We start from the raw sequence: 57671 nt of genomic DNA on the forward strand, positions 1-57671 counted from the left end.
GCGCATGTGCGCCGGCGTGTCCCTGGCAAGGCGAATCATGTGTTCCATCGGCGTGTCGAGCGGGCGCAGCACGTCGAGCTCCTGCTGTGCGAAGTAGCCGATGTTCAGGCCCTTGCCCTCGCTGATCTCTCCGTCAATCGGCGCCAGCGCGTGGGCCACCGTCTTCACCAGCGTGGACTTGCCTTGGCCGTTGGCGCCAAGAATTCCGATGCGTTGCCCAGCCAGCACGGAACGGTTGATGCCCCGCACGATGACCGTGGGCGGCGTGCCCGGCAGTGCGCCGGCCGGCGCGGGGTAGCCGAAGCTTGCGTCAAGCATTGACAACAGCGGGTTCGGAACGTTGAGGGGCTCCTTGAACTCGAAGTTGAACTCGGCATCGGCGAGCACCGGTGCGATCTTCTCCATCCGTTCGAGCGCCTTGACCCGGCTCTGCGCCTGTTTCGCCTTGGACGCCTGGGCCTTGAAACGATCGATGAATTTCTGCAAGTGGGCCATTTTCTCCACCTGCTTGGCCATCGCGGCCTGCTGCAACACGAGTTGCTCAGCGCGCATCTCTTCGAACTTGCTGTAGTTGCCGCCATAACGCACGAGCTTGGCATGGTCGACGTGCACGGTCACCTGCGTCACTGCATCGAGGAATTCGCGGTCGTGGCTGATCACGACAAGGGTTCCCTGATAGCGTTTGAGCCACGCTTCCAGCCAAACCAGCGCGTCGAGGTCGAGGTGATTGGTCGGTTCGTCGAGCAGCAGAAGGTCGGACGGGCACATGAGCGCGCGCGCCAACTGCAGTCGCATGCGCCAGCCGCCGGAGAAACTGTTGACCGGCTGGCTAAGCTGCGCGGCACTGAAGCCAAGGCCAAGGATCAACGCTTGGGCACGTGCGGAGGCATCATGAGCCCCGGCGTCGTGCAGGCTCATGTAGGCGTGCGCCATACGCATGCCGTCGTCGCTGGCCTCGGCGGCGGCCACTTCTGCCTGCGCGGCCAGCAGCACGGTGTCACCCTCGACGACGAAGTCGGTCGCGCCCTGCTCGGTCTCCGGCATCTCCTGCGCGACCTGGCCCATCTTCCATGTAGTGGGAATGGAGAACTCGCCGCTATCTTCATGCAGCGTGCCATTGAGAAGACCGAAGAAGGAGGACTTGCCGGCACCATTGCGGCCAACGAGACCAATCTTTTCGCCGGGGGCAAAGGTGACGGACGCGCTGTCGAGCACGACATTGACGCCGCGGCGCAGCGTGAGATTACGGATGGAAATCATAAGGGGCTACTTCGGGGAGGACTGGCATGATAGCCGACCGGACGTGCAGAGCGTCGCAATCGCGTCGATTTGCATCGGCACCGGCAGTGGATTAGACGATTATTGTGTCGGAAAACTATGCTTTTCTGGCGGCGCGGCGCTTTGATCATGCGGGTTAGGGCGATCGAGGCGACGAACGCATTTTGAGCAAGCCTGGCGCAAAGCGATTCCCCGTGTGATCGCTCGCGACTTCAAATCGCTTGCACTCGGCCGAGACAACCGGACACGGGTCTGATAATATACGTTTCGTAGCTACTTCGTATATAAAAGGACCGCAACATGGGTATCGTCAAGATATCGGAGCAGATGCACGCGGCGTTGCGCAACACCAGCGGCGCACTCAGCCGCTCGATCAACGCGCAAGCCGAGCATTGGCTGCGCGTGGGCATGCTCGCCGAACTCAATCCCTCGCTGAGTTACGGCGACATCTGCCGCAAGCTCATCGAATCCGATGGCGTCCAGGCCAGTGAGGCCGAGGTCGCCGCTTCTCCAGCAACCGGTGCACCCGTCACCGCATTCAACAAGGTGGCGTAATGGTGCGCGAACGCGTTGTCATCCGATCGAACGAAGAAATTGCCCTGTCGCGCCGCGCAGGCGAAATGGCCGCGCAGGTGCTCGCGATGATTGGCGAGCACGTCAAGCCCGGCGTCACGACCGATGCACTCGATCGCCTGTGTCACGACTTCATCGTGGACGAGCTGAAGGCGATCCCCGCCAATATCGGCTATCACGGCTATCCGAAGACCGTGTGTGCGTCGGTGAATCACGTCGTCTGTCACGGCATTCCCGGCGAAAAGACGCTGCATGACGGCGATATCGTGAACATCGACGTCGCCCTCATCAAGGACGGCTGGTTCGGCGACACGAGCCGCATGTATTACGCGGGCAAGCCGAGCATTCTTGCCAAGCGTCTGGTCGACACCACCTTCGAGGCGATGCTCGCCGGTATCAGGGCCGTGCGTCCGGGCGCCACGCTGGGCGACGTCGGCTACGCGATCCAGACGGTGGCGCATCGCGAAGGCTTCAGCATCGTGCGCGACTATTGCGGGCACGGCATCGGCACCACCTATCACGACGACCCGCAGGTGCTGCACTACGGGCGCCCGGGCACAGGGCTCACGCTGCGCCCCGGAATGATCTTCACCATCGAACCGATGGTCAATGCCGGCAAGCCGGACACGAAGCAACTGGCGGATGGCTGGACAGTCGTCACGCGCGATCGTTCGTTGTCTGCCCAGTGGGAGCACATGGTGGCTGTGACGGAGACGGGCTTCGAAGTGCTTACGCAATGGCCCGATGGCCTTGGCGAGTACGCCCGCTTCGGCACGCTCGAGAGCAGCGCGGCAACGGCCAACGCTGCCTGACAGGGATGGCAGCGCCTGGGGCGCGCGGCACGCGCCTCAGACGTCGTCCGGTGCGTCGTCGAGCGTCAGCAACTGGTCGGCGAAGCGCCGGTACAACCATGCGGCGCTCCCCGTGGAGACCGCGATCCATGCCACCGACATCACCGTTTGAAGCACAAGCGTGCCGAGCGCTACCGACTTGGCGGCCGGCGCGACGCGCAGCAACGCTGCGAACAGGGCCGTCACGACAATGCCCGCAATAATCAACGGCAAGACCGTCCCTATCGTCGTGCCGAACATCGCCCAGAAGTGCCCGCGCGAATCCTGCCAAGCGGCGCGCCAGCGCTTGCTGCGTCCGGCGCCAATCTGGGCAAAGATCAGCGATACGCGCGTCAGCACGTAGAGCACCATACAGATCAACAGCACGCAAAATGTGGCAAGCCCCGCAGACGAATTTCCGTGTCCCGTTGCCCGCATCGCCAACACCACTCCGATGCCGACGACCAGCCACACCGTCGCGAAGCCGACGAAAACCTGGGTTGACGTCCAGAGATAGCGCCAGAGATCGCGCCCATACCACCGCCCTTGCCGGGCGGCGTCGGGGCCGAGAATCGTATAGCGAAAGACATGGATGACGAGCACGGAGAACGCGACGAGATTCGCGAAAAAAACGCCGAACGACATGAGCGCAATGCGCAGACGATAGAGGGCGGGTTCGCCGATTTGCGATGCGGTGCGTGCGAGCTGATCGAGCGAAACGCTAAGTCCAGACGTCACGAGGAAGACGACGGCAATCGCCAGGCTTAGCCAGGGCCGTTGACGCAACGCGTTGAAGCCGTCGCGCCATGCCCCCTTGAAACACTGTTTGAACGTGATCGGTTCCATGCTCTCCCTTGCGCGAATTTCGCTTCGCTAAACGAAGCGCTACGGCGTCGGTACGTCACGCCGCCGCCATTCTTGCAGATCGGCTCAGGACTGACAATTCCACGCAGGGAGGGGCGGTGTCCGACGTGCGCAGTACCACGACGGGCGCCGGGCCAGGGTGAGGCAGGGGAAAGTGCGCTGCGATGCTTGACGCGCATCGCAGGTGTTTGACGCTCAGTGATCAGTCCCTGGCGGGCGATTGGCGTTTCACGCAGCCATGACCTTGCGAAGCACTTCGGCGTGCGTGACAACGCCCACAAGCCGCGCCGCTTCGTCGAGCACGGGCAGGGTGCCGTGACGTTGCGTCATCAGCAGCGGCACCAACTCCGAGAGTGGCATGCCGGCGGTGGCCGACTGCGGCTGCGTTTGCATGACGTCGCGAACCGCCGGGCGCTGCCCCGTGCCGATCGACATGCCAAAGCGCGGCCAACGCTGGCGGCGCGCTCGGCGCGTGTGAAGATCGTGACGCGTGATCAATCCAATGACGCGAGCGTCGCCATCGACGACCGGCAGGGCGTCCAGCCCGTGTCGCTGCAACAGACGCCACGCTGCCGGCGCTTCGTCGTGCGCCTGGACCTTCGCGAGTGCCGGCGTCATGACATCGGCACAGGTCAACTCGCGGGCGCGGCGCGCATAGGCCTCGCGCTGGGTGTCGCGGAGCAGGCTGGCGAGGTCGTCGGCGGAAATGTCGAGCAACTCGCTGCGGCGAGCGAGGGCCTTCTCGGCGTCAGCCGTCGTGACCGGTATGGCGGAGGCATTGACCGGACGCACCGTGGCCTGCGCACGCATGGCGTGTGGGTAGCGATGGCCGGTGAGCGCGTGATAACCGATGGCCGCGCCGAGCAGTGCCACCGACTGCACAGCAATCGGCTCAAGGACGAAACCGTACCCAAGGGCGTGGACAGCCGGGCCGCCGAGCACGGCGGTCAGTGCCACGGCGCCCGACGGCGGGTGCACGCAGCGCAGCGTGAACATCAACGCGATGGAGACGCCGACTGCAGTGGCCGCCGCGGCGATCGGCGACGGAATGTACATCGCGCACGTCACCCCGACGACGGCGGCGACCAGATTGCCGCCGAGAATCGACCAGGGTTGGGCGAGAGGACTGGCCGGTACCCCGAAAAGCAACACGGCGGATGCCCCCATCGGCGCAACGAGCCAGGGGATATACGTCGCGGGGCCGAGCATCCAGAGCATCAGGCCACCGGTCAGTGCAATCCCGCACAGCGCGCCAAAGCCCGCGCGCAGTCGTTCGCGCCAGTGGACGGCCACCACGGCGGGCAGAAAACCCGCCAGCCAATCCCTCACGTCGCGTCGTGTCATTGCCATGTCGTCCCGCTCCACCATCTGCACCCGTTTAGGGCGGCGTGTTGATATTTTGTGCATGATATATCGTATATCGATGGATTGGGAGAGTGCGAGCGCGAGATTTTAATGCTGCACCGCAGCGAAATCTCGAATAGGAACGGGTTGGCGATGAAGCGGCGCACCAAAATCAGGAAAACGAGACGCAAAAGGCGTGATCCTGGCCGGCGGAGGAAGGAGGGAATGCTGTCCGGAGGATGGGCGGATCGGCGGATGCGAAGAGCGCAGGTTCATCTGGTGCGCACGGAGCAAAAAAAGCCCGGGCACGCCGAACGTCGGTTGACGCAAGGCAGGCACCGGGCAAGCAGGGACGCAGGGAAGAAACTTTGACGCAGATGAAATCTATCGGGCGGCTACCGTGGCGTTGTCGGCCGGCGTCGCCGCCGTAGCGCCGTTGGCCGGCCCGTTGGGCGACCCCGGCGTCGTGGACGTCGTTGGCGCATTGGCCACCGGCACATCGCCCCAGCCGCCGCCGAGAGCGCGGATCAGGTTGACGGTCGAGACCGCGTTCGCGCCGGCGAGTTGGACCGCGCTGCGCCGCGCCTGAAGCACCGTACGTTCCGCATCGATGACATCGAGATAGGCAATCGAGCCTTCCTGATACTGCATGCGCGAGAGTTGTGCGGCACGGTTCGACGCTGTCACCGCATCGTTCTGCGCGCGCATCTGCGCGGCAAGCAGGCGCAGGTTGGACAGGTTGTCCTCGACTTCCTGGAACGCGACGAGGACTTGCTGGCGATAGTTCGCGACGTCTTCCTCGTAGCGCGCCCGCGCCCGCGACAGATTGCCGCTGCGCGCGCCGCCATCGAAGATCGGCATCGAGAGCAGTCCGCCTACCACTGGGCCGAGCAGGAAGGTACGGCTCGACCAGTTGAACAGGTCGCCCAGCGTGGCCGCTTCGAAGCCGCCCGCGCCGGTGAGCGAGAGCGAGGGGAAGAAGGCCGCTTTCGCCACGCCGATGCGCGCGTTGGCGGCTGCCATGCCGCGTTCGGCCGCCGCGATATCCGGACGTCGTTCGAGCAAGGCAGACGGCAGACCCGCCGGGATGTGCACGGCGACCGGCGTGAGCGGCGACGGCGCGAACGTGAATTGCGCGGGCGCCTTGCCGAGCAGAATCGCGAGGCTGTGTTCCGAGGCGGCCCGCAGACGCGCGACCGCCAGCGCGTCGGATTGCGCCGTGGCCAGTTCGGCCTTGGCGCGCGCCACGTCCAGCTCGTCGATATCGCCTTCGGCAAAGCGTCGCTGCACCAGCTTGAGCGCTGCTTCGCGCAGCGTCACCGTTTGCGTGTAGAGCGCCTGTTCCGCGTCGAGCTCGCGCAGGCTGAAGTAGTTCTGCGCGACATCGGCTTGCAGCGCAAGCTGCACCGAGCGATAGAGGGCTTCGCTCTGCTCGGCGTCCGCGCGGGCTGCAGCAACGTTGTCCGACACGCGTCCGAACAAATCGACTTCATAGCCGACGCTCGCTTGCGCGCGCCACAGCGTGTACGGCGCGATGTTCGTGCCGTCCGGTTGCATCTGCGAGGCGGGTGAGAGCTTCTGCCGCGTGGGACCGAACCCGGCGTCGAGCGTCGGGAACAGCGCCGCACGGGCCTGACGCTGCACCCCTCGGGCTTCCTGCACGCGGGCGGCGGCCGCCTTCAGGTTCTGGTTGGCCGCCAGCGCATCATCCTCGAGCGTGTCCAGGGTGGCGTCGCCAAACACCTTCCACCATTGGCCGCGCGCCATTGCTTCGGCAGGCTCGGCAGGCTTCCACGTGCCGGCTTCACCGGCCGGGAGCGACGCTTCCTTGAATGCCGTCGGCGTCCCCTTGTCGGTCACCGTCGGCACTTCGTACGTGGGGGCCATCGAGCAGCCCGCCACCACCAGCAGGGCCCCGAGCAGGCTCGAGACACCCAGACTTCGTTTGATCCATTGCGATTGCATGATTGGCATCCTTCAGACTTCGGCCTTGACGTTGGCGGGCATGGTCGATGCGTGAGCGCTGTGCAGCGGCTTCTTGCCCGCCAGCGTGCGCAGCAGCACGTAGAACACCGGCGTCATAATCAGACCGAAGCCGGTCACGCCGATCATGCCGAAGAACACGGCAACCCCCATCGCGTGACGCATTTCCGAACCGGCGCCGGTCGATGTCACCAACGGCACCACCCCCATGATGAACGCGATCGACGTCATCAGAATCGGGCGCAGACGCAGGCGGCTTGCCTCGATCGCGGCGGCCACGGGACTGCGGCCTTGCATTTCCAGCTCGCGTGCGAACTCCACGATCAGGATCGCGTTCTTCGCGGAGAGCCCCACCAGCACCATCAGACCGATCTGCGTGAAGATGTTGTTATCCCCTCCGGTCAGCCACACGCCGAACAGCGCGGACAGAATGCTCATCGGCACGATCATGATGACGGCGAGCGGCAGCGTCAGGCTTTCGTACTGTGCGGCGAGCACCAGGAACACCAGCAGCACCGAGATCGGGAACACCCACAGCGCCGAGTTGCCCGCGAGAATCTGCTGATACGTCAGGTCCGTCCATTCGAACTTCACCCCGCGCGGCAGCGTCTCGGCGGCAATGCGCTCCACGGCAGCCTGCGCCTGACCCGACGAATACCCGGGGGCCGGACCGCCGTTCACGTCGGCGGCGGTGTAGCCGTTGTAGCGCACCACCATTTCCGGGCCGAACGTTGGCGACACTTTCACCAGTGACGAGAGCGGCACCATGTCGCCATGGCTGTTTCGAGTCTTGAGCAGCCCGATGTCGTCGGCATGGGCGCGGAACGGCGCATCGGCCTGAACACGCACCTGATACACGCGTCCGAACTTGTTGAAGTCGTTCACGTACAGCGAGCCGAGGTAGATCTGCATGGTGTCGAACACGTCGGTGATCGGCACACCCAACTGCTTGGCTTTCACGCGGTCGAGATCCACGTTCAACTGCGGCACGTTGATCTGGTACGACGAGAACGTCGGGCCCAGTTCCTTCGTCTGCGAGGCCTTCTTGATGAACGCCTGCGTGGCGTCGTTCAAGGCGGCGTAGCCGAGCGCGCCGCGATCTTCGATTTGCAGCTTGAAGCCGCCGAGTGTCCCGAGCCCCAGCACCGGCGGCGGCGGGAACACGGCGATGAACGAGTCCTTCATCTTCGAGTACGCGCCGTTGAGTTGCCCGGCGATGGCGGCCGCCGAGAGCGTCTTGTCGTGACGCTCGGCGAACGGCTTGAGCGTGACGAACACGATGCCGGCCGACGACGAGTTGGTGAAGCCGTTGACCGACAACCCCGGGAAGGCCACGGCGCTTTGTACACCCGGCGTTTTCAGGGCAACGTCGGTCATGTCGCGAATCACCTTCTCGGTACGGTCGAGCGACGCGCCGTTCGGCAACTGGGCGAACGCGACCAGATACTCCTTGTCCTGCGCCGGCACGAAGCCGCTCGGCACGACCTTGCTCATCAGCATCGTGGCGCCGAGCAGGACGGCGAAGATCGCCATCATGATCGCCTTGCGCCCGATCACGCGCGTCACGCCTTGACCGTACTTCTCGGAGCCGCGATGGAACACGCGGTTGAACGCGTTGAAAAAGCCGCCCAGAAATCGGTTCATCTGCCGCGTGAGCCAATCGGGCTTGGCGTGATGGTCCTTGAGCAGCAGCGCGGCCATGGCCGGCGACAGCGTGAGCGAGTTGAAGGCCGAGATTACGGTCGAGATGGCGATGGTCATCGCGAACTGCTTGTAGAACTGACCCGTGAGACCCGACATGAAGGCGAGCGGCACGAACACGGCCACCAGCGTGAGCGCGATCGCGATAATCGGACCACTCACTTCGCGCATGGCCTGATACGTCGCTTCCTTGGGCGAGAGCCCGGCCGCGATGTTGCGCTCCACGTTCTCGACCACCACGATGGCGTCGTCCACCACGATGCCGATGGCGAGCACCATCCCGAACAGCGACAGCGCATTGATCGAGTAGCCGAAGCCGAGCAGCAGGGCGAACGTCCCCACAATCGATACCGGCACGGCGAGCAGCGGAATGATCGACGCGCGCCACGTCTGCAGGAACACGATCACTACCAGCACCACGAGGGCGATGGCTTCAAGCAGCGTGTGCACCACGGCCTTGATCGACGACCGCACGAACTGCGTCGGGTCATACACGATGCGATATTCGACGCCCGGCGGCATGTCCTTTTGCAGCTCCGCCATGGCTTCGCGGACTTGATCGGAGATCTGCAGCGAGTTCGCCCCCGGCGACTGGTTGATGGCCAGTGCCACCGCCGGCTGGTTGTCGAGCAACGAGCGCAGGCTGTATTGCGAGGCGTCGAGCTGCACGCGGGCCACGTCGCCCAGGTGCGTGACGGCACCGTCCGGTGAGGTCTTCAGGATGATGTCGCGGAACTCGTCTTCCGTATTCAACCGCCCACGCGCGTTGACGTTGAGCTGCAACGGCGTGTTCGGACCGGCCGGCGACGCGCCGATGACACCGGCCGCGACCTGCACGTTCTGTTCGCGAATGGCCTTCACCACGTCCGAGGCGGTCAGGCCGCGCTGGGCAACCTTTGCAGGATCGAGCCACACCCGCATCGAGTAATCACCCGCGCCCCACAACTGCACCTCGCCTACGCCCTTGATGCGCGAGAGGCGATCCTTGACGTTGATGAGCGCGTAGTTGCGCAGGTAGGTCATGTCGTAGCGCTGGTTCGGCGAGAGCAAGTGCACCACCATCGTGAGCGTGGGCGAGGACTTGATCGTCGTTACCCCCAGACGCTGCACGTCGTCCGGCAGACGCGGCAGCGCTTGCGAGACGCGGTTCTGCACGAGCTGCTGGGCCTTGTCCGGGTCGGTGCCCAGGCGGAAGGTCACGGTCGTGGTGAGGTTGCCGTCGCTGTTGGCCTGCGACTGCATGTACAGCATGTTCTCCACGCCGTTGATCTGCTCTTCGAGGGGCGCGGCCACGGTCTCGGCGATCACCTTCGGGTTGGCGCCGGGGTATTGGGCATGCACCACGACCGACGGCGGAACCACTTCCGGGTACTCCGAGATCGGCAACTGGAACACGGCGATCAGGCCGGCCAGCAGCGTGATGATCGAGAGCACCCCCGCGAAGATGGGCCGGTCGATAAAGAATTTTGAGATGTTCATGACGAGACTCTTGGGGGTCGTTCAGGGCGCGGTTCGCGCGTGCGCAGGTGAGCGTGGGCGCATTTCACGAACGCGTCGCCGTGGTGGCCGCCGCGACCGAACGGGCCGTGGCCGGCTTGGCGCCCGCGCTGGCCTTGGGGTTGTGCTGAGGCGGCTGGCTCGAGGTGTTCGCAGGCGTGCCGGCGGCAGTGTCGGTAGCGGTGGCGTTGGTGGCCATGGCCGGCGCCACGATGTCGTGCCCGTCGCCCGTATCGCCGGCCATCTTCACGGCCTTCGGCGTGACCGGATCGCCCGGACGCACGCGCTGCAGACCATTGACGATGATGCGCTCGCCGTCCTTCAGGCCACTGGCGATCTCGATGAGGCCGCCGTGGCGCTCGCCCAACTGTACTTCGCGATACTGCACCTTGTTCTGCGGGTCGACGACGAGCACGAACTTCTTGCTCTGGTCGGTGCCGATGGCGGCCTCGTCGACAAGCAGCGCCGGGTGCGGTTCGCCGCCACCCACGCGAATGCGGGCGTACAGGCCCGGCAAGAGCGCGCCGTCGGTGTTATCGAAGCGCGCACGCACGCGGATCGTGCCCGAGGTCGTATCAAAACGGTTATCGACCGAATACACGGTGCCCTTGCGCGAATAGCCGGACTCGTTGGCCAGGCCCAGGTCGACGGGGACGCCGTTCGTCTTCGCGGTATCGCGCGCGAGATAGCGCAGATAGGTCTGCTCATCGACGTCGAACGCAGCGTAGATCGGCGAGACGGAGACCACGGTGGTCAGCGCAGGCGATTGTGCGCCGGCCGATACCGTATTGCCCACCGTGATTTCCGCGCGCGAGACCCGACCTGCGATCGGCGCCACGATTTGCGTGTAGCCGAGGTTGATGCGAGCGGTTTCGAGCGCGGCGCGTGCCGCTTTCACGTTGGCGGCAGCCTCGCGCGCGGCGTTTTCCTTCTGGTCGAAGTCCTTCTTTGCGATGGCGTTATCCGCGATCAGCCGCTGCGCGCGGGCGAGGTCGGTGCTGGTGAAGACGTCGCGTGCCTGCGCCGACGCGAGTTGCGCCGCGGTGCGGTCGACTTCGGCCGCATACGGACGCGGATCGATCGTGAAGAGCGCATCGCCCTTTTTCACGAGCTGTCCGTCCCTGAAATGCACGGCGGTGATGGTGCCCGACACGAGCGGCTTGATGTCGACGCGATCCACGGCGTCGAGGCGGCCGGAATAGCTTTGCCAATCGGTCACGGTGCGTGAGATCACGTTGGCTACGTCGACTTCCACTGTCGGCATGACTTGCGCGCTGGGAGGCGTGCTGGCGTCGACGCGCACGACCGTGAGCGTGCCCAGGGCCACGAGCGCCACCGTAACGGCGGCGGCAATAAGAACGGGTTTGCGAGCGAGGGTGGTCATTTTTTTAAGATCTCCGGAATCGGATGGACTCACTGGGGGGCACCGGTGGCGGGTGGCGCCAGCCGGCGTGTCAGGAACGCGGCCACTTCCCGCAGTGCGGCGGGCAGGGCGGCCAGGCCGTGATGGGACGCGCTGCGATGGCGCGTGACCTGTGTCGGCACGCCGGCGGCGATGAGCTCCGCCGCATATTTTTCGGCTTCGACGTGTAGCAGGTCGTGTTCGGCAGAAGCAATCAGCGTGGGCGGCAGGCCCGCGAGACGGCGCGATTCGAGCGGCGCGGCGTACGGATGCAGACGCTGCGTTGCGTGCGGCAAATAGGCGCGATAGCAGCGGGCGCACTCGCTGGCTTCGATATCGCTTGGCGTGCGCCCGTCGGCCAGGCGCGTCATGCTGGGGTCGAGCAGCGGAGCGAGCAGTACCTGTGCCGAGATGGCAATTTCACCGCGATCACGCGCCATCATCGTCAACGCTGCGGCGATGTTGCCGCCGGCATCGTGCCCGGCCACGGCAAGACGGCGCGGGCTGGCACCGTAGCGCCGGGCGTTGCGGTGCAGCCAGCGCGCGGCGCACCACGCATCTTCCGGCGCGGCGGGGAACGGGTGTGCCGGGGCGAGCGAATACCCCACCGAGACCACCAGCGCGGGGATGTGCAGAGCAAGATAGCGGGCCGCGGCGTCGCCGTCGTTGAGCGAGCCGTGGCAGAAGCCGCCGCCGTGGAAATACAGCACGACCGGCAAATGCGCTTCGAGCGGCACCACCACGCCCGCCGCCCCGGCGTGGGCGGCATCGGCGCCGGCGTGGCCGGTCGGCCGATACAGACGCAGGGTGACCGGGCCGGCATGACCGGCGATGCTCACCTCTTCGATGCGCAGTCCGTCGTCGGTGCGGTGCGTTTGGCCCGGACGTCCCGAGGGCGACTTGGCGTTGGCTGACATATGGCGTTGGGCTCGCGAGCGCGATACCCCTCTGATGACATTTGATGGATCGAAGTCTAGAGGCGACGGACATCGGGATAAACGCCTATAATTTGGCAACACTATTCGGTCAGATCGACTAATCGATGTCGGCCTTGCCGGTATTGGCTTCTGCCGCCGACCAATTTGCTTATGCACTTGCAATGCGCGTGAAATAAGCCGGATTGGCTGATGCAACCACGTTTTCGAATGGGGAAATGTCATGGATCGCTTGCAAGCGATGCAGGTATTCACGCGAGTTGTCGAGGCAAACAGCTTTTCACGTGCGGCCGACAATCTCGGTTTGCCGCGCACCTCGGTGACCACGATTATTCAGAACCTCGAGGCGCATCTGGGCACGCGGCTGTTGCAGCGTACGACCCGGCGACTCAACCTGACGCCTGACGGGGCTGCGTATTACGAGCGATGCCTGCGCATCCTCGCGGATATCGAGGAAACCGAATCGTCGTTCCGGGAGAGCAGCCAGCGCGTGCGCGGCAAGCTGCGCATCGACATGCCGGGTTCGCTCGGCAAGCTGGTGGTGCTGCCGGCGCTGTGCGAATTTCACGAACGCTACCCGGAAGTCGAACTGATGGTGGGCATGGGCGACAAGCCGGTCGACCTGATCCAGGAGGGCGTCGATTGTGTGTTGCGCGTTGGCACGCTTCAGGATTCGAGCCTGGTCGCGCGACGCGTGGGCCTGTTCCAAAGCCTGACGTGCGCGTCACCGGCTTATCTCGAGCGCATGGGCATGCCGCATTCGCTCGACGACCTGCAACGGCACACGGCGGTGCACTACTTCTCGAGCCGAACGGGGCGCGTCGTCGAGGACCAGTTCCTGGTGGACGGCAAGGAGGTCGAGATCCCCATGACAGGGGCGGTCGCGGTCAACGACGCCGAGGCGTATCTGCAATTGGGACTCGCGGGGTTCGGGACGGTGCAGCTCGCGCGCTTCATGGCGCTGCCGTATCTGCAATCGGGCCAATTGGTCGAGATTCTGCACCAGTGGAAGCCGCCCCCCATGCCGATTTCGGCCGTGTATCCGCATAACCGGCATCTATCGCCGAAGGTTCGCGTGTTTGTCGACTTCATCGCCGAACTCTTCGAACGTTGCCCGTTGCTGCAAGGGCTCGACGAAACCGCAGGCTCATGCAAGCCGACCGTGGCGGCCGACGACGCAGACGGACACTGGGCCTCGTACGGCACGCAAATGGCGCCGCAAGACGTCGTGGTTTGACGGATTGGCCGGCGGCGCCGGCCCACCTCGCAACACCGGAAGACGCGCCCGCGCGGCCGCCCATCAAGCGCCGCGCGGGCGCTTCGTTTTGCGCATGCTGGCGCCACTGGAGGGGCGGGCGACCGTGGCCGGATGCCGCTGTCACGGTGCTCGGCAATGCGCGCACGGCCGAGTTGGACCACCTGACTGTCCCTAGCTTCGTGGCAAAGCAAAGCACGCCGCGCTTGGGAAAATTCTTAATCAGAAAAGCGCAAACGCGCCGCCGCCAGAATGATTTCGTGTCGCGCTTGCCGCCTGGCGCCCTGTGTCTTGATGCGGTAAGGCACCAGCATTGCCGCAGGTGAGCGGCCGTCCCTCGTACCTCTCTTTCGTCTCTTTCCCGACTTGAATCGATGGCTCTCGCAGTGCGTTTGCGAGGCTACACGGCGTTTGGGTCTTTCGGAATTCATCAGAATCGCTCTCGCAGGTGTCCGATGTTTAATTGATTCAAGGAGCAAAGCACCATGAACGAGAACGATCTGGAACTGCAACTCAACGAAGACCAAATCCGACACATTCAAGCGATCACCGGGCAGCGCATCGGCGCTATCCGAGTCGTGTCGAGCTTCCCGGAACTTCGCGGTGTGTACGGCGCGCAGGGGGCCGGGGTGCAAGGCCATCCGAACGGTCAGGGTTTGCAAGGCGTGCAAGGCGTGCAGGGGCCGCAAGGCGTGCAGGGCGTGCAGGGGCCGCAGGGCGCTCAGGGCGTGCAAGGCCCGCAGGGATATCAGCACGCCCAGGGCATTCAGGGCATGCAGGGCCCGCAAGGTATGCAAGGTGCTCAGGGCATGCAGGGACCGCAAGGTATGCAAGGCGTCCAAGGCATGCAGGGACCTCAGGGCATGCAGGGTCCGCAAGGGGCTCAGGGGTATCAGCACGCTCAAGGCATTCAGGGCATGCAGGGCCCACAAGGTATGCAAGGTGCTCATGGCATGCAGGGCCCACAAGGTGTGCAAGGTGCTCAGGGCATGCAGGGTCCACAAGGTATGCAAGGTGCTCAAGGCATGCAGGGCCCGCAAGGTATGCAAGGTGTCCAAGGCGTGCAGGGCCCGCAGGGTATGCAAGGTGTCCAAGGCGTGCAGGGCCCGCAGGGTATGCAAGGCATTCAGGGCCCACAAGGTATGCAAAGTGCTCAGGGCATTCAGGGCCCACAAGGTATGCAAAGTGCTCAGGGCATGCAGGGCCCGCAAGGTATGCAAGGTGTCCAAGGCATGCAGGGCCCGCAGGGTATGCAAGGCATTCAGGGCCCACAAGGTATGCAAAGTGCTCACGGCATGCAGGGACCGCAAGGTATGCAAGGTGCTCAGGGCGTGCAGGGACCGCAAGGTATGCAAGGTGCTCAGGGCGTGCAGGGACCGCAAGGTATGCAAGGTGCTCAGGGCATGCAGGGTCCGCAAGGGTATCAGCACGGCCAAGGCGTGCAAGGCGCTCAGGGTCTGCAGGGCCCGCAAGGCGTGCAAGGCGCTCAGGGCATACAAGGCCCGCAAGGCGTGCAAGGCTCGCAAGGACTCCACTGATTCGACGTGACACCTTGGTCGGACACGGGCGCGAAACCGCAGGTTTTATCGTCCGCTCGTGTCTATTGCGTGTGATGCGGCTCGCGCCCGTAGTGCGTCGAGTCGCGAATTCCGGGTGTCCTGGCGGGCACCCGGCATGGGAGCCGCGGTGATGTCGTCAACTCTCTTACCTTTGTCAGCAGAACAGCGCGCGCGGTTGTTCAACGCGACCGGCGCGCCGCTGCGCAGACTCCGTGTGGAATCCTCCACTGGCATCGGCGTTGCCGTCGATCGCTACTGTGCCCGGTGCCTGCTCACCGAAGACTTGCCTGGCGTGCATATCGAAGCCGATGGCATTTGTCAGGCCTGTCATGCGTTCGCGGCCGAAGCCGCACGCGGCGACTACACGCAGCGCCGTCTCCTGGAGGTCGTGCAATCCTGTCGCGGAGAAGGCACGCCAGACGCCGTAGTGGCCTATTCCGGGGGCAAGGACAGCGCGCTCACACTGCTCCTTGCCGTAAAGGAGTTGCATTTGCGCCCCATCGCCGTGCTCGTCGACAACGGCTTCATTCCCGATGAGGTCAAGGACAACGCGAGGACATTCTGCGCGCGCTTTGGCGTAGCGCTGGTGATCGAGACGATCGACATTCGCCAGGTGGCCCGCGAATCGCTGGCGTCCAGTTCCGGCAAGATTCCGTGTACCTCATGCATCGGCGGAGTGTTTGCGGCGATGGCAAAGGCGTGCAGAACGTACGGTGTCCGACTCATTCTCAGTGGACACCGATTTCCACCGCTGGCGTATCCGGTGAGCGGATTCACGAAGCGTGACGCCGACAACGGCTTCTTCTGCGCCTCGCCTTTGCTCGCGCGAGGGCTGAGCGAGGCCGAGCAGATGCAGTGGATCCGGCACGCCGGTTGGCAACCCACGGCCATGGCGGGCAACACATCGAACTGCAAGCTGATCGGTGTGGTGGAGCAGCATCTCTATGACGTGCAAGGATTCAATCCCCACATCTACGAGGTGTCGAAGGAGATTCGCGCCGGCTTCTACGATCGACGCACGGGGTTTGGCAAAGTCGATCGTCCGGAGATATCCGCCGAGCACCTGCAATGGGTGCGTGAGCGCATGCTGCCGGATGCGCCCGAGACGCCGACCGCACGCGATGCCGGGCGTGTCCCGGAGGACGCCGCTATGCGAGGGCGCCAGCGTGACGAACCGGCTACGCCAAAGTGAGCGCCATGCACGACTCCATCATCGTGACCGACGATTTCTATCGCGATCCCGCCGACGTGCGCGATTTCGCGTTGAGGCAGACCTTCGCGGTCAAGGGCAACTATCCCGGTGCGCGTACCGAGGCGTTTGTCCACGACGGCGTCACGTCGGCAATCCAGGACATCGTGAAGTCGCCCATCACCTATTGGCCGGTCGACACCTACAACGGTGCGTTTCAATACAGCGTGCAGCGCGATATCACGTGGGTGCATGCCGACCACACCACGGTGTGGTCCGGCGTGGTCTATCTCACGCCCGATGCACCACCGACGGCAGGAACGGCCTTCTTCCAGCATATCGAAACCGGCTTCGACCTCTACCCCGATGACGACGACCAGCGGCAACGTTGCGACGCCGATGCCGCCGCATGGGAGCGCTGGGAGATGACCGACCGCATCGCGAATCGCTTCAATCGCCTCATCCTGTTTCGCGGTAGACGGTTTCACGCGAGCCAGGGGCATTTCGGCGACTGCAAGGAGAACGGGCGCCTGTTTCAAACGTTCTTTTTCAACACGCAATATTGACGTTCCCCTTCCTTTCGATCGGAGGTACTTTCATGACGGCTTCGGAACTCTTCTTCCCGGTGGGTTCGCTCGACCTGAGCGAGGCGCAATCAGCAGAGATCAAATCGGCGTTCGGGCATGAGATGGCGGCCGTGCCGCTCTATCGGGTAGTGCCTGTGTCGTCCAGTGACCGGTACGTTGCGTTGGAGGGCGTGCCGGGTTTGCCGGGAATTCTGGTGCACTACCGCGACGAAGATCCTGCCCAAGGCGGAAAGATCATCGCGTCGGTCAGGGCGGAAATGGCGCGCGGACCGGACGACTCCGCCGTCTTCGCGGCACACACGAAGCTGATGGCGCCGCGAGCCGAGAGCGAGTCCGCCAAAAGCGGGCCGCCGGCGGCCGGCAAGCGCAAGTGAGCGGCGCCGCGCGTCGTCCCGCACCATGCTGACCCCACCCGGCGCGGCGGCGCACGGCAACGCTAACGCTCACGGCGATCTGTTGGTGATGGTCAAGGTCGCCGAGCGTTGCAATATCGACTGTAGCTATTGCTACATGTATCACGGTGTCGATCAGGGCTGGCGCGAGCGGCCGAAGCGGTTGCACGCGTCCCACCTTGATGCGCTGGTAACGCGTCTGGCGGAACATCGCAGTGCGTATCCGACGGCGCGCATGACGCTGGAGGTTCACGGGGGTGAGCCGCTGCTGCTCGGCAAATCCCATACCGAGCGCTTCTTCTCAAACTTGCGACGGCGCCTGCCGGCGTCGGACCTCGCCATCATCACGCAGAGCAACGGCGTGTTGATCGACGATGACTGGCTGGATATTTACGCGCGATACGACGCGAGCCTGGGCATCAGCTGCGATGGGCCGCCCGACATGCATGACCGGCATCGGTATGACTTCGCGCGACAAGGTACGGGCGAGCGCGTCGAGCAAGCGATTCTGCGATGTCTTGCGCATCGCGCATCGCAGCGGGTCTTCAATGGGGTGCTGGCCGTGATCGATCCGAATCATGACCCGGTGCGCATGCTCGATTACTTTCGGTCGCTCGGACTGACGGCCATCGACTTTCTGCTCCCCGATGCCAATTTCGCGGCACCGCCCCGTCACATCCAGGCCTACACACACGCTCGGCTGCTCAGCTTCCTGTGTCGAGGGTTCGATGCCTGGCTTGCCACCGACGATCCGGGCTTCAGCGTGCGCATCTTCGAAACGTTCATTCGCGGCGTGCTCGGTCGTCGCTCGGAACTCGATGCCTTTGGCGGGGCGCTTGCGCCGATCGTCGTCGTGGAGAGCGATGGCAGTTATCGCTTGCTCGACGTGCTCGCCATCTGCGAGGAGGGCGCAACCCACACCGGGTTCAACCTCACGTCTCACCCGTTGCAAGCCTGCAGCGATTTCGCGCGCACTCGCTACCCCGAGCCCCACGCGACTTGCCTGCAATGCGAGGCATTTGCGGCGTGCGGCGGGGGATACGTCGCCCACCGATTCGACGGGCGCAGTTACGATAACCCCAGCTTTTACTGTCACGCGCTGCTGGGTTTTTATCGCCACGTCCGGGCGCGGGTGCAGGGCGTGACGCCTCCGATCTCGCTCACTGAAAACGCAAAGGGCTGAGTTCGTAACACCTCGAACTCAGCCCTGCCAGACTCAACGGTGCAAAAGCGTGTTCAGGCGCTCGCCTGCGCCACGCGTTGCGAGAGATGCGCGAGGGCGTCGTCGACCTGATCGATGAGAATCAGGCAGAGATCGCCGGGTTGCAGGCGTGCGAGCGCCGTGTCGATGGCCACGAACTCGCCGTGAATCTCGTCGATGTGGCTGGCGCGTCGCGCGCCGACCAGACCTTCGCGCAACAGACCCAGCACTTCGCCGTCTTCGCGGCCGCGCTGGCACTGATCCTGGTAGAGCAACACGTCGTCGAACGCATCGCCAAGGATCTGTGTCTGACGGCGGATATCCTCGTCACGACGGTCCCCCGCGCCGGAAATCACGACTGAACGGCGTCGTGCCGGCATCGTCTCGATCGCCTGCGCAAGCGCGGCAATGGCGTCCGGATTGTGGCCGTAGTCGGCAATCACGGTCGCGCCGCGGTAGTCGAACACGTTGAAGCGCCCCGGCGCGGTGCCGGCGTCGTTCACGAAGGTGGCCAGCCCGGCCCGGATCGTCGCCGGATCGAGGTTCAGCGCCCAGGCCGCACCAATGGCCGCCATCGCGTTCTCGACCTGGAACCCGATGCTGCCGCCGCGCGTAAGCGGAATCGCGGCGAGAGCGTAGCGGGTCTCTTTGCCGCCGTGACACGTCACGATACTGCCGCCGTCGACATAGACCACGCGTTTGCCCTTCGCGCGATGCGTGGCGAGCACCGGATGTGCAATGTCCATGGCGAAGTAGGTCACGTCTCCCGGGCAGGCGTCTGCCATGCGCGCCACCATCGGATCGGCGGCATTGAGTACGGCCATGCCGCGCGGTGCCACGTTGCGCACGATCACACTCTTGAGCACGGCGAGGTCTTCCACCGTGTTGATGTACGACAGGCCCAAGTGGTCGCCCATGCCGATATTGGTCACCACGGCCACATCGCAGCGGTCGTAGGCCAGGCCTTCGCGCAGCAAGCCGCCACGCGCGGTTTCGAATACGGCGGCATCCACGTCCGGATGCATCAGCACGTTGCGCGCGCTGCGCGGGCCGCTGCAATCGCCCGTGTCGATGCGCTGGCCGCTGATATAAATGCCGTCGGTGCCGGTCATGCCCACGCGCAGGCCTTGCTGGCCGATGAGGTGGGCAATCAGGCGCACCGTCGTGGTCTTGCCGTTCGTGCCGGACACGGCCACGAGCGGAATGCGGCCATCGTCACCGTCGTCGAACATCGTCGAGACGATGGCTTCGCCGACCGCGCGGCCCTTGCCGTAAGACGGCTGCAAGTGCATGCGCAGGCCCGGCGCGGCGTTGACTTCCACGATGCCGCCCGCCTGATCTTCGAACGGCTTGATGACGGTCTCGCACACGGCATCGACACCGGCGATGTCCAGCCCCACCTGCTGCGCAGCGGCGATGGCGCGCGCGGCGATTTCCGGATGGACGTCGTCGGTCACGTCGGTGGCCGTGCCGCCGGTCGACAGGTTGGCGTTGTTGCGCAGCACGATTCGCGCACCGGCTGCTGGCACGGAGTCGGCGTTCAACCCCTGCTTGGCAAGCGTGGCGAGTGCAATGTCGTCGAAACGAATCTTGGTGAGCGAGGTCGCATGGCCTTCGCCACGGCGTGGGTCGGCATTGACCGTCTCGACCAGCTGGCGCACGGTGTGCACGCCGTCGCCGGTCACTTGCGGCGGATCGCGGCGGGCAGCCGCGACCAGCTTGTTGCCGATCACGAGCAAACGGAAATCGTGCCCCGGAATATAGCGCTCGATGATGACGTCGCGGCTGATGTCCTGCGCGGCTTCGAACGCTTTCTCAATCTCCTCGCGCGTGCGCAGACGCACGGCCACGCCCTTGCCCTGGTTGCCGTCGCGCGGTTTGACGACGACCGGTGCGTCGATTTCCTGCACCAGCTTCCACGCGGCTTCGATATCGCGCACGGTGCCGCCCAGCGGGACCGGCACACCGGCGGCGTGCAGCAACGTCTTGGTCAGATCCTTGTCTTGCGCAATCGACTCGGCCACGGCCGACGTGCGGTCGGTTTCCGCCGCCTGAATGCGGCGTTGCTTGCTGCCCCAGCCGAACTGCACCATCGAGCCTTCGGTCAGGCGGCGATATGGAATGCCGCGTGCGACGGCGGCATCCACGATCGAGCCGGTCGACGGGCCGAGGCGCACGTCTTCATCGAGATCGCGCAGGCGATAAAGAGCATCGGCCAGGTCGAACGGGCCATCGTCGAGGGCCGCGTGGATCAATTGCTGCGCCAGTTCGAAGGCGAGACGTCCGACAGGTTCTTCGCTGTACTGCACCACCACCTGGAACGTACCGGGTTCGATGGTCTGCGTCGTTTGGCTGAATGTCACCGGGCACCCTGCCGCGGCCTGCAGATGCAGGGCCGTCGTGGCGAGGGCGTCTGCCAACGACACCGGACGCTCTTCGGCGTCGGGCGTCAGCGCCGGCAGTTCGGGAAAGCGTGCACGCAGGCGAGCCTCGAAACCGGCCAGATTGCCGATCGAGTATTCCAGATCGGTGCACATCACGATCGCCTCGATGGCGGTGTGACGGCTCCAGAGGTTGGGCCCGCGCAATGCGCGGATACGGGAGACTTCCATAAATTGCAATCCCTGTCTGTCCACTTCGCGTCCCTGTATGTCGGTGGGTTGGCGAGAAAAACGACTGTGGCTTGGGTATTCGGTAACGGGCTAAATACGCGAGGGGACGGCGGCAGATCACCCTGCACGCCGCCCCTCGCGGCTCACGTCGGTCAGGCCGCCAGCGCGCGCGCCGGCTGGCCCATCCACTGATGCACCAGATCGAGCATCGCGGTCGCTCCGCCTTCGTCGGCTTGCAATACGAGCAGGTCACCGCTCACGAGCTGGGCCAGCGCCGCTTCGGCTGCCGCCCGTCGCTCGCCGGCGTCAATCACCTGCACTTTGCGCTCGGCATCGATGCCCGCGCGCAGTTGCGCACGCGACTCGGCCAGCGGGCGCTTGCGCTCGACGCTCAGGTCGTCGCACAGCACGACTCGCTCGAACGTCTGCGCCAGCAGTTTGCCCTCGGCTTGCAGGTCGTCGTCCATCCGGTCGACGCCGGGGCCGTACACCACCATGCGCCGCTCGGCGGGCAGGGTCGCCAGTGCCGCGGCCAGCGCCGTCAGCGCCGGGGCGTTATGGGCGTCGTCGACGATGACCGTCGCGCCTTGCTTTTCAAACAGGGTGAAGCGGCCCGGGGCATCGACCTGACCCACGTCGAACGTGGTCACGCCGGTGCGCAGGACGTCGAGCGTCACGCCCATCGACCAGGCGGCCGCGACGGCCGCGAGTACGTTTTCGATCTGGAAGCCGACACGGCCGGCATAGGTCAGCGGCATGGTGGCCGTCGCACCGAGCGTGGTTTCCTCGGTACCGTTGGCCAGCATGACGTCGCCGTTGCGCACGAACACCGCGCGCTTGCCTGCGGCGCGATGCGCCACGATGGCCGGCAGGTGTTCATCCAGCCCGAAGAAGATGACGTCGCCGTCGCACAGCTCGGCCATTTCCACGACGAGCGGATCGCGCGCGTTGAGCACAGCCACGCCGTCGGGCAGCACCACGTCGATCTGCGTGCGCATCACGCTGAACATCCGGTCGACGTCTTCGACGAAGTACTGGCCCAGATGATCCGGACGGTCGATATTCGTCACGATACCCACCTGGCAGCGGTCGTACGCGAGGCCTTCGGAAAGGATGGCGGTGTTGTCGTTCTCGAACACGGCCGCGCTCACGCTCGCGTTCATCAACACACGGTGCGCGGCGTCCCAGTTGGCACAGTCACCTGCCTGCACCAGACGCTTGTCGAGGAACAGGCCGTCGCTGCAGGCAAGACCGGTGCGCTCGCCCGCGAGTTGCAGCACATGCGTGAGCAGGCGGGCGGTCACCGTCTTGCCGTTCGTGCCGGTAATGCCGACAACCGGAATGCGACCGGCGTCGCCATCCGGGAAAAGATGATCGACGATGGCGCGACCGACGGGGCGGGGGGCGCCATCGGCGGGTTTCAAATGCATGAGCAGGCCGGGGCCGGCGTTGACTTCGACGATGGCGCCCCGCTGTTCGACCAGCGGGCGCGAAATGTCTTCCGCCACCAGATCGACGCCGGCGATGTCCAGACCCACGATACGCGCGGCCAGCGACGCATGCGCAGCCACGCTCGGGTGCACGCGGTCGGTCACGTCGAACGCGACGTTGCCGTTGCGCTGGATCAGCACGTGCTTGCCCTCGGGCGGCACGGCATCGGCGTCGAAACCCTGGCGCTTGAGTTCAAGCCGGGCCGACGAATCGATGCGCACGCGGTTGAGCGGCTGGTCTTCGGCGCTGCCGCGGCGCGGGTCGCTGTTGATCTGCAACTCGATGAGTTCCGAGACCGTGTGCTGGCCGTCGCCGACCACCGTGGCCAGTTCTCCCATGGCCGCAGCCACGACGCGCCCGCCCACGACCAGCAGACGGTGTTCCAGACCCGGCACGAATCGCTCGACGATCACGCCGCTGCCTTCTTCCAGAGCGACTTCGAATGCCGTGACGACTTCGTCGCGCGTGGTGAGATTGATGAACACGCCGCGGCCGTGGTTGCCGTCGTATGGTTTCACGACAACCGGCAGGCCGATGTCTTCGGCGGCTTCCCACGCATCGTCGGCGTTCTCGACCAGGCGGCCTTCCGGCACGGGCACGCCGCACGATTCAAGCAGTTGCTTCGTGAGATCCTTGTCGCGCGAGATGCTCTCGGCGATCGCGGGGGTACGGTCCGTTTCGGCGGTCCAGATGCGACGGGCGGCGGCGCCGTAGCCCAGTTGCACCAGATTGCCGTCGGACAGACGAATATGGGGGATGTCGCGGTCGTCGGCGGCGTCGACGATGCACGCCGTGCTTGGGCCGAGGCAGTGTTTGTCGACCAGGCCGCGCAACATTTCCACCGCGGCATCGACATCGTAGGGGCGGTCTTCGATGGCCGCCATGACCAGATCGCGGGCCGCGAACAGCGCGGCGCGGGTCACGTCTTCGTGCCAGGCCCGCACGATCACTTTATAGACGCCTGAGATCGGGGTTTCACGCGCCTTGCCGAAGCCCCCGGGCATGCCGGCGAGGTTTTGCAGCTCGAGCGTGACGTGCTCGAGAATGTGGCCGGGCCACGTGCCTTCACGCAGGCGCTGAAGGAAGCCGCCGCGCTCGCCGATGCTGCAACGGTGCTCGACAAGCGTCGGCAACCATGCCGACAGTCGCTCGGGGAATCCAGGGATCTTGTTGGACGGGAACTCCTCGAGTTCGCCGATATCGACCCATGCCTCAAGCACCGGCCGATATGTCCACATATTCGGGCCGCGCAGCGACAGGACATCGAAAATCTCAATGTCTTTCTTTTTCATACTCAAGGCAAAATCACGCATCAAGGCGGGGTTCGGAGAAGCTGGCGAGGCCGCTTTCAGGCGGCACCGCCGCTTGCGCTCGTGCAGTTAACTGGTTACTTAACGTAAGAATCCGTAAACGGTTGACCGTCGCAACAATATTTCCATGCTGCACTGTGTCATCGCGGAACTCCACGCCGCAAAAGGCGTCGCTGTGGTTATACTTGCGGCAATTTCGCGGACTGACAGGGAAAGTCCGCCTCGTTATTTCCTCGTTTGCCCCGATGTCCGCCCCTTGAGGACACGTCTGCCGCAGCAATGACCGACATCCCCACTCCGACAGCGCCCCCCGCGGCGGCCCCGACTGCCCTTTCCGAGGGTAGCCCCTCCGGCGCGGCTGCCGAGTCCTGGTATTCCGACGTCGCTTCGCAACTGGCCGACGACGAAACCGTACTGGCCTGGCTGACGGTCGATCTCGACGCACAGCTGCATTTCGCGCATGGCGTGGTGGTCGCGACCGAGCGCCGGATCCTGGCGCTCGACGCGCGTCGCGACGCGCATTCGCAAACAGGCAGCCAGCCCGGTTGGCAGTCGTGGCCGTATCGCGCTGACCTGTCGCTGACACATACCGATCATGCGGGCGTTGGGGCGCTGGAATTGTGCGACGCGCGCGAAAAGCTGGCGAGCTGGCGCTATACGCTGGGCCATAATCCGGCCGCGCTGACGCTGTTGGACACGGTGTTGCGGCAGCGCGACGCGCGGGTGGCGGGCTATACCGCCAGCGAGGTACCGGACGAAGTGGGTACCTGCCCGATCTGTCAGGCGGAACTGCCGCCGGGTGCCGACGAGTGTCCGCAATGCAACCCGGAAGTCGAACCCCCACCGTCGACGTGGGCATTGCTGCGCCTGTGGCGGTTCGCGCGGCCATACCGCTTCGAGTTGCTGGCCGGCTTCCTGCTCACGCTCTGCGCCACCGGGGCCACGTTGATCCCGCCGTATCTGACGATGCCGCTCATGGACAACGTGCTGATCCCGTTCCAGAACGGCAAGCCGATCGATTACCACCTGGTGGGAATTTATTTGTCAGGCCTGATGGGGGCGGGCGTGGTGGCCTGGATATTGGGCTGGGCGCGCACGTATCTGCTGGCCAAGGTGTCGGAGCGCATCGGTGCCGATCTGCGCACCGCGACGTACTCGCATCTGCTGCGCCTCTCGCTGGAGTATTTCGGCGGCAAGCGCACGGGCGACCTGATGGCGCGTATCGGCTCGGAAAGCGACCGCATCTGCGTGTTCCTCTCGCTGCACCTGCTCGACTTCGCCACCGACGTGCTGATGATCGTCATGACGTCGGTGATCCTCGTGTCGATCAATCCCTGGCTGGCTGCCGTCACGCTGTTGCCGCTGCCGTTCATCGCCTGGCTGATCCATCTGGTGCGCGACCGTTTGCGCCACGGCTTCGAGAAGGTCGACCGGATCTGGTCGGAAATCACCAACGTGCTGGCCGATACCATTCCGGGCATTCGCGTGGTGAAGGCGTTCGCTCAGGAAAACCGCGAGGTCGCGCGCTTCAAGGAAGCCAATCGCCATAACCTGGTGGTCAACGACCGTGTGAACAAGGTGTGGTCGCTATTCTCGCCGACGGTCACGTTCCTCACCGAGGTGGGGCTGCTCGTCGTGTGGATCTTCGGCATCTGGCAGGTTTCGAAGCACGAGATCACCGTCGGTGTACTCACCGCGTTCCTTACCTACATCAGCCGCTTCTACACGCGTCTCGATTCCATGAGCCGTATCGTGTCGGTCACGCAAAAGGCAGCGGCCGGTGCAAAGCGCATCTTCGATATTCTCGATCACGTCTCGAACGTTCCCGAGCCGGTCAACCCGGTGCACCTGAAGGAAGTGAAGGGCGCCATCGACCTGCGCGACATCGGTTTCCGCTACGGCAACCGGGCGGTGATCCGGGGCATGGACCTGCGCATCGCGCCGGGCGAGATGATCGGTCTGGTGGGACACAGCGGTTCGGGCAAGAGCACGCTGGTCAACCTGATCTGCCGCTTCTACGACGTGTCCGAAGGCTCGATCCAGATCGACGGGGTGGACATTCGCGCCTTGCCGGTGTCGGACTTCCGTCGCAACGTCGGCCTCGTGTTGCAGGAGCCGTTCCTGTTCTTCGGCACGATTGCCGAGAATATCGCTTACGGCAAGCCGGAGGCGACACGCGCCGAGATCGTGGCGGCCGCGCGCGCGGCACACGCGCACGAGTTCATCCTGCGTCTGCCGCACGGATACGATTCGCTCGTCGGCGAGCGCGGACAGGCGCTGTCGGGCGGCGAGCGTCAACGCATCTCGATCGCTCGCGCCCTGCTGATCGACCCGCGCATCCTGATTCTCGACGAGGCGACGTCGTCGGTCGACACGGCGACCGAGAAGGAAATTCAGAAAGCGCTGGACAATCTCGTCAAGGGCCGCACGACGATCGCCATTGCGCACCGGTTGTCGACGCTGCGCAAGGCCGACCGGCTGGTGGTGCTCGATCGCGGCAAGATCGTCGAAGTGGGCAACCACGATGCGCTGATGGCCCGCGAAGGCGCTTACTACACGCTGTACCAGGCCCAGCAGCGCAACGTCGACACGGATATCGACGCGGCACTCGAGACGGTCGAAGCCGCCGCCGTGCTGGCGGCCGTGACCGCGGCACCGGCCCAGCCGCTTTCCGCCACCTGAACGTTCGCGAAGACACACATGCAGATTGATTTCACCTTGTCTCGTAACGCGTTCGGCCGCCTGGTGCTGACCGACGCGGCTGGCGTCTCCCATGAAGGCGTGGTGCCCGTGCGCGCGTTTCCGATTGCGGCGCCGCAGGACGGCCTCGCGCTCGTGAGTCAGGAGGGGCGCGAGCTGGTCTGGCTCGACTCGCTCGACGTGCTGCCCGCCTCGATGCGCGCGCTGTTGCAAGACGAACTCGCCGCGCGCGAATTCATGCCGGAGGTGTTGCGCATCAAGGGCGTTTCGACCTACGCGACGCCCAGCACATGGACCGTCGAGACGAACCGAGGCGAGGCGGCGTTCGTGTTGCGTGGCGAAGAGGACATTCGTCGCCTGGGCGGCCAGACGTTGCTCATCACCGATAACCACGGCATTCACTTCCTGATTCGGGACACCGGCACGCTCGACAAGCCGAGCCGGAAGATCCTCGATCGCTTTCTCTGACACGATGCGCGTTGCCGAATTTCGCCGTGCCGCCCGGCACTGGTAAAATCTCGGCTTTTGCTTTTTGCGGTGATGCCGATGTGGTTCAAGAATCTTCAGTTGCACCGAATTCCTGCCGGTTGGTCCATGAGCGTCGCGCAAATGGAAACGGCGTTGGAGAAGCACGCCTTCTGCGAAGGCGGTAGCCTCGAAATGCAAGTGCAGGGCTGGGCGCCGCCGCGTGAGGGGGGCGAACTGGTGCACAGCATCAACCGTCAATTCCTGCTCGCCTATCGCGCCGAGAAGAAGCTGCTGCCGTCCACCGTCGTGAATCAGGTCACGCGCGCCAAGGCGCTCGAGTTGGAAGAGCAGCAAGGCTTCAAGCCGGGCCGCAAGCAAATGCGTGAGCTCAAGGAGCAGGTCACCGACGAACTGCTGCCGCGTGCGTTCGGCATTCGTCGCGACACGCGCGTGTGGATCGACCCGGCCAATCGCTGGCTCGTGATCGACGCCGCGTCGCCCGCCAAGGCCGACGAAGTGCGCAGCCTGCTGCTCAAGACGCTCGACATCACGCTCGAGAACGTGGAACTCAACGAGGCGCCCGTCGCAATGATGACCTCGTGGCTCGCGGGCAATGACGCGCCGGGCGGCTTCACCGTCGACCAGGACGTGGAACTGCGCTCGAACACCGATGAGAAGGCCGCAGTGCGCTATGTGCGCCACCCACTCGATGGCGCGGACGTGCGTCAGCATATCGAGGCTGGCAAGCGCTGCACCAAGCTGGCGATGACGTGGAACGACCGGATCTCCTTCGTGCTGACCGACGCGTTCGTCGTCAAACGTGTGACGACGCTCGACGTCATCAAGGATGCCGCCGATCCAACGGCTGAAGGCGAAGCCGAGAAGTTCGACGCCGACGTAGCGCTCATGACCGGCGAGCTCGCCCGAATGCTCGACGATTTGGTCGAGGCGTTGGGTGGCGAGCGTCAGATGGACAAGGCCGCCTGACGCGCAGTCGTCGCTCGCCGCAGAACTGCGAACGCCGCGAGGCCCGTGAGGGTGTCGCGGCGTTTTTTCGTTGGGTGCCTGGTTTGGCGCCCCGGCGGGGGTTATGCCGCGGGTTCTTGCAGGTAGACGCCCAGCGACAGCGCCTGCTTGACCTGTCGCGTGCCTTCGTCGACGCAGACCTCCTCTTCGCCTGCCTCGATGGCGTCGTAAGCCTGACGCACCACGTCGGCCGGGTCGAGCTTGTCGGCGTCGAACCCGCGAGTCAGGTCGGTATCGATGTAACCTGCGTGCAAACCGACCACCTGCGTATTTTGGGCGCGCAACGCGTTGCGCAAGCCATTGGTCAGCGACCACGCGGCCGACTTCGTGATTGAGTATTCAGGGAGCGCGTCTGAACTGATCCAGCTCACGATCGACAGGACATTGAGCAGTGCGCCACCGCCGTTGCGTTCCAGGGCCGGGGCGAACGCCTGCGTCATGCCGAGTACGCCGAACAGGTTCGTCTCCAGCGTCTCGCGCAGCAGCTCGGTAGCACCCGGGCCGGTCAGCCCTTCGGTCAGGCGTGCAATCCCCGCGTTGTTGATGAGCAGCGTGACGTCGCCCGCCAGGCTTGCCGCGGCCGCCACCGCCTCCGGGTCGTTGACGTCGAGCTTGACCGGGATGACACCCGGCAGCGTGACCTTCGACGGATCGCGCGACCCGGCGTACACCTTCTTCGCGCCGCGTTCGAGCGCCTGTTTCGCAAACGCCAAGCCCAGGCCACGGTTGGCGCCGGTCACGAATACGACGGCATCTTTGATCTTCATTTCAGAACTCCAGCAGGGTCATAGAGTCACGTCGACCCTGTGGAAGACGTGAGCGTTGGGCTATACTTCATGACGATGGTGATCGTAATCGTCATCGCTGACGCATTGTGCCGAGTCTGGCATCGATATGTCAATGGTAATCGCAATTGTCTTTATCGATGATGACGATAGTTCGATGGTGTGAACGAGTCTGGGCGAGCGTTGCGAGTCCTGAGGAGCGGAGGATGGGAATTTCAAGAGAGCAGGCTGCGGAAAACCGCGAGGCGATCGTCGCGGCGGCGGAGCGGCTGTTTCGTGAGCACGGCGTTGACGCCGTGGGGCTGACGGCGCTGATGAAGGCCGCGGGGTTCACGCAGGGGGGCTTCTACAACCACTTCAAGTCGAAGGATGCACTGGTTGCGGCCGTGATGTCGCGCGCGGTGGCGGCGAGCAACGGGCTGCTCGCAGGCGGCGACGCGGCGGCGGAGGCGGTGTTGTCGCCGACGGCGCGCGTCGAGCGGTATCTGTCGACGGCGCACCGCGATGACGTGGCGTGTGGCTGCCCGATGGCCGGATTTGCGGGGGATGCCCCGCGCATCGGCGACGAAGCGCAAGCATGTTATGCGAAAGGCCTGGCCGACATGATCGACCGAATGACCGCGGTCGGTATCGAGCAAGGACTGAGTCAGGCGCAGGCGAGTCGGTCTGCGATGGCACGCTTCGCGCAGATGGTGGGCACGCTCGTGCTGTCGCGCGCGGTCGTCAGTGCGGATCCGGCGCTCTCGGAGGCATTGCTGGCCGCTGGACGTGACGCGCTCAATGGGCGCGATACCGTCGGCGACAAGTGAAAGCCGCGAGGCAGCGCGTCGCCGGCGGAGCGACGTGAGGCGCTGCGCACGGTGTGCGTCGCTAGTGTTGGGGCCAGCGCCATTTGGCGCGCAACCCGTCCCGTAGAAAGTCAACGAAGGCGCGTGTGCGCGGTGCGAGATGCCGGCTGTGCGGATACACGGCATGCAGCGGCGACGCCGGCATTTGCAGCGAGGGCAATACGCGCGCAAGACGTCCCGCCTGGATATCGTCACCCACGTCCCAGATGGATTTCTGTGTGATGCCCGCACCGTGCAGCGCCAATTCGTGCGCGGTATCCCCATCGTCGACAACGTAGGTGTCGCGGACCTGGATGCGCAACGTTTCGGATTGCCACACGAATCGCCAGTCGCCGTGCGGCGCGTGGCCGAACAGAATGCAGTCATGCTGTTGCAGATCGCCAGCATCCTGCGGCGTGCCATGCCTTGCCAGATAGGTCGGAGACGCGACCAGCACGCGGTAGTTCGGGGCGAGTTCCTGCGCGACGAGACTGGAATCGGGCAGGGCGCCGACGCGGATGGCCACGTCGATGCCGTGCGCGACCAGATCGACCCATAGGTCGCTGAGTTCGAGATGCACTTTCAGGGCTGGATGCCGTTCGCGAAACGCGACCAGCAGCGGCGCCAGGTGACGACGGCCGAAGGCGCGCGGCGCGCTGATGCGAAGCACGCCACCGACGGTGCCCGCCTGTCGCGTCATTAGCCGCTCGGTCTCGGCAATCTCCGCGAGGATTCGCTGGCAGCACGTATGAAACACCTGCCCTTCGTCGGTGAGCGCCTGTTTGCGGGTGGTGCGATTGAGCAGACGAACGCCAAGGCGCTGCTCGAGTAGCCCGAGCCGCTTGCTCACGACGGCAAGCGACAGCCCCAACTCCCGCGCGGCCGCCGACATGCTGCCCGTGGTGACGACACGGTCGAATAAGGTGAGATCCAGCGTCTGGTCAATCATCTCGGGCAGATTCTCAATGAATTGTAGAGAGTCATTCAGTTTTCAACGGGATTATCGTTCCCCGGGATGAGTATCACAATAGCGCCGTGACATCGCGTGCCGGGGCTGGACGGTCAATCCCCCGGCGGCCACCGTCAGGTCGCGCGATTCCGCCCTCATTCCGATCGTTTTCAGGAGTTTCATCATGTTCAATTTCGAAGGTCAGCGCGTGTTGGTCATCGGCGGCAGCTCCGGCATTGGTCGTGCCACCGCCCAGGCGTTCGCCAAGGCAGGCGCGGCCGTGACCATTGCCTCGCGCAGTCAGGCGAAGCTCGACGACGCGCTTGCCACGTTAGGCACGACCGCGCGCGCCCTGGTGCTGGACACCGGAGATGCCGCCGCCGTTGAGCGGTGCTTCGCCGATCACGCCCCCTGGCAACACGTGGTCGTCTCGGCCGCGCAAACCCCGACCGGACAGGTGCGCAAGCTCTCGCTGGACGACGCGCATGCCGCCTTTGACAGCAAGTTCTGGGGCAGTTACCACGTAGCGCGCTATGCGCGCATTGAAGACGGCGGTTCGCTCACGCTGACGTCGGGCTTTCTGAGCGTGCGCCCGAGCACGTCGTCGGTCGTTCAAGGCGCAATCAACGCCGCCATCGAGGCGCTGGCACGAGGGCTGGCACTGGAACTGTCACCCGTGCGCGTGAACACCGTCTCGCCGGGGCTCACCGTCACGCCGCTATGGGACAAGCTGTCAGAGGCCGATCGCGAGGCGATGTATCGCAACGCGGCGGCGCGCTTGCCCGCGCGCCGTGTGGTCGCTGCCGAGGACGTGGCCAACACGATTCTTTATCTGGCGGGCACGCCGAGTGCCACGGGCTCGACCGTGCTGATCGACGCGGGCGGTGCGATTGCCTGACGGCAAGCCTCTCGGCGATGCGAATCCTGCGTCTCGATGGCAAAGATGCCATTGAATAGCGAATGATATGTTGCGTCGCAGCAGGCGAGCGGCGCGATGATGTCGAGGCCCTTGTTGTTGCGCAAACGCGGTATACCCCGATCACTTTCGGGTACCTATTTCGATAGGGATTGCCTAGAATGAAAGCGTGCCATCCCGCCATGTCGAAGTTAGGAGGCCACTATGCTGACAGGGAGCTTGATTGCCATGTTGATCATCGTGCTGGTCGTCGGCGCGGCGGTTGCGTGGCTCGTCGATCGCAACTGGTGCCGGGAGCATCCGGCGGCGCGGCACACGTGGCGGCGTCACTCTCGGGACGTCCGGCACGGTTGAACGCGCAGGTAGGTATCGAGGGGGATATCCCCCGCCCAATGAAAAGCCCGCCTTCCGGCGGGCTTTTACATCTTACGGACACCTCAACAGCAGGCTGGGCGCTCAGGCAACGGCCTGAAGGACATACTTGCCCTGGACGGTCAGTCGCGGGGATTTTTCACCCGACGCCAACTCTTCCCATTCGATCAATTTGCTTTCAAGCAATGACTCGAGGTCCAGGCGATCATGCTCCACTTGCTCAGGAGCGTCCTTGACCAGCATCAGGGTGGCAAATTCATGATGACTCAGCATCGTCGTCTCCCGGTTTGCGGTTCCACAGGGGGTCCCTCGTCAGGGAATTAAAGGATAGGTCACGAATATGGCACTTGCGCGACAAAATTCGCACTTTCGATGTTGCTTCGCAGCACGTCTCTTAGGACACTTTCCCACTGCCAGCATAGCCGCTCCTCATGTCACTGGCATGTCAGCGGCCCCCGTTCTTTACTGTCGGAACCGTTGGTTCATGATGCAAAATGCTGCAATGCGACAACGGTGATTCTTCCGTCAATGACGGAGGCGACCCGTTGATTTGCGGTTGGCGTCCCGTCAAGGGACGGTAGAATGGCCCAATTTGCCAGCAATTCGCGCACAACAACCTGACATGCCGCAAAAGAAAACCCCGTACTTCGAGTTACGCAGCGGTGCCATCGATACCCTGCATTTCGTGGTCAAGACGCCGCAACTGGAGACGCTGCGCACCGAACTGTCACAACGCTTCGAAGCGACCCCGGAGTTTTTTGCCGGCGACACGGTCGCCATCGACGTTCGGCGCCTGACCGGCGACGAGCGCGTTGCCGTGCCCGCGTTGGCCGACATGCTGGCCGAATTCCGCATGAAGCCGATCGGGGTGGTCGCCAACGCCGAGCAAGCCGAGTGGGCGGTGGTGGACGGACTGCCGCGGCTCGATAGCCACGAGCGTCGCCTGTCGCGTCCGGCGCGGGAGAGTGAGGCGCCGGACGAGACGGCTGCCGTGCCAGCCCAGGCGGCACCGGAACCGGTGGTGCCTGACACCGTGGCCGTCCCATCGACCATCATCGACAAGCCGTTGCGTTCGGGCCAGCAGGTCTACGCGAAGGGCGATCTGATCATCCTCGATTTGGTCAGTTATGGGGCCGAGGTGATCGCGGAAGGTAATATCCACATTTACGCACCGCTGCGGGGGCGGGCGCTGGCAGGCGTGAAGGGCAAGCTCGACGCTCGCATCTTCTGTACCTGCCTCGAGCCCGAGCTGATTTCCATCGCCGGTATCTACCGGACCGGTGAGCATGCACTGCCGCCTGATGTGCAGGGGCGTTCGGTGCAGGTGCGGCTGGTAGACGACAAACTGATTTTCGAGCCCCTCGGGCTCAAATGATTCGTAGCTAAATTCATCCTCAAGTTTGGGAAGGCATCGACAGATGGCAAAAGTGATTGTGGTGACCTCTGGCAAGGGTGGCGTCGGCAAGACGACGACCAGTGCCAGCTTTTCCGCCGGCCTCGCCTTGCAGGGGCACAAGACGGCAGTCATCGATTTCGACGTGGGCCTGCGCAATCTCGACCTCATCATGGGTTGCGAGCGCCGCGTCGTGTACGACCTGATCAACGTGATTCAAGGCGAAGCGAACCTCAATCAGGCGCTCATCAAGGACAAGGCCTGCGAGAACCTGTTCATCCTGCCCGCGTCGCAGACGCGCGACAAGGATGCCCTCACGCAAGCCGGCGTGGAGAAGGTCATCAAGGATCTGGACGACATGGGATTCGAATACATCGTGTGCGATTCGCCGGCCGGTATCGAGTCGGGCGCGCTGCTCGCCATGCATTTCGCCGACGAGGCGCTCGTGGTGACGAACCCCGAGGTGTCGTCGGTGCGCGATTCGGACCGCATTCTGGGCATTCTCTCGTCGAAGACGAAGCGCGCCATTGAAGGCGGCGAGCCGATCAAGGAGCACCTGCTCATCACCCGTTACAACCCGAAGCGCGTCAACGACGGCCAGATGCTGTCGCTCGACGACATTCAGGAAATCCTGCGAATCAAGCTCATCGGCGTGATTCCGGAGTCGGAGTCGGTGCTGCATGCCTCGAATCAGGGCACGCCGGCCATTCATCTCGACGGCACCGACGTGGCTGACGCGTATCGCGACGTGGTGAGCCGTTTCAAGGGCGAAGACAAGCCAATGCGCTTTACCGACTATCAAAAGCCGGGACTGTTGCAGCGTATTTTCGGCTCGAAGTAAGGAGTGCCCATGTCATTCCTGTCTTTCCTCCTGGGGGAGAAGAAAAAGACCGCTTCCGTCGCCAAAGAGCGCCTGCAGATCATTCTGGCGCACGAACGCGCGGGCTCGTCGCCGCCGGCGGACTACCTGCCGGCGTTGCAACGTGAGCTGGTCGCCGTCATCTCCAAGTACGTCAAGATCGCACAAGACGACATCAAGGTCAGCGTTGAGCACCAGGACAACCTGGAAGTGCTCGAAGTGAAGATCGAACTGCCGCAGACCTGATCGGCCGCGGCAGGCCGGCGTTGCTACGAGCTCGCGACCTCGCGCACGCCGGCATCCGATGTGCGCATGAGCGAAAGCCCGCCACCTCCGTTCAGAGGTGGCGGGCTTTCGTCGTTCATTTATCGCGCGCCGTCACACCGATGCGATCCACGGGTGCCGGTCGTTGCCGACATCAAGTGGGCCATCAGAACTTATAGTCGGGATTTTTCGGATCGAACGTTGCGTCGGTCCATGAGGCCTTGCGCACCTTCTCGAAGCGCATTTCCTCGACCTTTTGTCCCGACGCATCCCACGCTTCGATACCGCGCGGACGGCCGGTCTTCAGGTCGAGCAGCAGGCGTGACTTATACGCGTAATGTTGCGGTGGCCCGGCGGGGGCGTCCCATTCCAGAGCGAGCATGCGCATGCCGTTCGATTCGGATACCGAAATTCTTGCGGGCGTCGCGGGGAGTCCCTCGGCGCGGAAGCTGCGACCGTCGTGCGCAATTCGCTCGGCAATGAACGCAAAGCCCAGATCGCGCACGGTATGGTTGGACTGCGAGCGCGCGAGCGGGCCGTCGATACTGCTCCAGATCGATGCGAAGCCGAAAATGCCGCCGAGATGGCCATACATCTCCTTGGGATTCTTCGTCTCGTCGTAAATGATTTCCTGACCCGCGTGGGCGCCGCCCGGTAGCCATTTCGCATAGATCTGCAATGGCGCCTCTCGAATCTTCACGAGCATGCGGTCGGGCGTGGTTTGCCACTGGTCATTGATGCGTTCATGACGTGTTAGCTCGTACTGGTATTCGGGCAGCGCGGCCGACTCCGTCTTCAGGAACCGAACGAGCGCGTCGGCGTGGATCGCCTGCATGCGAGCGACGATCCGCTCGTCGCTTAGCCGCGCCAATTCGCCGGCCTTGATCGTGTGGGACAGCCATTGGGCTTGCGCGGCGACAGGCATGGCGGCCAGCTTGGCGACCTCGACATCCGCGGCAGCGGTGTTTGCCGTCGCGTGGGTCGTGGGCGGTGCCGCAGGAGCGGAGGACGTGACAGCCGATAGGCCTGCATCCGACGAGACGTTGCTCTGGGCGAGGGCATTCGACGCACTCAGCGCGCCGGCAACGAGCGCCATGGGTGTCAATACGAGGGCCAGTGCGACGTGGCCGAGGCGGCCGGCGTGGAACGCGTGGTGCTTGGGCATGTTGTTCGTCTCCCTTACGCGTGACCGAGCGGCGCGCGCAGTTCGCGCCGAAGAATCTTGCCGACGGTCGACTTGGGCAGTTCGCCGTCACGGAATTCGACGATGCGCGGCACCTTGTACGCGGTCAGGTGTTCGCGGCAGTGGGCGAGCAAATCCTCGGCGCTCACCCCAGGGGCCTTTGCGACGACCACGAGTTTCACGCGCTCGCCGGCCACCGGATCCGGCACGCCGACCACCGCGGCTTCCCGAACCCCTGGGTGGAGCATCACGACGTCCTCGATTTCATTCGGGTAGACGTTGAAGCCGGACACGAGAATCATGTCCTTCTTGCGGTCGATGAGCCGTACATATCCGCGTGCGTCCATCACGCCAACGTCACCCGTCATCAGCCAGCCGTCGGCGTCGAACGTGTTGGCGGTGTCTTCCGGGCGCTGCCAATAGCCGCGCATGACCTGCGGCCCCCGCACGCATAACTCCCCTGGCTCGCCGAGATCGGCCCACGTGCCGTCATCACGCTTGAAGCGCACGTCGGTCGACGGCGCGGGCAGACCGATGGAGCCGGTGAAATCGACGTCGTCCATATGCGAGAGGTCGACCGGGTTCATCGTGACGATGGGGGAGCATTCGGTGAGGCCGTAGCCCTCGATGATCGGTTTGCCGGTGACCTGCTTCCATCGCTCGGCAATGGCGCGCTGCGTGGCCATGCCGCCGGCAAGCGAGAGTTTCAATCGGGAGAAGTCGCGCGCACAGAAGTCCTGGTTCTCGAGCAGACCGTTGAACAGTGTGTTCACTCCCGTGACGCCGGTGAATGTCTCGTTGCGGATGATGTAGACGACCTTCTTCACGTCGCGCGGGTTTGCGATCAGGATGTTGCGCCCGCCCAGGCTCATGAACACCAGGCAGTTCACCGTGAGTGAGAGGATGTGATACATGGGCAGCAGCGACAGATTCACCTCGATGTCGCCGTCGAGCTGGCCGGCGGCCCATGCCTCGGTTTGCAACAGGTTGGCCAGCACGTTCCCGTGCGACAGCATCGCCCCCTTGGCCACGCCGGTCGTGCCCCCTGTGTATTGAAGGAAGGCGAGGTCGTCGCGCGCGAGGGGCACCGGAACAGGCCTGCGCTTCGCGCCCTCGGCGAGCGCTCGGCGCAGCGGGATCGCCTGCGGCAGATCGTAGGGCGGCACTTGTTTGGCGATTCGCCGCATGAGGAAGTTGACGAGGCGTCCCTTGACGTTCAAGCCGGTGCCGAGCAAGTCGCCGATCTGCGTGACGAGCACGTGGCGCACCTCGGTGCCGGGGATCGCGTCCTGCACGGTTTTCGCGAAGTTCTCAAATGCGACGATCGTACGTGCGCCGCTGTCCTGTAATTGATGTTTGAGTTCGCGAACGGTGTACAGGGGATTGACGTTGACGACCACGGCCCCGGCGATCAGCGTGCCGAACAGGCCGATCGGGTACTGGAAGCAATTGGGCATCATGAGCGCCACGCGCTCTCCCTTCTGCACACCGTGGGCTTGCAGCCACGCGGCAAAGGCGTACGCCTGGCGGGCGACCTCGCCATAGGTGATTTCGCTCCCCAGACTCACGAACGCAATGCGTTCCCGGTACTTGTCGATCCATTCGTCGAACGCCTGTACCAGCGACGTGTAGCGTGTCGTATCGATGTCGGCGGGAACGCCAGGCGGGTAAGCGCCTAGCCACACGCGTTCGTGCTGAACAGCTGAGTCCATCGTTGTCTCCCTTGAGGTCTTTTGGCACGGGTACCCGAGAGCAGGCGGTGGCTCTGCTGGCAACTCGCCTCCTGCTGCGGGGCCGTGCTTGTGACTGCCCCTGTAACGTCGTTTGCGTTATCGTTCCAGCATGGCGACCACGCCTTGTCCGCCGGCCGCGCAAATCGAGATGAGGCCACGTCCGCCGCCACGCTCGGCGAGCTGTTTGGCGAGAGTGGCAAGCAGGCGTGCGCCGGTGGCCGCGAACGGATGCCCGCAGGCAAGCGAACTGCCATTTACGTTCAGCCGCTGCCGGTCGATGCTACCCAGCGGCGCGGCGAGCCCCAGCCGATCGCGGCAGTATTGCGGGTCTTCCCACGCTTTCAATGTGCAAAGCACCTGCGCCGCGAACGCCTCGTGAATTTCGTAGAAGTCGAAGTCCTGCAGCGTGAGCCCGGCCTGGGCGAGCATGCGTGGCACAGCGTACGCCGGCGCCATGAGCAGTCCTTCGCGCTGGGCTTCATCGGGATGAAAGAAGTCGACGGCCGCGGTTTGCGAGTACGTCAGATACGCGAGCACCGGGATGTCGTGCGCGTGTGCCCAGTCTTCGCTCGCGAGCAGCACGCACGAGGCGCCGTCCGTCAGCGGGGTCGAGTTGCCCGCCGTGAGCGTGCCCGCGGCGCTGCGATCGAACACCGGCTTGAGGGCGTTCAAGGTCTCCAGCGTGACGTCGGGGCGCAGGTTGTTGTCGCGTCGCAGGCCGCGAAACGGCGTCATCAGATCGAGGAAGAACCCGCGTTCATAGGCGGCGGCCAGATGTTGATGGCTCGCGAGCGTGAGTTCGTCCTGTGCGGCGCGCTCGATTTGCCAGCGCTTGGCCATCTGCTCGCAATGCTCCCCCATCGAGAACCCGGTGCGTGGTTCGCCGTTGCGGGGTAACGCCGGCTTGAACAACATGCCGGGACGCGCCTTCGCGAGCGCACCGAGCTTGCCCCCAGGGCTGCGCTGTCGGTTGGCCTCCAGCAGAATCTTGCGCAGTGTCTCGTTGACTGCGATGGGGGCGTCCGAGGCTGTGTCGACCCCGCCGGCGATCGCCACGTCGATCTGGCCGAGCGCAATTTTGTTGCCGGTCAGGATGGCGGCCTCGAGGCCCGTGCCGCACGCTTGCTGAACATCGTAGGCGGGCGTTTGCGGGGCGAGCGTCGTCGACAGGACGGATTCGCGCGTCAGGTTGAAATCGCGCGCGTGTTTGAGCACGGCCCCCGCGGCGACTTCCCCCAGGCGCTGATCGTGCAGCGCAAACCGGTCGACGAGGCCCTGAATCGCGGCGGTGAGCATGTCCTGATTCGACGCGGTGGCGTATGCCGTGTTGGCGCGCGCAAACGGGATGCGGTTGCCGCCGAGAATGGCAACGCGGCGCAAGGCGGGGGGCGGCGCGGTAGGCGTGAAGGCGCTCATGAAAGGTCTGGGTCGAGGGGGGAGGACGACACGGTCGGCGCGTATTGCCACCGTCCGCGCAGATGGGGCACCGTGCCTGCCGCGTCGCGTAATTCGAAGGCGCCGCCGCGCGCATCGCGCCAGAGCGTGACATCCCCCGGCAGCGGCAGCGGCCTTTTGAACTCCACGAGCAGATCGAGGCAGGGCACGTCGGCCGGTAACACGGCCGCGAGGCTTCGGGCGAAGCTCCACATGCCGTGAATGATGGGGTGCGGGAAGCCGAACAGTCGGGCCGTGACCGGCCAGAGATGAATCGGGTTGTAATCGCCGGACACCCGCGCGTACTGGCGACCAAGGTCGCGCGGCACATGCCATGCGGCGGTCTTCGCGAGCGACGGGTCGGCGCTCAACGCGGCGCGATACGGTGCGCCGAGCGGGTCGGGCAGACCGGTGCGCAGGTATCCGCTCTCTCCCGACCACACGACAACCCCATCGCGTCGCGCCGTGGTGAGGACCGTAAAGACCTGTCCCTTGTCATGGGCGAACAGCGAGCCGCAACGGACATCCAGATCGAGCCGGTCCCCCGGCGTGAGCGATGCGTGCTGACGTATGCGATTGTCCAGATGCACCATGCCGAGCATGGCGAACGGAAACGCGCGGTCGGTCATCAGCAACATATGCAGCGGGAAGGCGAGCAGATGCGGCCACGTGGGTGGCACCCCGTGCGCCGCGGTGAAGCCGCACAAGCGCGCGTAACGGGCGATGGCGTCGGCGTCGAGCGTGACATTGCGTCGCGTGAAAGCCAAGGGTGGGAGCCGTTGCGCGTTCGCTGGTTTGCGGGACGAGAGCAGTGCCCGCAGAAACAGCGTGTGCGGGGAGGGCAGGCGCGTGACGTCGGCCGGGGTGTGCCCGGTGGCGGACGATAACGCCTTGTCATGCGGATCGCGAGGGCGGTCGTTGGGCATGGTCATGCACCTAGCAGGCTCTGGCCGCACACGCGCACCACCTGTCCGGTCAATGCGCCCGATGCAGGGTGCGCCAACCAGGCAATGGCCTGCGCCACGTCGACCGGCTGGCCGCCCTGGCCGAGGGAGTTCATCCGGCGCCCGGCTTCGCGAATGGCGAACGGCACAGCGGCGGTCATCTGCGTCTCAATGAAGCCGGGAGCGACGGCATTGATGCTGATGTGGCGCTCGGCGAGTACCGGCGACCAGGCTTCGATCATGCCAATCACCGCCGCCTTCGACGCCGCGTAGTTGGTCTGCCCCCGATTTCCCGCAATGCCGCTGATCGACGCCACACCGACGATCCGGCTGTTGGCGCGCAGTACCCCAGCATCGAGCAGCGCCTGATTGAGGCGTTGCGGCGCACCGACATTGATGTCGAGCACGCTCTGCCATTGCGCTTCGCTCATGCGCACGAGCGTCTTGTCGCGCGTGATACCGGCGTTGTGCACGAGGATGTCGAGGCCGCGTGGCGCATGCGTGGCCAAATGCGCTAGCAATGTCGCCCCCGCCTCGGGTGCGGCAATGTCGCACGTGAGCGCGCTGCCGTCGAGACGCATCGCCACAGCCTCGAGCGCACCCTGGGCTTGCGCGATGTCGACGCACACGACATGCGCGCCGTCGTGTGCCAGCACGGTGGCAATCGCTTCGCCGATGCCGCGCGCCGCGCCTGTCACAACGGCGACGTGTCCGGCGAGCGGACGATCGTCGTGAGTCGGCGGCGTTGTGAATACCGGCGCTTGCAGGGTGATGGCCTGACCGCTCACGTAGGCGGCGCGCGGCGAGAGAAAGAAGCGCAGCGTCGAGTGCAGGGCATCCCGAGCGTGCGGCGCGACGTAGAGCAACTGCGCCGTGGCCCCGCGCTTGAGTTCCTTGGCGAGCGATCGCACGAAGCCTTCGAGCGCGCGCTGCGCCACGCTGGCCTGGGGTGTCGGTGCCAGCGCGGGCGGCACGCCCAGCACGAGCACGCGGGCGCATGGGTCGAGGCAGGCGAGGGTGTCGTGGAAGAACGTATAGAGCGCGCTCAGGCCGTCGGTGCTGGCGATGGCGCTCGCATCGAACAGCAACGCCTTGGCACGTACACCTTCGCCGGGATTGAATCGTCCACTCATCGTGCCCGCCTGATTGGCATGGGTGATCCAGTCGAGTCGCTCGGCGTGCGCAAGGCTGGACATGCCGAGCCGATGCAGCTCACGTGCCAGATCCGGCAACAGCGGGGCGTCGCCCGCGCCGCCCACGACCGCGGGTGGTGTGGGCACTGCGCGTTGCGACGCATCGGTGGCCGCCTCGGCGCGGCTGTCGTCGCGCGACGGCATCCGTTCGAGCGGCACGGGGCGCGGTAGCCCCAGCGCATTGGCCAGGCGGCTGCCCACGGCGGAGTTGGCGAAAGCCAGATATCGGTCGGACGTCGTCACGGCGCGTAAATCCTCAGAGTGATAGGCAACGGCAGGCGGGCGAGCTCACGGGCTGAGCGCTTCGTCGGCCGCTTCCTGTTGCTGGGCGTGCTGCATGTCGGCAAGGCGACCGAAGTCGGACGGGAAATCGTCGACGGCCACGGCCCGTGTCGCAAAGTCGGCGTACTGCGCCAGCACCTGGCGCTCGCTGTCGCTCACGAAATGCAGGTGCGCGGCCTGCTCCACCCACTCGGCGAATTCAGGCAGGCTTTGGGGCATCGTCGGCAGGCGGCCCTCCTTGACCGCCGTGCGCAAACGCTGCTCGATGGCGGTGACCTGCGGCGTCATCTGGAAAACGATCTCCCCGTAGGCCAGCCCGTCGATCTCGGGGCGCGGCGAATAGCTGCCGGCGATGAGGCGCTCGCGCGCGTCGCCCGGCGTTTGCATCAATTCGGCGACCTGAGTGGCGAGCGCATCGGACGGTTTGGCGTAGGGCAGGCCGAGCGGCATGAGTTTCCAGCGCATCCACCCGGCGACCGCGCGCGACGGATAGTTCGCAAGCACGCCTTCGAACGCTTCGCGTGCCTGCCAGAGCGCGTCCTGCGCCGCCCAGTGCACCAGTGGCAGATCGGCGGTGGGGCGGCCTTCGTCCTCGTAGCGCTTGAGCGTCGCCGTCAACAGGAACAATTGGGAGAGGATGTCGCCGAGCCGGCCCGTGAGGCGCTCGCGGCGCTTGAGCGAGCCACCGAGCACCGCCATCGAGACGTCGGATGCAATGGCGAGCAGCGTCGATAGACGATTCGCGGCGCGGTAGTACCCATGCAACTCCGGCGCGGCGTTCGACGGCACGGCGGAGAAGCGCGCATGCGTGATGCCGTGCAGGGCACCGCGCACGATGTTGCTCGTGACGAAGCTCAGATGGCCGAAGAGGGCGTCGTCGAAGGCGCGCACGGCCGCTGCTCGATCCGCCGTTTGCGCGGCGCTCAGCTCCTTGAGCACGTACGGATGGCAGCGGATCGCGCCCTGACCGAAGATCATCAGGCAGCGCGTCATGATGTTGGCGCCCTCCACTGTGATCGATACCGGGATCTGCTGGTAGGCGCGGGCAAGGAAATTGTTCGGGCCCATGCAGATGCCTTTGCCCGCGACGACATCCATGCCGTCGTTCACGACTTTGCGGGCGCGTTCGGTCACGTGGTATTTCGCGATGGCGGAGATCACCGAGGGCTTCTCGCCAAGATCGACGGCGAGCGCTGCCATGCGGCGTGCGGCGTCCATCGCGTACAGGTTGCCAGCCATGCGCGCCAGCGCCTCCTGCACCCCCTCGAACTTCCCGATCGGCGTGCGGAATTGACGCCGCACCGCCGCGTAAGCGCCCGTGGCCCGCACGGCGAGCTTCGAGTAGCCGACGTTCGAGGACGGCAACGAAATCGCACGCCCGGCCGCGAGACACTCCATCAGCATGCGCCAGCCTTTGCCGACCTGTGCCTGCCCGCCGATCACCCAGTCGAGCGGAATGAAGACGTCCTTGCCGGCATTCGGACCGTTCTGGAAGACAGCGTTCAGCGGCCAGTGGCGGCGCCCGATCACCACGCCCGGATGGTTCGTGGGAATCAGTGCGCAGGTGATGCCTGGGGCGTCGTCGTCACCGAGCAGATGGTCGGGATCGAGGGCTCGGAAGGCGAGGCCGAGCACCGTCGCGATCGGCCCCAGGGTGATGTAGCGCTTGCTCCACGTGACACGGAACCCAAGCGTTTCGCGGCCCTCGTGAACGCCTCGGCAGACGATGCCGACGTCGGGGATGGCGGCGGCATCCGAACCCGCGTAGGGGCTCGTGAGTGCGAAGCAGGGGACTTCGTCGCCCTTCGCCAGACGCGGCAGATAGTAGTTCTTCTGGGCTTCGGTGCCGTAATGAAGCAGCAGTTCGGCGGGGCCGAGCGAGTTCGGCACCATGACCGACACGGCGGCCGCCGAGCAACGCGAAGCGAGCTTCATTACCACTTGAGAGTGCGCGTACGCGGAAAATTCGAGGCCGCCGTAGCGCTTGGGGATGATCATTCCCAGAAAGCCGGCATCCTTCGCGTATTGCCATGCGTTTGGCGGCAGGTCCTGCCAGACCTGGGTGCTTTCCCAGTCGTTGGACAGGTCGCACAGGTGCTCGACCTCGGTGTCCAGGAAGGCCTGTTCTTCGGCGGACAAGGTGGGCGCGGGCAGCGCCATGAATTTTTTCCAGTCGGGACGGCCGGAGAATAAATCCGCATCCCACCAGACGGTGCCGGCTTCGATGGCGTCTTTCTCCGTCTCGGACATCTCCGGCATGATCGCGCGGAATTTGGCGAGCAGCGGTGTAGTCATCCAAGCGCGCCGCAGCGGGCCGATGCTCAGGACCAGCGCCGGCAAGACAAAGATGACGGCGAGCACGACGCTTGCCACCGTCCCCGTCAGCCCGGTCACCGCGCCCGCGCCCACCCACACCACAGTCGCCAACAACCACTGCCAGGCGTGCGCACGATAAAAGAGCAGGGCGGTTACGCCCGCAATCCACGCAAGAATCCAAAGAGCCATCATGCTGTCCTCCCTCTCGGTTCACCCTCCCGGCCGGGGTTGCCGTAGCACCGGTCGGGGACGCCTCAGCGTCGATTGGGCCTCGCCTCCCGATGGGCGTTCGGGCGTCTGTTCAGGTTCGGCCTTCGTGTTCGATCGTCGTCGACTGGCTCGGACCTTCTCCGGCTGTCGGTGATCTGTGTTCAGGCATTGGCGAGCGAGCGGTCGTCGGCGCCCGGGATCCGAGGCGCGGCGTTCGCTTCTGCGGTTGTCGTGAGCGGGGCGGCGACGTGTCCGGCCTCGCGTGGCGGCGTAATGTCCGCGGCCTTCGCCAGCGCGAAGACGTCGGCGAAGCTCGCCAGTTGTTCCTCGCCCGGCATCGGCGCCCTGAGCGCCGCGACCATCAGGGCCGTGAGCCGTGCCACGACCTGCAGGTCGCCCATCGCCTGGCCTTGGGCGAACGTGTCGATCAGTCGAGAGGTGTCGCTGCTCGCGAGCACACCGGACAGGGCCTGAAGCGCGAAGTGCAGACGCCAGCCCAGTTCCTGGCGCGGCAACTCAGGCAACGCGCGGGCGAAGGCGTCGAAGAAGCGCTCGAAGACGGGGGCGTAATGCTGCTGCAAATAGTCCCGGATGAACGGCGACGGATCGGCGTACACCCGCCCGAGCAGGCGCAGGAACGCCGGGCCGCCGATATCGCGATGATGCGAGATGGCAAGGGCGGGGATGAACATCGCCCCCAGCACGTGTTCGCACGTGAGCTGCGGTGCCGGCCACTCCGCTTCGGCGCGCGTCAGCAGCGCGAGCCGCTCGTCGTTGAGCCGATCGAGCCGACGCGCCAGCATGGCCTGGAGCAAGGTCTCCTTGCTGCCGAAGTGATAGTTGACGGCGGCCAGGTTGACGTCGGCGCGCGACGTGATCTGACGCAAGGACATGGCTTCGTAGCCGTATTCGATGAAAAGGTCTTCCGCGGCATCGAGGATGCGTAGCTTGGTATCGCCGGCTTGCCGGCCGACGGAAAGGCGTGGGCTCACGAAGCACCTCCAGTGTGATGCGGCGTAAGGCCGCGCCATCGGATTGAACCGATGTTTCATTCAAACGTACGAATGAATCCTAAGCCGTAAGTGGGCTTCCCCCAAGATCTTTTTCTGGGCGCGATCCTCTAAAGCGTGATGCCGGCCTGTGCCGACCTGTTGCGACATGCCCGGCGGGGCGGGCGGACGTCGGGAAGGTACGTGAAGGCAAAATGGTCCGATTTCCCTGATGTCGGGGTGGAAAGTCGGGAGGCGGGGCAATAGTTTGCTAAAATGTTCCGCTTTGTGTTCAAAACCGTTTTGGCGCTACCCCGCATGTCGGGGGCGGAGGGAAGCCGGCGTCGCAACGTCGGTTCCGGCCCAAGGTTGATTAACTGACAGGGTCCGCTTGTGGCATTCCCTCGCCGCAACACAGAACGACCCTCTGGAAGGACGAATATCCTCATGACTATCGCTGTTGAAAACCTCGGCAAGCTCGAGCGTCGCTTTACCATCGCCCTGCCCAAGCAGGAAGTCGAAAAAGAAGTTGCGGCACGCATTCAGAAGCTGTCGAAGACGGTGCGTATGCCGGGTTTCCGCCCGGGCAAGGTGCCCTTGAAGATGGTCACCCAGCAGTACGGTGGTCAGGTCGAAGCCGAAGTCGTGAGCGACAAGGTCGGCCAGCAATTCTTCGACATCAGCAAGGAACAGGATCTGCGCGTCGCGGGTCAGCCGCGCTTCGCGCCGAAGGTCGACGCGGGCGAGGCCGAGTACGCATTCGACGCCACGTTCGAGATCTATCCGGAAGTCAAGATCGGTGACCTGGCCACGGCCGAGGTGAGCCGTACCACGACGGACGTCTCGGAAGCCGAGATCGACCGCACCATCGACATCCTGCGCAAGCAGCGCGTGCACTACCACGTGCGCGGCGAAGTTGGCGCCCACGGCGACGGCGGCTCGGTCGAAGCCAAGGACGGCGACCGCGTGACAGTCGACTTCGTTGGCAAGATCGACGGGGAAGCGTTCGCCGGCGGCAGCGCCGAAGACTTCGTGTTCGTGCTGGGCGAAGGCCGTATGCTGCCTGAGTTCGAGACGGCCACGCTGGGCCTGAAGGTGGGCGATTCGAAGGATTTCGAACTCAAGTTCCCCGACGAATATCACGGCAAGGAAGTGGCCGGCAAGACCGCCACGTTCACCGTGACGCTGAAGAAGGTCGAGTGGGCGCACCTGCCTGAAGTCGACGGCGAGTTCGCCAAGTCGCTCGGTATCGCCGACGGCAGCCTGGAAAAGATGCGCGCCGATATCAAGGAAAACCTGTCGCGCGAAGTGAAGCGTCGTACGCAGGCCTTGCTCAAGGATCAGGTGATGAACGCGCTGATCTCGGTGTCGGAGCTCGACGTGCCGAACGCATTGGTCGCACAGGACCAGGAGCGCCTGGTGGCGATGGCTCGTCAGGACTTGACGCAACGCGGCGTGCCGAACGCCGGCAACGTGCCGATTCCGGCGGAAATGTTCAAGGAGCAAGCCGAGCGTCGCGTGAAGTTGGGTCTCATTCTGGCCGAGCTGGTCAAGCAGAATGACCTGCAAGCCAAGCCGGAGCAAATCAAGGCCGAAGTCGAAGAGTTCGCGAAGAGCTACGAAGACCCGCAAGAAGTCGTCCGCTGGTACTATGGCGATCAGCAGCGCATGGCGGAAATGGAAGGTTTCGTCGTCGAGAACAACGTGGTCGAATTCGTCCTGGGTAAGGCCAAGGTGACCGACAAGCAGGTCAGTTTCGAAGAGCTGGCCGGCAACTCGCAAGCCTGATCGAACGCGACACGACCGATTGAACCGCCGCGGCCGCAAGGCCGTGGCGGTTCTTTTCCAAAGGGCCCCCGGGCCTCCTCCCTGCGGCGCGCAAAACCATCTCGATAGAAGGGTCGAACCGATATGATTACCCGTTCCGAATTGCTCGCCCAACTCGCCTCCCCGACGTACAACTCCGCCCTCGAGACGCAAGGCCTTGGCCTCGTGCCGATGGTCGTCGAGCAAAGTGGTCGTGGCGAGCGCGCTTACGATATTTACTCGCGACTCCTCAAGGAGCGCATCATTTTCCTGGTGGGCGAGGTCAACGACCAGAGCGCCAACCTCGTCGTCGCCCAGTTGCTGTTCCTCGAGAGCGAAAATCCGGACAAGGAAATCTCGATGTACATCAATTCGCCGGGCGGTTCCGTCTCGGCGGGCCTGGCAATTTACGACACGATGAAGTTCGTCAAGCCGGCGGTCTCGACGCTGTGCCTGGGCATGGCGGCAAGCATGGGCGCATTTCTGCTGGCGGCCGGTGAGAAGGGCAAGCGCTTCGCGCTGCCAAACGCGCGCATCATGATTCACCAACCGCTGGGCGGCGCCCGCGGTCAGGCGTCGGACATCGAGATCCACGCCAGGGAAATCCTGCTGCTCAAGGATCGGTTGAATCGACTGTTGGCCGACAACACCGGCCAGTCGCTCGAGGTCATCGCGCGCGACACCGATCGCGACAACTTCAAGTCGGCGGCCGATGCCGTCGAGTATGGGTTGATCGACCGCGTGCTCGAAAAGCGTCCCTGATTCGGTTTCGAATTCGAGAGCGCGCAACGGCAAAGGGTTGGCGCGACACCGGGCAGCGTCGTTACCGATAGCCAGGTGTTCGCGCCAAGTCGTTGTCGTAAAAGGGAAATTATTGCCGATGCGGCTGGGTCACACGCTCGCACGGCATGGCGTTACAATGGGATTCACGTATGCCGCGTTTGCCGCCCCCGGCGGGGGACGACCGGGGCGCAAATTGCTAGCAGGCTGACACAGATATGGTGGATAAAAAAAGCACTTCCAACGGCGAAAAGCTGCTCTACTGCTCGTTCTGCGGAAAGAGTCAGCACGAGGTCAAGAAGCTCATCGCGGGGCCGTCGGTCTTCATTTGCGACGAGTGCATCGATCTGTGCAATGAGATTATCCGCGACGAGGCCGCTGCGGCCGAAGACGAGGGCGGCAGCGGCGGCAAGTCCGATCTGCCGTCGCCGCTGGAAATTCGCGAGAGTCTCGATCAGTATGTGATCGGTCAGGACCGTGCCAAGAAGATTCTGGCCGTGGCGGTCTACAACCATTACAAGCGACTGAAGCACCTCGGCGACAAGCGCGACGAAGTCGAACTCGCCAAGAGCAACATCCTGCTCATCGGGCCGACCGGTTCGGGCAAGACACTGCTCGCGCAGACGCTCGCCCGCCTGCTCAACGTGCCCTTCGTGATTGCCGACGCCACCACGCTGACCGAAGCCGGTTACGTGGGGGAAGACGTCGAAAACATCATCCAGAAGCTGCTGCAGAACTGCAATTACGAGATCGAGCAGGCGCAGAAGGGCATCGTCTATATTGATGAAATCGACAAGATCAGCCGCAAGTCGGACAATCCGTCGATTACGCGCGACGTGTCGGGCGAGGGCGTGCAGCAGGCGCTGCTCAAGCTGGTCGAAGGCACGATGGCGTCGGTGCCGCCGCAAGGCGGTCGCAAGCACCCGAACCAGGATTTCATCCAGGTCGACACGACGAATATCCTGTTCATCTGCGGCGGTGCGTTCGATGGTCTCGAGAAGATCATCATGAACCGTACGGAGAAGACGGGCATCGGATTCGGTGCAACGGTCAAGACCGGTGAAGAGCGCGACGCCAGCGAGTTGCTGCGTGACGTCGAGCCGGAAGATCTGATCAAGTTTGGCCTGATTCCGGAGCTGATCGGTCGTCTGCCGGTGGTTGCCACGCTGGGCAAGCTTGACGAAGACGCGCTGGTGACCATCCTCGTCGAGCCCAAGAACGCGCTGGTCAAGCAATATCAACGCCTGTTCCTGATGGAAGGCGTGGAGCTGGAGATTCGGCCGGCCGCGATGCACGCCGTGGCGCGCAAGGCCATCAAACGCAAGACGGGCGCGCGCGGCTTGCGCTCGATCATCGAGCAGGCCTTGCTCGAAGTGATGTATGAGCTCCCGTCGCTAAAGGGCGTCACCAAGGTGATCCTCGACGAGAACGCGATCAGCGGCGACGGAAAACCGCTTTTGATTTACCAGGAGTCGCCGAAGGTCGCCGGCTCCAATTGAACGGTCAACTCAGCGCTACCCGAAGCCGTTCATGGAAACATGGACGGCTTTTTTTCCTTCATACTAGTGCCGCGGGCAATGAAACCCCGAGCGGTGCAACTTACCGGCGAAAGGGCTGTTCCACTCCCCCTTGTAATTCCCGTCGGCGGCCTCAATTAGCTGGAACACAACGGTATCGTTAAATATGGGGAACGAGATGTCAGGCACCCAAATCCTCCCGCCCGAAGCGATTCAACTGCCCCTGTTGCCTTTGCGCGACGTGGTCGTGTTTCCGCACATGGTGATTCCCCTCTTCGTGGGGCGTCCAAAATCGATTAAAGCGCTTGAAACCGCCATGGAAGGCGGCAAGCACATCATGCTCGTCGCCCAGAAGGCGGCGGCCAAGGATGAACCCACGTCGAAGGATCTCTACGAGATCGGCTGCGTGGCGAACATTCTGCAAATGCTCAAATTGCCCGATGGCACCGTCAAGGTGCTCGTCGAGGGGATTCAGCGCGCCCGCACCCTGAGTGTGGACGAAGAGGAAACCCAGTTCACGTCGGAAGTGATGCCGCTCGAACCGGACGACGGCAACTCGCCGGAATCCGAGGCGCTGCGCCGCGCGATCGTGGCCCAGTTCGATCAGTATGTGAAGCTCAACAAGAAGATTCCGCCGGAGATCCTGACGTCGCTCTCGGGTATCGACGAGGCGGGTCGTCTGGCGGACACGATCGCCGCCCACCTGCCGCTCAAGTTGGAGCAGAAACAGAACATCCTGGAAATGTTCCCGGTCATCGAGCGTCTCGAGCACCTGCTCGCGCAGCTCGAGAGCGAGATCGACATTCTTCAGGTGGAAAAGCGTATCCGTGGCCGCGTGAAGCGCCAGATGGAGAAGAGCCAGCGCGAGTACTACCTGAACGAACAGGTCAAGGCGATCCAGAAGGAGCTGGGCGAGGGTGAAGAAGGCGCGGATCTCGAAGAGCTCGAGAAGCGGATCAAGGCCGCGCATCTGCCCAAGGAAGCCAAGAAGAAGGCTGACGCCGAACTCAAGAAGCTCAAGCTGATGTCGCCGATGTCGGCCGAGGCGACCGTCGTACGCAACTATATCGACACGCTGGTCGGTCTGCCGTGGCGCAAGAAGAGCAAGGTCAACAACGACCTGTCGAACGCCGAGAAGGTGCTCGACGAGGATCACTTCGGCCTGGAGAAGGTCAAGGAACGCATCCTTGAGTATCTTGCCGTGCAACAGCGCGTCGAGAAGGTCAAGGCGCCGATCCTGTGCCTGGTGGGCCCCCCTGGTGTGGGCAAGACCTCGCTCGGTCAGTCGATCGCGCGTGCGACGAACCGCAAGTTCGTGCGTATGGCATTGGGTGGCGTGCGTGACGAGGCCGAAATTCGCGGTCACCGTCGCACGTATATCGGGTCGATGCCGGGCAAAATCCTGCAGAGTCTGTCGAAGGTGGCCGTGCGCAATCCGCTGTTCCTGCTCGACGAAGTGGACAAGATGGGCATGGACTTTCGCGGGGATCCGAGTTCGGCGCTGCTCGAAGTGCTTGACCCCGAGCAGAACCACACGTTCTCGGACCATTACGTCGAAGTCGACTTCGATCTGTCGGACGTGATGTTCGTGGCCACGTCGAACTCGCTGAACATTCCGGCACCGCTGCTCGATCGTATGGAAGTGATTCGCCTGTCGGGCTACACGGAAGACGAGAAGGTCAATATTGCCCAGCGTTATCTGCTGCCCAAGCAGAAGAAGAACAACGGGCTGAAGGAAGGCGAGATCGATCTGGCCGAAGCGGCGATTCGCGACATCATCCGCTACTACACGCGCGAAGCAGGTGTGCGTTCGCTCGAGCGTGAGATCTCGAAGATCTGCCGCAAGGTCGTGAAGATGCTGTTGCTCAAGCAGGTTGACGGTGCGTCGATCAAGGTCGATGCGGGCAATCTCGACAACTTCCTGGGCGTGCGCAAGTTTGACTTCGGTCTGGCCATGAAGGAAAACCAGATCGGTCAGGTCACGGGGCTGGCGTGGACGGAAGTGGGCGGCGATCTGCTGACCATCGAAGCCGCGTTGATGCCGGGCAAGGGCAACATCATTCGGACGGGTTCGCTCGGCGACGTGATGAAGGAGTCGGTCGAGGCCGCGCGCTCTGTCGTGCGTTCGCGTGCGCGCCGCCTCGGGGTGACGGATGAGCAGTTCGAGAAGAAGGACATCCACATCCACGTGCCGGAAGGGGCGACGCCGAAGGATGGTCCGTCTGCCGGTATCGCCATGACGACGGCGCTGGTCTCGGTGCTCACCGGTATTCCGGTGCGTGCGAATGTGGCGATGACCGGTGAGATCACGCTGCGCGGTGAAGTGTTGCCGATCGGCGGTCTCAAGGAGAAGTTGCTGGCGGCTCACCGTGGTGGCATCAAGCTCGTGTTGATTCCGGAGGAGAACGTGAAGGATCTCGCAGAGATTCCGGATACGGTCAAGAACGCGCTGGAGATCGTGCCGGTGCGCTGGATCGACAAGGTGCTTGAACTGGCGTTGGAGCATGCACCGACGCCGCTGCCCGAGGAAGAAGCGAAGGCCGCGCCTGTCACGCCGAATGCGGATGCAAGCGGCAAGCAGGAAGTCATCAAGCACTGACGTTAATTTTTCGTGTGGCGAGTAACGGGCGGATTGGCTCCTGCTCGCTACGTGGAAAGTGCGTAAATAGCCCGGGGGTTTCCCCGGGCTTTTTTTTGTTCAGGCGATGCGCTCGAAAATGACACTGGGGAAGCGCAGATTCAGGAGTGCTTCCTAAGCCGCCAGAAGGGCGCAAAACGGCTTGACATCAGGGTTTCCGGCTTGTCTAATGGCAAAGCCGACGGACCTAGCAGATCAAAGTCAAGGCGCGCAAAGAGCGCCTCCGCGGCTCAATCGCCTACTATCCTTGCAAGGGGGTTACAGTGAACAAGACGGAACTGATCGATCATATCGCGGGTGAAGCAGACATCTCGAAAGCGGCTGCCGGTCGGGCACTTGAAGCATTGGTGGGTGCGGTAAAGAAATCGCTGAAGAAGGGAGACAGCGTGACGTTGGTCGGCTTCGGCACCTTCCTCGTGGCCAAGCGTGCGGCGCGTACCGGCCGCAATCCGCGCACGGGCGCCACGATCAAGATCAAGGCAGCGAAGGTTCCGAAATTTCGCCCTGGCAAAGTATTGAAAGATACGTTAAACTGATCAGCTTCCCTGTTTCGGCGGGGAGTTGCAGCAAGAACAACACTTGAATCGGGAACGGGTGCTTAGCTCAGTTGGTAGAGCGGCGCCCTTACAAGGCGTAGGTCGGGGGTTCGAGCCCCTCAGCACCCACCAGTTCCAGATCTTGGGGAGCGGTAGTTCAGTTGGTTAGAATACCGGCCTGTCACGCCGGGGGTCGCGGGTTCGAGCCCCGTCCGCTCCGCCAAATTGTGAAAAGGCGAACTTCGGTTCGCCTTTTTTGCCATATAGCGTCTTAAGACGCATCCAGACGACTATTCCGATTTCGTATGTTCGACTTCATCCGCCGTCATCAACGATTGGTTCTCATCTTCCTGACGGTGTTGATCGTGCCGTCGTTCGTGGTGTTTGGCGTACATGGCTGGCAGGAATACGCCGCAGACGCCAGCACCATCGCCAAGGTCGGCGACCAGACCGTGACGCGCCAGGAATACGACGGCGTGCTTCGTGCGCAGACCGAGCGCATGCAACAGATGTTTGGCGGCGCTGTCGATCCCAACCAGATCAACACCCCCGAAATGCGCGCCGCGGTACTGGATAACCTGATCCAGCAGAAGCTGCTCACGCAGGAAACGCTCAAGAAGAATCTCTCGGTGCCCGATGCCCAGGTGCGTGAGGCGCTGCTCGCCATTCCGGCGATTGCCCAGTTGCGCCGCCCGGATGGCTCCATCGATGAAGCGAAGTACGCGCAATTGCTTTCTGCGCAAAACCTCACGCCGCAGCGCCTTGAAGCGCAAATTCGCTTCGAGCTGGCGTCGAACCAATTGCCGTCGAGCGTGCAGGCGAGCGCCATGCTGCCGAAGACGGTGCTCGAACGCTTCGCACAACTGCGTGCTCAACAGCGTGACGTCTCGGTGCTGACCTTCCCGGTCACGGACTACGCCGGCAAGATCGTTCCGACGCAGCCGCAGATTCAGGCGTATTACGATGCGCACAAGGCGGCCTTCCAGACGCCCGAATCGGCTGAGATCCAATATGTCGTGCTCGACCCGAAGGCCATGCCGGCTTCGGCACAGACGCCCGCGAGCGACGACGTGCTGCGCAAGATGTACCAGGACAATCTCAAGCAATACACGACGCCGGAACAGCGCCGCGCATCGCACATCCTGATCGCGTCGCCCGCCGACGCATCGCCGGCCGAGCACGCCAAGGCGAAGGCCAAGGCCGACGCGTTGCTGGCCGAGATCAAGAAGCATCCGGACGACTTTGCCAAGCTGGCCAGCGCCGATTCGGAAGACCCGGGATCGAAGGCCAACGGGGGCGATCTGGGCTTCTTCACGCGCGACGCAATGGTCAAGCCGTTTGCCGATGCCACGTTCGCGCTCAAGCACGAGGGTGACGTGAGCGATGTCGTGAAGAGCGATTTCGGTTATCACATCATCAAGCTGACCGGCATCAAGCCCGAGCAGACCAAGTCGTTCGATGAAGTGAAGGCGCAGCTTGCCGATCAGTATCGACAGCAGGAGTCGGCGAAAGCGTATGCGAAGCTGGCCGACCAGTTCACCAACGCCGTCTACGAACAACCCGACAGCGTGCAGCCGGCGGCCGACAAGCTCAACCTGAAGGTGCAGACGGCCACGGTCACGCGGACGCCGGATCCGTCGCAGGCGAAACTCCCGATCGGCAATGAGAAGCTACTCAAGGCCGTGTTTGGCGACGAGGCGCTCAAGAACAAGCGCAATACCGAGGCGGTGGATGTGGGTCAGGGCGTACTGGTGTCGGCGCACGTGGTGACTTACCACCCGGCCGCCACGCCGCCGCTCGCGCAGATCGAGGCGCAAGTCAAAGAGAAGGTCGTGGCCGATCTGGCCGAGCAGGCAGCGACGACGGCCGGCCAGGCCAAGCTCGAAGCGCTCAAGAAGGGGGGCGACGCCGCATTCGGCGCTGCGCAAACCGTTTCTCGAGACAACCCGGGCAAGCTGCCGGCGACGGCCTTGGGGGCGATCTTCAGTGCCGATACGACGCGGTTGCCGGCGTATGTCGGTGTCGCTTTGGGCGACGGTCAGGGCTACGCGGTGTATCGCATCGGCAAGGTCACGCAGCCGGCCGAGCAGGACGCGGAGCATCTTGCCGCCGAGGCGCAGCAACTCAACCAACTGGCGGCGCAGGCCGAATGGAACGCCTGGCTGGCCGACCTGCGTGCGCGCTCGAAGGTGAAGGTCGTGAACGATGTCACCAAGTCGGGGGCCTGAACCGGCGGCCGACACCATTGCTGAATGAAACGAGAAACGCGGCCAACCGGCCGCGTTTTTTATGCGCCGGACGTCTTCGGCGTTCGTGGTTGCGCGGGGCGCGAGGGCGCCTTGCCGGCGGGCTTGAGGAGTGGTTTGACCGCCGGCCAGACATTCTGCAGGATTTGCGGGTGCGCCTTGGCAAGCGGGTGAATCTGATCCTGCTGGAACCAGTCGGGATGTTCAATGACACCTGCCAACAGGAACGGCACGTAGCCCGTTTTTTCCTGCTTGGCCACGAGCGAAAACATTGTGAAGAACTGCTCGCTGTAGTCGAGCCCGTAATTCGGCGGAATGCGCATGCCGACGACGATCACACGGCTGCCTGCCTTGCGTGCCGCGCCGACCATCTCGCGCAGATTGCTGCGCGTGAGGTCGAGTGAAATGCCGCGCAGCGCGTCGTTGCCGCCGAGTTCCAGGATCGTGATGGCGGGATGATAGCGTTCGAGCAGCGGCGCGAGGCGCGCGCGTCCGCCGCTCGTCGTGTCGCCGCTGATGCTCGCGTTCACGACGTTATAATCAAACCCGCTTCGCGTGATCGTCTGCTGCATCAGATTGACCCAGCCGGTGCCGCGCGCGATGCCATATTCCGCCGAAAGGCTGTCGCCGACGACCAAAATCGTTGGCGTCCCCGAACTTGCCGCGTTCGCTGCGGTCCCTGAGAGCATGCACCCGCCTACGAGGGCGGAGGCGGCCATTTTCAAGAACTCTCTTCTAACCATGTCGTTTTCCGAAAACGTGATTGAGGTGCGGGGGCTGGGCAAACGGTTGCGCGACGCGACCGGTGAGCTGGTCATTCTGCAGGATATCGATATCAGTGTCGCCAAAGGGCAAAGCGTCGCCATCGTTGGCGCGTCGGGGTCCGGCAAGTCTACGTTGCTAGGCCTGATGGCGGGGCTCGACACTGCAAGCGACGGCAGTATCACGCTGCTGGGCAAGTCGCTCGGCGATCTCGACGAAGAGGGTCGGGCCGCATTGCGACGCGGTGCCGTCGGTTTCGTCTTTCAATCGTTTCAATTGATGCCGCACCTGAGCGCGCTCGAGAACGTGATGCTGCCGCTCGAGTTGCTGGGTGAGACACGCGACGTGCGCGATCGTGCCATCAAGTTGCTTGAACAAGTGGGGTTGGGCTCGCGTCTGGCGCATTATCCGAAGCAGCTCTCCGGCGGCGAACAGCAACGCGTGGCGCTGGCGCGCGCTTTCGTCACCGAACCCGCCATACTGTTTGCCGACGAACCGACGGGCAGTCTGGACACGGCGACGGGGGAGCGCGTGATCGACCTGATGTTCTCGCTCAACAAGGCCCGTGGCGCAACGCTGGTGCTCGTGACGCATGATCAGGCGATCGCGCAGCGGTGCGACACGACGGTGCAACTCGCCGGCGGACGAAGGATCGATGGCCCGTCAGGCGCACGAGACGCGGGGTCGAAAACGCCGCAGTGATGTTGCTGCGGCGATCGCGCGTTTCAGTGCTTGCGTTTCAGGGCGTCGCCTGCAAGGCGAATCAACGACGTGGTCGAGGCGTCGTGCGCGTCGGGCGTGAGCAAGTCCGGATCGGCGAGTTCGGGCTCGATGGCGCGGCTCAGCGTCTTGCCGAGTTCAACTCCCCACTGGTCGAACGGATTGATGTTCCAGATGGCGGCCTGCACGAACACCTTGTGCTCATAGAGCGCAATCAGCGCACCCAGGCGCTCGGGCGACAATTGGTCGATCACGAGCGTGTTGCTCGGACGATTGCCGTCGAAGCGGCGTTGCGCGCCCAGCGGTCCTCCAGCTTGTTCCGCCGTGGCCATCGAGCCGCCTTGCAGCAACGCTTCGCTTTGCGCGAAGCAATTGGCGAGCAGCTTGCGGTGATGATCGAGATAGGCGGGCGCATCATATTGCGGATTCAGGACGGCGATGAAGTCCACGGGCACCAGCGTGGTGCCCTGGTGCAACATCTGAAAGTAGGCGTGCTGACCGTTCGTGCCCGGCTCGCCCCATAGGATCGGCGCGGTTTGCCATGCGACAGGCGTCCCGTCGAGCTGCACCGACTTGCCATTGCTCTCCATGTCCAACTGCTGCAGATACGGCGGCAGTTTCTGCAAGGCGTCGGTATACGGCGCGATGGAAAGCGTCTGGGCGTCGAAGAAATTCCGGTACCAGATGCCGAGCAGGCCAAGCAGCACCGGCATGTTGGACTCGAGTGGCGCACTGCGGAAGTGTTCGTCCATGGCATGCGCACCGGCGAGCAACGCGTCGAAATGCTGCGGGCCGAGATAGAGCATGATGATGAGCCCGATCGACGACCACAGCGAATACCGCCCGCCGACCCACTCGCCAAACTCGAACACGTTCTCGCGGTGAATGCCGAAGCGCATCGCTTCCTCGGCATTCGTCGACACCGCCACGAAGTGCTTGCCGAGTTCGCCCTCAGGAATGCCATGCGCGACAAACCAGGCGCGAATCGTGCGCGCGTTGGTCATGGTTTCGAGCGTGGTGAAGGTCTTCGAGCACACCACGACGAGCGTGGTTTCGGGGTCGAGCGAGGGCAGCGTGCGTGCCAGTTCGGTGGGATCGATGTTGGCGATGAAGTGCGCGCTCAGATCTCGCCGCCCGTAGACGGCAAGCGCGTCGCACACCATGCGCGGACCCAGGTCCGATCCGCCGATCCCGACATTGATGAGATGTCGAATGGGCTTGCCTGTCGCACCGATCCACCGCCCGTCGCGCACGCTTTCGCTGAAAGCACGCATGCGCGAGAGGGTCTCGCGCACCCCGCGGCTGACGTCGCCGGCCGCGTCGCGAAAGGCCATGTCCTGCGGTGCGCGCAGCGCAACGTGCAACGCCGCGCGGTTTTCCGTGATGTTGACGGCGTCGCCGGCCCACATTGCATCGCGTTTGGCCGGCAGGCCGCATTCGCGCGCGAGTTGTGCGAGCAGCGTGCGCGTTGTTCCGGTAATGCGGTTCTTCGAGTAATCGAGGTACAGGCCGGCCGCACGCAATGAGAATTGTTCGACGCGTGCATGGGCGCCGGTGCTCGCGAACCAGTCGCGCATGTGCTGCGCGGCAATGTCGTCGCGGTGCGTGAGCAGGGTACGCCAGGCAGGGAGTTGGTCCAGACGAGTGGCAGGCGCGGATGGCTTGTACGGCATGTGCGATAAGGACATTTCGATAAAGCGGAGTATAACGGGAGTCGTCGCGAAATCACGCAGAAATGCGACGGCGAACGACCGTCTCGGGGGCCCGCATCCACATCACGCGCGACGTCAGGGCGAACCGGCCGGCGCCGTGCGGAGCGC

The 57671-nt window shown here is 64.0% G+C and carries 46 protein-coding genes and 2 tRNA genes (2 of these 48 running past the window's edge); 26 read left to right on the top strand and 22 right to left on the bottom strand.

Features of this window, described 5'->3' with window-relative positions; genetic code table 11:
• Nucleotides 1–1260, bottom strand: partial view of an ABC-F family ATP-binding cassette domain-containing protein gene (locus PCE31107_RS09170; RefSeq protein ID WP_150607896.1) — the 5' portion only. The gene continues 420 nt to the left of window position 1, outside the view; the window shows 1260 of its 1680 coding nt (coding positions 1–1260); the start codon lies at nt 1258–1260; its stop codon lies beyond the left edge, outside the window.
• A 318-nt stretch (nt 1261–1578) separates the two neighbouring features.
• Between PCE31107_RS09170 and PCE31107_RS09175 the strand changes: the two genes are divergently transcribed.
• Together PCE31107_RS09175 and map are read left to right on the top strand one after the other, a co-directional pair.
• Nucleotides 1579–1833, top strand: coding sequence for a ParD-like family protein (locus PCE31107_RS09175; RefSeq protein ID WP_150607898.1), 255 nt, complete (start codon nt 1579–1581; stop codon nt 1831–1833).
• Nucleotides 1833–2663 (top strand): type I methionyl aminopeptidase, encoded by an 831-nt coding sequence (gene map / locus PCE31107_RS09180; protein ID WP_174966597.1) that lies wholly within the window; start codon nt 1833–1835, stop codon nt 2661–2663. The genes PCE31107_RS09175 and map overlap by 1 nt, the downstream gene beginning before the upstream one ends.
• A 36-nt stretch (nt 2664–2699) precedes the next feature.
• Here the strand turns inward: map and PCE31107_RS09185 are convergent, their stop codons facing one another.
• The 6 genes from PCE31107_RS09185 to PCE31107_RS09210 all read right to left on the bottom strand — a co-directional run bounded on the left by PCE31107_RS09185 (nt 2700) and on the right by PCE31107_RS09210 (nt 12389).
• Nucleotides 2700–3527 (bottom strand): hypothetical protein, encoded by an 828-nt coding sequence (locus PCE31107_RS09185; RefSeq protein WP_150607900.1) that lies wholly within the window; start codon nt 3525–3527, stop codon nt 2700–2702.
• Between the two features lie 246 nt (nt 3528–3773).
• The gene (locus PCE31107_RS09190; protein ID WP_174966629.1) at nt 3774–4889 is read right to left on the bottom strand and encodes an HPP family protein; all 1116 of its coding nucleotides are present in this window, start codon (nt 4887–4889) and stop codon (nt 3774–3776) included.
• A gap of 384 nt (nt 4890–5273) precedes the next feature.
• Nucleotides 5274–6854, bottom strand: coding sequence for an efflux transporter outer membrane subunit (locus PCE31107_RS09195; protein WP_150607904.1), 1581 nt, complete (start codon nt 6852–6854; stop codon nt 5274–5276).
• Nucleotides 6855–6866: 12 nt separating this feature from the next.
• A complete protein-coding gene (locus PCE31107_RS09200; RefSeq protein ID WP_150607906.1) occupies nt 6867–10052 on the bottom strand; it encodes an efflux RND transporter permease subunit in 3186 nt (1061 codons plus the stop codon).
• 64 nt (nt 10053–10116) lie between these two features.
• Nucleotides 10117–11454 (bottom strand): efflux RND transporter periplasmic adaptor subunit, encoded by a 1338-nt coding sequence (locus PCE31107_RS09205; RefSeq protein WP_150607908.1) that lies wholly within the window; start codon nt 11452–11454, stop codon nt 10117–10119.
• A 29-nt stretch (nt 11455–11483) separates the two neighbouring features.
• Nucleotides 11484–12389, bottom strand: coding sequence for an alpha/beta hydrolase (locus tag PCE31107_RS09210; RefSeq protein WP_150607910.1), 906 nt, complete (start codon nt 12387–12389; stop codon nt 11484–11486).
• Between the two features lie 241 nt (nt 12390–12630).
• Here PCE31107_RS09210 and PCE31107_RS09215 point away from each other — a divergent pair, with 241 nt between their 5' ends.
• The 6 genes from PCE31107_RS09215 (at nt 12631) to PCE31107_RS09240 (ending at nt 18572) form a co-directional block, all read left to right on the top strand.
• On the top strand, nt 12631–13644 hold the full coding sequence (locus PCE31107_RS09215) for a LysR family transcriptional regulator (RefSeq protein ID WP_150607912.1): 1014 nt from the start codon (nt 12631–12633) through the stop codon (nt 13642–13644).
• A gap of 503 nt (nt 13645–14147) precedes the next feature.
• The gene (locus PCE31107_RS09220; RefSeq protein WP_150607914.1) at nt 14148–15200 is read left to right on the top strand and encodes a collagen-like domain-containing protein; all 1053 of its coding nucleotides are present in this window, start codon (nt 14148–14150) and stop codon (nt 15198–15200) included.
• A 235-nt stretch (nt 15201–15435) separates the two neighbouring features.
• Entirely contained in the window at nt 15436–16413 is a 978-nt protein-coding gene (locus tag PCE31107_RS09225; protein ID WP_150607916.1) for an adenine nucleotide alpha hydrolase family protein, read from the top strand.
• Nucleotides 16414–16418: 5 nt separating this feature from the next.
• Nucleotides 16419–16976 (top strand): DUF6445 family protein, encoded by a 558-nt coding sequence (locus tag PCE31107_RS09230; RefSeq protein ID WP_130026181.1) that lies wholly within the window; start codon nt 16419–16421, stop codon nt 16974–16976.
• A gap of 32 nt (nt 16977–17008) precedes the next feature.
• Complete coding sequence (locus PCE31107_RS09235) at nt 17009–17371, top strand: hypothetical protein (RefSeq protein WP_130026180.1); 363 nt, start codon at nt 17009–17011, stop codon at nt 17369–17371.
• A gap of 25 nt (nt 17372–17396) precedes the next feature.
• Nucleotides 17397–18572, top strand: a complete 1176-nt coding sequence (locus PCE31107_RS09240; RefSeq protein ID WP_150607918.1) for a radical SAM protein — start codon at nt 17397–17399, stop codon at nt 18570–18572.
• 53 nt (nt 18573–18625) lie between these two features.
• On the opposite strand, the gene cphA (PCE31107_RS09245) is transcribed toward PCE31107_RS09240, so the two are convergent.
• Both cphA (PCE31107_RS09245) and cphA (PCE31107_RS09250) read right to left on the bottom strand, forming a co-directional pair.
• Nucleotides 18626–21202: a cyanophycin synthetase gene (cphA, locus tag PCE31107_RS09245; protein WP_150607920.1), complete on the bottom strand. Its 2577-nt coding sequence runs from the start codon at nt 21200–21202 to the stop codon at nt 18626–18628.
• A gap of 152 nt (nt 21203–21354) precedes the next feature.
• The gene (gene cphA / locus PCE31107_RS09250) at nt 21355–23985 is read right to left on the bottom strand and encodes a cyanophycin synthetase (RefSeq protein WP_150607922.1); all 2631 of its coding nucleotides are present in this window, start codon (nt 23983–23985) and stop codon (nt 21355–21357) included.
• A gap of 297 nt (nt 23986–24282) precedes the next feature.
• On the opposite strand from cphA (PCE31107_RS09250), the gene PCE31107_RS09255 reads away from it, so the two are divergent.
• From PCE31107_RS09255 to PCE31107_RS09265, 3 genes are all read left to right on the top strand, one after another.
• Nucleotides 24283–26685 (top strand): cyanophycin metabolism-associated ABC transporter, encoded by a 2403-nt coding sequence (locus tag PCE31107_RS09255; protein WP_150607924.1) that lies wholly within the window; start codon nt 24283–24285, stop codon nt 26683–26685.
• A gap of 18 nt (nt 26686–26703) precedes the next feature.
• Complete coding sequence (locus PCE31107_RS09260) at nt 26704–27171, top strand: cyanophycin metabolism-associated DUF1854 family protein (protein WP_130026175.1); 468 nt, start codon at nt 26704–26706, stop codon at nt 27169–27171.
• Between the two features lie 78 nt (nt 27172–27249).
• Nucleotides 27250–28158 (top strand): recombination-associated protein RdgC, encoded by a 909-nt coding sequence (locus tag PCE31107_RS09265; RefSeq protein WP_150607926.1) that lies wholly within the window; start codon nt 27250–27252, stop codon nt 28156–28158.
• Between the two features lie 101 nt (nt 28159–28259).
• Here PCE31107_RS09265 and PCE31107_RS09270 read toward each other — a convergent pair whose 3' ends face one another.
• Nucleotides 28260–28964, bottom strand: a complete 705-nt coding sequence (locus tag PCE31107_RS09270; RefSeq protein ID WP_150607928.1) for an SDR family oxidoreductase — start codon at nt 28962–28964, stop codon at nt 28260–28262.
• Between the two features lie 224 nt (nt 28965–29188).
• Here PCE31107_RS09270 and PCE31107_RS09275 point away from each other — a divergent pair, with 224 nt between their 5' ends.
• Nucleotides 29189–29791 (top strand): TetR/AcrR family transcriptional regulator, encoded by a 603-nt coding sequence (locus PCE31107_RS09275; protein WP_150607930.1) that lies wholly within the window; start codon nt 29189–29191, stop codon nt 29789–29791.
• 61 nt (nt 29792–29852) lie between these two features.
• On the opposite strand, the gene PCE31107_RS09280 is transcribed toward PCE31107_RS09275, so the two are convergent.
• Entirely contained in the window at nt 29853–30758 is a 906-nt protein-coding gene (locus tag PCE31107_RS09280) for a LysR family transcriptional regulator (RefSeq protein WP_150607932.1), read from the bottom strand.
• Between the two features lie 181 nt (nt 30759–30939).
• Here PCE31107_RS09280 and PCE31107_RS09285 point away from each other — a divergent pair, with 181 nt between their 5' ends.
• Together PCE31107_RS09285 and PCE31107_RS23320 are read left to right on the top strand one after the other, a co-directional pair.
• Nucleotides 30940–31656: an SDR family oxidoreductase gene (locus tag PCE31107_RS09285; RefSeq protein WP_174966630.1), complete on the top strand. Its 717-nt coding sequence runs from the start codon at nt 30940–30942 to the stop codon at nt 31654–31656.
• A 222-nt stretch (nt 31657–31878) separates the two neighbouring features.
• Entirely contained in the window at nt 31879–32028 is a 150-nt protein-coding gene (locus PCE31107_RS23320; protein ID WP_165385306.1) for a hypothetical protein, read from the top strand.
• A gap of 102 nt (nt 32029–32130) precedes the next feature.
• Here the strand turns inward: PCE31107_RS23320 and PCE31107_RS09290 are convergent, their stop codons facing one another.
• Entirely contained in the window at nt 32131–32319 is a 189-nt protein-coding gene (locus PCE31107_RS09290) for a hypothetical protein (RefSeq protein WP_017234163.1), read from the bottom strand.
• Between the two features lie 349 nt (nt 32320–32668).
• Here PCE31107_RS09290 and minC point away from each other — a divergent pair, with 349 nt between their 5' ends.
• From minC to minE, 3 genes are read left to right on the top strand one after another with little or no spacing between them, the layout of a single operon-like run.
• On the top strand, nt 32669–33421 hold the full coding sequence (gene minC, locus PCE31107_RS09295; protein WP_150607934.1) for a septum site-determining protein MinC: 753 nt from the start codon (nt 32669–32671) through the stop codon (nt 33419–33421).
• A gap of 43 nt (nt 33422–33464) precedes the next feature.
• Nucleotides 33465–34280 carry a septum site-determining protein MinD gene (gene minD / locus PCE31107_RS09300; RefSeq protein WP_150607936.1) on the top strand — a complete coding sequence of 272 codons (816 nt, stop codon included), beginning with the start codon at nt 33465–33467 and terminating at the stop codon, nt 34278–34280.
• A gap of 9 nt (nt 34281–34289) precedes the next feature.
• The gene (minE, locus tag PCE31107_RS09305; RefSeq protein WP_017234160.1) at nt 34290–34544 is read left to right on the top strand and encodes a cell division topological specificity factor MinE; all 255 of its coding nucleotides are present in this window, start codon (nt 34290–34292) and stop codon (nt 34542–34544) included.
• A 184-nt stretch (nt 34545–34728) separates the two neighbouring features.
• Here the strand turns inward: minE and PCE31107_RS09310 are convergent, their stop codons facing one another.
• From PCE31107_RS09310 to PCE31107_RS09340, 7 genes are all read right to left on the bottom strand, one after another.
• Nucleotides 34729–35727 (bottom strand): DUF1571 domain-containing protein, encoded by a 999-nt coding sequence (locus PCE31107_RS09310; protein WP_150607938.1) that lies wholly within the window; start codon nt 35725–35727, stop codon nt 34729–34731.
• 14 nt (nt 35728–35741) lie between these two features.
• Complete coding sequence (locus PCE31107_RS09315; RefSeq protein WP_150607940.1) at nt 35742–37457, bottom strand: AMP-binding protein; 1716 nt, start codon at nt 37455–37457, stop codon at nt 35742–35744.
• Nucleotides 37458–37574: 117 nt separating this feature from the next.
• Nucleotides 37575–38894, bottom strand: coding sequence for an acetyl-CoA C-acetyltransferase (locus tag PCE31107_RS09320; protein ID WP_150607942.1), 1320 nt, complete (start codon nt 38892–38894; stop codon nt 37575–37577).
• Nucleotides 38891–39838: a MaoC/PaaZ C-terminal domain-containing protein gene (locus tag PCE31107_RS09325; RefSeq protein ID WP_150607944.1), complete on the bottom strand. Its 948-nt coding sequence runs from the start codon at nt 39836–39838 to the stop codon at nt 38891–38893. The genes PCE31107_RS09320 and PCE31107_RS09325 overlap by 4 nt, the downstream gene beginning before the upstream one ends.
• Nucleotides 39839–39840: 2 nt before the next feature.
• Complete coding sequence (locus tag PCE31107_RS09330; RefSeq protein ID WP_150607946.1) at nt 39841–41292, bottom strand: 3-oxoacyl-ACP reductase; 1452 nt, start codon at nt 41290–41292, stop codon at nt 39841–39843.
• Between the two features lie 45 nt (nt 41293–41337).
• Nucleotides 41338–43836, bottom strand: a complete 2499-nt coding sequence (locus PCE31107_RS09335) for an acyl-CoA dehydrogenase (protein ID WP_425494722.1) — start codon at nt 43834–43836, stop codon at nt 41338–41340.
• A 182-nt stretch (nt 43837–44018) separates the two neighbouring features.
• On the bottom strand, nt 44019–44888 hold the full coding sequence (locus PCE31107_RS09340; RefSeq protein ID WP_425494723.1) for a TetR/AcrR family transcriptional regulator: 870 nt from the start codon (nt 44886–44888) through the stop codon (nt 44019–44021).
• A gap of 405 nt (nt 44889–45293) precedes the next feature.
• On the opposite strand from PCE31107_RS09340, the gene tig reads away from it, so the two are divergent.
• The 8 genes from tig to PCE31107_RS09380 all read left to right on the top strand — a co-directional run bounded on the left by tig (nt 45294) and on the right by PCE31107_RS09380 (nt 54351).
• On the top strand, nt 45294–46634 hold the full coding sequence (tig, locus tag PCE31107_RS09345) for a trigger factor (protein WP_130026164.1): 1341 nt from the start codon (nt 45294–45296) through the stop codon (nt 46632–46634).
• A gap of 126 nt (nt 46635–46760) precedes the next feature.
• The gene (gene clpP, locus PCE31107_RS09350; RefSeq protein WP_026131988.1) at nt 46761–47414 is read left to right on the top strand and encodes an ATP-dependent Clp endopeptidase proteolytic subunit ClpP; all 654 of its coding nucleotides are present in this window, start codon (nt 46761–46763) and stop codon (nt 47412–47414) included.
• A 236-nt stretch (nt 47415–47650) separates the two neighbouring features.
• On the top strand, nt 47651–48931 hold the full coding sequence (gene clpX, locus PCE31107_RS09355; protein WP_150607952.1) for an ATP-dependent Clp protease ATP-binding subunit ClpX: 1281 nt from the start codon (nt 47651–47653) through the stop codon (nt 48929–48931).
• A gap of 196 nt (nt 48932–49127) precedes the next feature.
• Nucleotides 49128–51548, top strand: a complete 2421-nt coding sequence (gene lon / locus PCE31107_RS09360; RefSeq protein WP_150607954.1) for an endopeptidase La — start codon at nt 49128–49130, stop codon at nt 51546–51548.
• A 302-nt stretch (nt 51549–51850) separates the two neighbouring features.
• The gene (locus tag PCE31107_RS09365) at nt 51851–52123 is read left to right on the top strand and encodes an HU family DNA-binding protein (protein WP_150607956.1); all 273 of its coding nucleotides are present in this window, start codon (nt 51851–51853) and stop codon (nt 52121–52123) included.
• A gap of 56 nt (nt 52124–52179) precedes the next feature.
• Nucleotides 52180–52255, top strand: a tRNA-Val gene (locus PCE31107_RS09370).
• A gap of 14 nt (nt 52256–52269) precedes the next feature.
• A tRNA-Asp gene (locus PCE31107_RS09375) sits at nt 52270–52346 on the top strand.
• Between the two features lie 82 nt (nt 52347–52428).
• Nucleotides 52429–54351 carry a SurA N-terminal domain-containing protein gene (locus PCE31107_RS09380; RefSeq protein ID WP_150607958.1) on the top strand — a complete coding sequence of 641 codons (1923 nt, stop codon included), beginning with the start codon at nt 52429–52431 and terminating at the stop codon, nt 54349–54351.
• A 59-nt stretch (nt 54352–54410) separates the two neighbouring features.
• On the opposite strand, the gene PCE31107_RS09385 is transcribed toward PCE31107_RS09380, so the two are convergent.
• On the bottom strand, nt 54411–55058 hold the full coding sequence (locus PCE31107_RS09385; RefSeq protein ID WP_174966598.1) for an arylesterase: 648 nt from the start codon (nt 55056–55058) through the stop codon (nt 54411–54413).
• A gap of 52 nt (nt 55059–55110) precedes the next feature.
• On the opposite strand from PCE31107_RS09385, the gene PCE31107_RS09390 reads away from it, so the two are divergent.
• Nucleotides 55111–55833: an ABC transporter ATP-binding protein gene (locus PCE31107_RS09390; RefSeq protein WP_130026160.1), complete on the top strand. Its 723-nt coding sequence runs from the start codon at nt 55111–55113 to the stop codon at nt 55831–55833.
• Nucleotides 55834–55856: 23 nt separating this feature from the next.
• On the opposite strand, the gene pgi is transcribed toward PCE31107_RS09390, so the two are convergent.
• Both pgi and PCE31107_RS09400 read right to left on the bottom strand, forming a co-directional pair.
• Nucleotides 55857–57524, bottom strand: a complete 1668-nt coding sequence (pgi, locus tag PCE31107_RS09395; RefSeq protein ID WP_150607962.1) for a glucose-6-phosphate isomerase — start codon at nt 57522–57524, stop codon at nt 55857–55859.
• A 114-nt stretch (nt 57525–57638) separates the two neighbouring features.
• On the bottom strand, nt 57639–57671 hold the 3' end of the coding sequence (locus PCE31107_RS09400) for an NAD(P)H-hydrate dehydratase (RefSeq protein ID WP_150607964.1). Its footprint extends 1713 nt past the window's final position; the window shows 33 of its 1746 coding nt (coding positions 1714–1746); the start codon falls outside the window, past its right edge; the stop codon is at nt 57639–57641.

The sequence above is a fragment of the Pandoraea cepalis genome, assembly GCF_902459625.1.
In the GTDB taxonomy this organism is placed as follows: Bacteria; Pseudomonadota; Gammaproteobacteria; order Burkholderiales; family Burkholderiaceae; genus Pandoraea; species Pandoraea cepalis.

What these genes read in the sequence shown, in the direction of transcription:
- PCE31107_RS09175 (WP_150607898.1), top strand. Translation starts at nt 1,579, where the DNA reads ATGGGTATCGTCAAGATATCGGAGCAGATGCACGCGGCGTTGCGCAAC.
- map (WP_174966597.1), top strand. Translation starts at nt 1,833, where the DNA reads ATGGTGCGCGAACGCGTTGTCATCCGATCGAACGAAGAAATTGCCCTG.
- PCE31107_RS09185 (WP_150607900.1), bottom strand. Translation starts at nt 3,527, where the DNA reads ATGGAACCGATCACGTTCAAACAGTGTTTCAAGGGGGCATGGCGCGAC.
- PCE31107_RS09190 (WP_174966629.1), bottom strand. Translation starts at nt 4,889, where the DNA reads ATGACACGACGCGACGTGAGGGATTGGCTGGCGGGTTTTCTGCCCGCC.
- PCE31107_RS09195 (WP_150607904.1), bottom strand. Translation starts at nt 6,854, where the DNA reads ATGCAATCGCAATGGATCAAACGAAGTCTGGGTGTCTCGAGCCTGCTC.
- PCE31107_RS09200 (WP_150607906.1), bottom strand. Translation starts at nt 10,052, where the DNA reads ATGAACATCTCAAAATTCTTTATCGACCGGCCCATCTTCGCGGGGGTG.
- PCE31107_RS09205 (WP_150607908.1), bottom strand. Translation starts at nt 11,454, where the DNA reads ATGACCACCCTCGCTCGCAAACCCGTTCTTATTGCCGCCGCCGTTACG.
- PCE31107_RS09210 (WP_150607910.1), bottom strand. Translation starts at nt 12,389, where the DNA reads ATGTCAGCCAACGCCAAGTCGCCCTCGGGACGTCCGGGCCAAACGCAC.
- PCE31107_RS09215 (WP_150607912.1), top strand. Translation starts at nt 12,631, where the DNA reads ATGGATCGCTTGCAAGCGATGCAGGTATTCACGCGAGTTGTCGAGGCA.
- PCE31107_RS09220 (WP_150607914.1), top strand. Translation starts at nt 14,148, where the DNA reads ATGAACGAGAACGATCTGGAACTGCAACTCAACGAAGACCAAATCCGA.
- PCE31107_RS09230 (WP_130026181.1), top strand. Translation starts at nt 16,419, where the DNA reads ATGCACGACTCCATCATCGTGACCGACGATTTCTATCGCGATCCCGCC.
- PCE31107_RS09235 (WP_130026180.1), top strand. Translation starts at nt 17,009, where the DNA reads ATGACGGCTTCGGAACTCTTCTTCCCGGTGGGTTCGCTCGACCTGAGC.
- PCE31107_RS09240 (WP_150607918.1), top strand. Translation starts at nt 17,397, where the DNA reads ATGCTGACCCCACCCGGCGCGGCGGCGCACGGCAACGCTAACGCTCAC.
- cphA (WP_150607920.1), bottom strand. Translation starts at nt 21,202, where the DNA reads ATGGAAGTCTCCCGTATCCGCGCATTGCGCGGGCCCAACCTCTGGAGC.
- cphA (WP_150607922.1), bottom strand. Translation starts at nt 23,985, where the DNA reads ATGAAAAAGAAAGACATTGAGATTTTCGATGTCCTGTCGCTGCGCGGC.
- PCE31107_RS09255 (WP_150607924.1), top strand. Translation starts at nt 24,283, where the DNA reads ATGACCGACATCCCCACTCCGACAGCGCCCCCCGCGGCGGCCCCGACT.
- PCE31107_RS09260 (WP_130026175.1), top strand. Translation starts at nt 26,704, where the DNA reads ATGCAGATTGATTTCACCTTGTCTCGTAACGCGTTCGGCCGCCTGGTG.
- PCE31107_RS09265 (WP_150607926.1), top strand. Translation starts at nt 27,250, where the DNA reads ATGTGGTTCAAGAATCTTCAGTTGCACCGAATTCCTGCCGGTTGGTCC.
- PCE31107_RS09270 (WP_150607928.1), bottom strand. Translation starts at nt 28,964, where the DNA reads ATGAAGATCAAAGATGCCGTCGTATTCGTGACCGGCGCCAACCGTGGC.
- PCE31107_RS09275 (WP_150607930.1), top strand. Translation starts at nt 29,189, where the DNA reads ATGGGAATTTCAAGAGAGCAGGCTGCGGAAAACCGCGAGGCGATCGTC.
- PCE31107_RS09280 (WP_150607932.1), bottom strand. Translation starts at nt 30,758, where the DNA reads ATGATTGACCAGACGCTGGATCTCACCTTATTCGACCGTGTCGTCACC.
- PCE31107_RS23320 (WP_165385306.1), top strand. Translation starts at nt 31,879, where the DNA reads ATGCTGACAGGGAGCTTGATTGCCATGTTGATCATCGTGCTGGTCGTC.
- PCE31107_RS09290 (WP_017234163.1), bottom strand. Translation starts at nt 32,319, where the DNA reads ATGCTGAGTCATCATGAATTTGCCACCCTGATGCTGGTCAAGGACGCT.
- minC (WP_150607934.1), top strand. Translation starts at nt 32,669, where the DNA reads ATGCCGCAAAAGAAAACCCCGTACTTCGAGTTACGCAGCGGTGCCATC.
- minD (WP_150607936.1), top strand. Translation starts at nt 33,465, where the DNA reads ATGGCAAAAGTGATTGTGGTGACCTCTGGCAAGGGTGGCGTCGGCAAG.
- minE (WP_017234160.1), top strand. Translation starts at nt 34,290, where the DNA reads ATGTCATTCCTGTCTTTCCTCCTGGGGGAGAAGAAAAAGACCGCTTCC.
- PCE31107_RS09310 (WP_150607938.1), bottom strand. Translation starts at nt 35,727, where the DNA reads ATGCCCAAGCACCACGCGTTCCACGCCGGCCGCCTCGGCCACGTCGCA.
- PCE31107_RS09315 (WP_150607940.1), bottom strand. Translation starts at nt 37,457, where the DNA reads ATGGACTCAGCTGTTCAGCACGAACGCGTGTGGCTAGGCGCTTACCCG.
- PCE31107_RS09320 (WP_150607942.1), bottom strand. Translation starts at nt 38,894, where the DNA reads ATGAGCGCCTTCACGCCTACCGCGCCGCCCCCCGCCTTGCGCCGCGTT.
- PCE31107_RS09325 (WP_150607944.1), bottom strand. Translation starts at nt 39,838, where the DNA reads ATGCCCAACGACCGCCCTCGCGATCCGCATGACAAGGCGTTATCGTCC.
- PCE31107_RS09335 (WP_425494722.1), bottom strand. Translation starts at nt 43,836, where the DNA reads ATGGCTCTTTGGATTCTTGCGTGGATTGCGGGCGTAACCGCCCTGCTC.
- PCE31107_RS09340 (WP_425494723.1), bottom strand. Translation starts at nt 44,888, where the DNA reads ATGGCGCGGCCTTACGCCGCATCACACTGGAGGTGCTTCGTGAGCCCA.
- tig (WP_130026164.1), top strand. Translation starts at nt 45,294, where the DNA reads ATGACTATCGCTGTTGAAAACCTCGGCAAGCTCGAGCGTCGCTTTACC.
- clpX (WP_150607952.1), top strand. Translation starts at nt 47,651, where the DNA reads ATGGTGGATAAAAAAAGCACTTCCAACGGCGAAAAGCTGCTCTACTGC.
- lon (WP_150607954.1), top strand. Translation starts at nt 49,128, where the DNA reads ATGTCAGGCACCCAAATCCTCCCGCCCGAAGCGATTCAACTGCCCCTG.
- PCE31107_RS09380 (WP_150607958.1), top strand. Translation starts at nt 52,429, where the DNA reads ATGTTCGACTTCATCCGCCGTCATCAACGATTGGTTCTCATCTTCCTG.
- PCE31107_RS09385 (WP_174966598.1), bottom strand. Translation starts at nt 55,058, where the DNA reads ATGCTCTCAGGGACCGCAGCGAACGCGGCAAGTTCGGGGACGCCAACG.
- PCE31107_RS09390 (WP_130026160.1), top strand. Translation starts at nt 55,111, where the DNA reads ATGTCGTTTTCCGAAAACGTGATTGAGGTGCGGGGGCTGGGCAAACGG.
- pgi (WP_150607962.1), bottom strand. Translation starts at nt 57,524, where the DNA reads ATGCCGTACAAGCCATCCGCGCCTGCCACTCGTCTGGACCAACTCCCT.